Annotated in this window: 54 protein-coding genes, 1 other RNA gene and 1 pseudogene (2 of these 56 only partly in view); 23 read left to right on the plus strand and 33 right to left on the minus strand. The window is 64.9% G+C overall.

The window, feature by feature from the left end; genetic code table 11:
* On the plus strand, positions 1 to 50 hold the 3' end of the coding sequence (locus BMI91_RS09650; protein WP_078604804.1) for a calcium-binding protein. 889 nt of this gene lie to the left of the window's left edge; 50 of the gene's 939 nt are visible here — the last part of the coding sequence; its start codon lies off the left edge, out of view; the stop codon is at positions 48 to 50.
* A 215-nt stretch (positions 51 to 265) separates the two neighbouring features.
* On the plus strand, positions 266 to 775 hold the full coding sequence (locus BMI91_RS09655) for a hypothetical protein (RefSeq protein ID WP_078604805.1): 510 nt from the start codon (positions 266 to 268) through the stop codon (positions 773 to 775).
* 91 nt (positions 776 to 866) lie between these two features.
* On the opposite strand, the gene BMI91_RS09660 is transcribed toward BMI91_RS09655, so the two are convergent.
* From BMI91_RS09660 to dgcN, 3 genes are all read right to left on the minus strand, one after another.
* A complete protein-coding gene (locus tag BMI91_RS09660; protein WP_078522545.1) occupies positions 867 to 1727 on the minus strand; it encodes a D-amino-acid transaminase in 861 nt (286 codons plus the stop codon).
* A gap of 19 nt (positions 1728 to 1746) precedes the next feature.
* Positions 1747 to 2709, minus strand: coding sequence for an N-acetyl-D-Glu racemase DgcA (gene dgcA / locus BMI91_RS09665; RefSeq protein WP_078522544.1), 963 nt, complete (start codon positions 2707 to 2709; stop codon positions 1747 to 1749).
* Between the two features lie 70 nt (positions 2710 to 2779).
* Entirely contained in the window at positions 2780 to 3781 is a 1002-nt protein-coding gene (gene dgcN / locus BMI91_RS09670; RefSeq protein WP_078549780.1) for an N-acetyltransferase DgcN, read from the minus strand.
* A 289-nt stretch (positions 3782 to 4070) separates the two neighbouring features.
* Between dgcN and BMI91_RS09675 the strand changes: the two genes are divergently transcribed.
* Entirely contained in the window at positions 4071 to 5027 is a 957-nt protein-coding gene (locus tag BMI91_RS09675) for an L-malyl-CoA/beta-methylmalyl-CoA lyase (RefSeq protein ID WP_078569842.1), read from the plus strand.
* A 198-nt stretch (positions 5028 to 5225) separates the two neighbouring features.
* Here the strand turns inward: BMI91_RS09675 and BMI91_RS09680 are convergent, their stop codons facing one another.
* Complete coding sequence (locus BMI91_RS09680; protein WP_078604806.1) at positions 5226 to 5705, minus strand: AraC family transcriptional regulator; 480 nt, start codon at positions 5703 to 5705, stop codon at positions 5226 to 5228.
* A gap of 171 nt (positions 5706 to 5876) precedes the next feature.
* Here BMI91_RS09680 and BMI91_RS09685 point away from each other — a divergent pair, with 171 nt between their 5' ends.
* Complete coding sequence (locus BMI91_RS09685) at positions 5877 to 6836, plus strand: acetyl-CoA carboxylase carboxyltransferase subunit alpha (RefSeq protein WP_078604807.1); 960 nt, start codon at positions 5877 to 5879, stop codon at positions 6834 to 6836.
* Positions 6837 to 6867: 31 nt separating this feature from the next.
* Here BMI91_RS09685 and BMI91_RS09690 read toward each other — a convergent pair whose 3' ends face one another.
* Positions 6868 to 8088, minus strand: coding sequence for an MFS transporter (locus BMI91_RS09690; protein WP_078604808.1), 1221 nt, complete (start codon positions 8086 to 8088; stop codon positions 6868 to 6870).
* 83 nt (positions 8089 to 8171) lie between these two features.
* Here BMI91_RS09690 and BMI91_RS09695 point away from each other — a divergent pair, with 83 nt between their 5' ends.
* Positions 8172 to 8504, plus strand: coding sequence for an ArsR/SmtB family transcription factor (locus BMI91_RS09695; RefSeq protein WP_078604809.1), 333 nt, complete (start codon positions 8172 to 8174; stop codon positions 8502 to 8504).
* 99 nt (positions 8505 to 8603) lie between these two features.
* Here BMI91_RS09695 and BMI91_RS09700 read toward each other — a convergent pair whose 3' ends face one another.
* The 3 genes from BMI91_RS09700 to BMI91_RS09710 are packed head-to-tail and all read right to left on the minus strand — an operon-like array spanning position 8604 to position 10944.
* Positions 8604 to 9380 (minus strand): lysophospholipid acyltransferase family protein, encoded by a 777-nt coding sequence (locus tag BMI91_RS09700; RefSeq protein WP_078604810.1) that lies wholly within the window; start codon positions 9378 to 9380, stop codon positions 8604 to 8606.
* A complete protein-coding gene (locus BMI91_RS09705; protein ID WP_078542196.1) occupies positions 9380 to 10276 on the minus strand; it encodes a cell division protein FtsX in 897 nt (298 codons plus the stop codon). The genes BMI91_RS09700 and BMI91_RS09705 overlap by 1 nt, the downstream gene beginning before the upstream one ends.
* Positions 10273 to 10944 carry a cell division ATP-binding protein FtsE gene (locus BMI91_RS09710; protein ID WP_078569836.1) on the minus strand — a complete coding sequence of 224 codons (672 nt, stop codon included), beginning with the start codon at positions 10942 to 10944 and terminating at the stop codon, positions 10273 to 10275. The genes BMI91_RS09705 and BMI91_RS09710 overlap by 4 nt, the downstream gene beginning before the upstream one ends.
* Before the next feature lie 138 nt (positions 10945 to 11082).
* Here BMI91_RS09710 and BMI91_RS20170 point away from each other — a divergent pair, with 138 nt between their 5' ends.
* The gene (locus BMI91_RS20170) at positions 11083 to 12228 is read left to right on the plus strand and encodes a zinc-ribbon domain-containing protein (RefSeq protein WP_078604811.1); all 1146 of its coding nucleotides are present in this window, start codon (positions 11083 to 11085) and stop codon (positions 12226 to 12228) included.
* Between the two features lie 53 nt (positions 12229 to 12281).
* Here the strand turns inward: BMI91_RS20170 and BMI91_RS09720 are convergent, their stop codons facing one another.
* The 4 genes from BMI91_RS09720 to argH form a co-directional block, all read right to left on the minus strand.
* Positions 12282 to 15059 carry a DUF4175 domain-containing protein gene (locus tag BMI91_RS09720; protein WP_078604812.1) on the minus strand — a complete coding sequence of 926 codons (2778 nt, stop codon included), beginning with the start codon at positions 15057 to 15059 and terminating at the stop codon, positions 12282 to 12284.
* Positions 15060 to 15098: 39 nt separating this feature from the next.
* Positions 15099 to 16364: a diaminopimelate decarboxylase gene (gene lysA / locus BMI91_RS09725; protein ID WP_078604813.1), complete on the minus strand. Its 1266-nt coding sequence runs from the start codon at positions 16362 to 16364 to the stop codon at positions 15099 to 15101.
* Positions 16365 to 16483: 119 nt separating this feature from the next.
* A complete protein-coding gene (locus BMI91_RS20045; RefSeq protein ID WP_158522131.1) occupies positions 16484 to 16642 on the minus strand; it encodes a hypothetical protein in 159 nt (52 codons plus the stop codon).
* Positions 16639 to 18045, minus strand: coding sequence for an argininosuccinate lyase (argH, locus tag BMI91_RS09730; RefSeq protein WP_078604814.1), 1407 nt, complete (start codon positions 18043 to 18045; stop codon positions 16639 to 16641). Before argH ends, BMI91_RS20045 begins: the two co-directional genes overlap by 4 nt.
* Positions 18046 to 18072: 27 nt before the next feature.
* Between argH and BMI91_RS09735 the strand changes: the two genes are divergently transcribed.
* A complete protein-coding gene (locus tag BMI91_RS09735) occupies positions 18073 to 18621 on the plus strand; it encodes a TlpA family protein disulfide reductase (RefSeq protein ID WP_078569831.1) in 549 nt (182 codons plus the stop codon).
* Between the two features lie 225 nt (positions 18622 to 18846).
* Here the strand turns inward: BMI91_RS09735 and BMI91_RS09740 are convergent, their stop codons facing one another.
* The gene (locus BMI91_RS09740) at positions 18847 to 20079 is read right to left on the minus strand and encodes a PAS domain-containing protein (RefSeq protein ID WP_244176597.1); all 1233 of its coding nucleotides are present in this window, start codon (positions 20077 to 20079) and stop codon (positions 18847 to 18849) included.
* Positions 20080 to 20349: 270 nt separating this feature from the next.
* On the opposite strand from BMI91_RS09740, the pseudogene BMI91_RS20135 reads away from it, so the two are divergent.
* The 4 genes and pseudogenes from BMI91_RS20135 to yddG form a co-directional block, all read left to right on the plus strand.
* Positions 20350 to 21030 (plus strand): annotated as a pseudogene (locus BMI91_RS20135) (EAL domain-containing protein); the annotation flags it as partial.
* Between the two features lie 207 nt (positions 21031 to 21237).
* Entirely contained in the window at positions 21238 to 22413 is a 1176-nt protein-coding gene (locus BMI91_RS20140) for an acetyl-CoA C-acetyltransferase (RefSeq protein WP_167376018.1), read from the plus strand.
* A gap of 105 nt (positions 22414 to 22518) precedes the next feature.
* Entirely contained in the window at positions 22519 to 23241 is a 723-nt protein-coding gene (gene phbB / locus BMI91_RS09750) for a beta-ketoacyl-ACP reductase (RefSeq protein ID WP_078569828.1), read from the plus strand.
* 67 nt (positions 23242 to 23308) lie between these two features.
* Complete coding sequence (gene yddG / locus BMI91_RS09755; protein ID WP_078604817.1) at positions 23309 to 24229, plus strand: aromatic amino acid exporter YddG; 921 nt, start codon at positions 23309 to 23311, stop codon at positions 24227 to 24229.
* Between the two features lie 80 nt (positions 24230 to 24309).
* On the opposite strand, the gene BMI91_RS09760 is transcribed toward yddG, so the two are convergent.
* The 3 genes from BMI91_RS09760 to BMI91_RS09770 form a co-directional block, all read right to left on the minus strand.
* Positions 24310 to 24477, minus strand: coding sequence for a YdcH family protein (locus tag BMI91_RS09760; protein ID WP_078522525.1), 168 nt, complete (start codon positions 24475 to 24477; stop codon positions 24310 to 24312).
* Between the two features lie 118 nt (positions 24478 to 24595).
* Positions 24596 to 25363 carry a tRNA1(Val) (adenine(37)-N6)-methyltransferase gene (locus BMI91_RS09765; RefSeq protein WP_078604818.1) on the minus strand — a complete coding sequence of 256 codons (768 nt, stop codon included), beginning with the start codon at positions 25361 to 25363 and terminating at the stop codon, positions 24596 to 24598.
* 5 nt (positions 25364 to 25368) lie between these two features.
* Positions 25369 to 25581 carry a putative signal transducing protein gene (locus BMI91_RS09770; RefSeq protein ID WP_075773958.1) on the minus strand — a complete coding sequence of 71 codons (213 nt, stop codon included), beginning with the start codon at positions 25579 to 25581 and terminating at the stop codon, positions 25369 to 25371.
* A 36-nt stretch (positions 25582 to 25617) separates the two neighbouring features.
* Between BMI91_RS09770 and BMI91_RS09775 the strand changes: the two genes are divergently transcribed.
* Positions 25618 to 26652 carry a polyprenyl synthetase family protein gene (locus BMI91_RS09775; protein WP_244176598.1) on the plus strand — a complete coding sequence of 345 codons (1035 nt, stop codon included), beginning with the start codon at positions 25618 to 25620 and terminating at the stop codon, positions 26650 to 26652.
* A gap of 45 nt (positions 26653 to 26697) precedes the next feature.
* On the opposite strand, the gene BMI91_RS09780 is transcribed toward BMI91_RS09775, so the two are convergent.
* Positions 26698 to 27579 (minus strand): 4-(cytidine 5'-diphospho)-2-C-methyl-D-erythritol kinase, encoded by an 882-nt coding sequence (locus tag BMI91_RS09780; protein ID WP_078600560.1) that lies wholly within the window; start codon positions 27577 to 27579, stop codon positions 26698 to 26700.
* On the minus strand, positions 27566 to 29440 hold the full coding sequence (locus BMI91_RS09785) for a tetratricopeptide repeat protein (protein WP_146684050.1): 1875 nt from the start codon (positions 29438 to 29440) through the stop codon (positions 27566 to 27568). The genes BMI91_RS09780 and BMI91_RS09785 overlap by 14 nt, the downstream gene beginning before the upstream one ends.
* Before the next feature lie 329 nt (positions 29441 to 29769).
* On the opposite strand from BMI91_RS09785, the gene BMI91_RS09790 reads away from it, so the two are divergent.
* Positions 29770 to 30756, plus strand: coding sequence for a DegT/DnrJ/EryC1/StrS family aminotransferase (locus tag BMI91_RS09790; protein ID WP_158522133.1), 987 nt, complete (start codon positions 29770 to 29772; stop codon positions 30754 to 30756).
* 2 nt (positions 30757 to 30758) lie between these two features.
* Here BMI91_RS09790 and BMI91_RS09795 read toward each other — a convergent pair whose 3' ends face one another.
* The 3 genes from BMI91_RS09795 to BMI91_RS09805 are packed head-to-tail and all read right to left on the minus strand — an operon-like array spanning position 30759 to position 34061.
* Positions 30759 to 31409: a NeuD/PglB/VioB family sugar acetyltransferase gene (locus tag BMI91_RS09795; RefSeq protein WP_078604821.1), complete on the minus strand. Its 651-nt coding sequence runs from the start codon at positions 31407 to 31409 to the stop codon at positions 30759 to 30761.
* A gap of 31 nt (positions 31410 to 31440) precedes the next feature.
* Positions 31441 to 32361: a hypothetical protein gene (locus BMI91_RS09800; protein WP_078604822.1), complete on the minus strand. Its 921-nt coding sequence runs from the start codon at positions 32359 to 32361 to the stop codon at positions 31441 to 31443.
* Between the two features lie 53 nt (positions 32362 to 32414).
* A complete protein-coding gene (locus BMI91_RS09805) occupies positions 32415 to 34061 on the minus strand; it encodes an electron transfer flavoprotein-ubiquinone oxidoreductase (RefSeq protein WP_078604823.1) in 1647 nt (548 codons plus the stop codon).
* A gap of 237 nt (positions 34062 to 34298) precedes the next feature.
* Between BMI91_RS09805 and greA the strand changes: the two genes are divergently transcribed.
* The gene (greA, locus tag BMI91_RS09810) at positions 34299 to 34769 is read left to right on the plus strand and encodes a transcription elongation factor GreA (protein WP_078548983.1); all 471 of its coding nucleotides are present in this window, start codon (positions 34299 to 34301) and stop codon (positions 34767 to 34769) included.
* A 57-nt stretch (positions 34770 to 34826) separates the two neighbouring features.
* Positions 34827 to 35873: a hypothetical protein gene (locus BMI91_RS09815; protein WP_232621654.1), complete on the plus strand. Its 1047-nt coding sequence runs from the start codon at positions 34827 to 34829 to the stop codon at positions 35871 to 35873.
* An 80-nt stretch (positions 35874 to 35953) separates the two neighbouring features.
* On the opposite strand, the gene BMI91_RS09820 is transcribed toward BMI91_RS09815, so the two are convergent.
* Both BMI91_RS09820 and mobA read right to left on the minus strand, forming a co-directional pair.
* Positions 35954 to 36541: a GNAT family N-acetyltransferase gene (locus BMI91_RS09820; protein ID WP_244176599.1), complete on the minus strand. Its 588-nt coding sequence runs from the start codon at positions 36539 to 36541 to the stop codon at positions 35954 to 35956.
* Positions 36538 to 37140 (minus strand): molybdenum cofactor guanylyltransferase MobA, encoded by a 603-nt coding sequence (gene mobA, locus BMI91_RS09825; protein ID WP_279627333.1) that lies wholly within the window; start codon positions 37138 to 37140, stop codon positions 36538 to 36540. Before mobA ends, BMI91_RS09820 begins: the two co-directional genes overlap by 4 nt.
* A gap of 88 nt (positions 37141 to 37228) precedes the next feature.
* Between mobA and BMI91_RS09830 the strand changes: the two genes are divergently transcribed.
* Complete coding sequence (locus BMI91_RS09830; protein WP_244176600.1) at positions 37229 to 37975, plus strand: AzlC family ABC transporter permease; 747 nt, start codon at positions 37229 to 37231, stop codon at positions 37973 to 37975.
* On the plus strand, positions 37972 to 38304 hold the full coding sequence (locus BMI91_RS09835; RefSeq protein ID WP_078604825.1) for an AzlD domain-containing protein: 333 nt from the start codon (positions 37972 to 37974) through the stop codon (positions 38302 to 38304). The genes BMI91_RS09830 and BMI91_RS09835 overlap by 4 nt, the downstream gene beginning before the upstream one ends.
* A gap of 333 nt (positions 38305 to 38637) precedes the next feature.
* Here the strand turns inward: BMI91_RS09835 and rpmG are convergent, their stop codons facing one another.
* The 4 genes from rpmG to rnpB all read right to left on the minus strand — a co-directional run bounded on the left by rpmG (position 38638) and on the right by rnpB (position 40743).
* Positions 38638 to 38805 (minus strand): 50S ribosomal protein L33, encoded by a 168-nt coding sequence (rpmG, locus tag BMI91_RS09840; RefSeq protein WP_011750518.1) that lies wholly within the window; start codon positions 38803 to 38805, stop codon positions 38638 to 38640.
* A gap of 158 nt (positions 38806 to 38963) precedes the next feature.
* A complete protein-coding gene (locus BMI91_RS09845) occupies positions 38964 to 39674 on the minus strand; it encodes a tellurite resistance TerB family protein (RefSeq protein ID WP_078604826.1) in 711 nt (236 codons plus the stop codon).
* Positions 39675 to 39754: 80 nt separating this feature from the next.
* Positions 39755 to 40138: a DUF302 domain-containing protein gene (locus BMI91_RS09850; RefSeq protein ID WP_078604827.1), complete on the minus strand. Its 384-nt coding sequence runs from the start codon at positions 40136 to 40138 to the stop codon at positions 39755 to 39757.
* Between the two features lie 191 nt (positions 40139 to 40329).
* An RNA gene (rnpB, locus tag BMI91_RS09855) (RNase P RNA component class A) lies at positions 40330 to 40743 on the minus strand.
* A gap of 196 nt (positions 40744 to 40939) precedes the next feature.
* Between rnpB and BMI91_RS09860 the strand changes: the two genes are divergently transcribed.
* Both BMI91_RS09860 and BMI91_RS09865 read left to right on the plus strand, forming a co-directional pair.
* Positions 40940 to 41374 carry a DsrE family protein gene (locus BMI91_RS09860; protein WP_078600577.1) on the plus strand — a complete coding sequence of 145 codons (435 nt, stop codon included), beginning with the start codon at positions 40940 to 40942 and terminating at the stop codon, positions 41372 to 41374.
* Between the two features lie 175 nt (positions 41375 to 41549).
* Complete coding sequence (locus BMI91_RS09865) at positions 41550 to 42569, plus strand: hypothetical protein (protein WP_078604828.1); 1020 nt, start codon at positions 41550 to 41552, stop codon at positions 42567 to 42569.
* A 49-nt stretch (positions 42570 to 42618) separates the two neighbouring features.
* Here BMI91_RS09865 and BMI91_RS09870 read toward each other — a convergent pair whose 3' ends face one another.
* The 5 genes from BMI91_RS09870 to BMI91_RS09890 form a co-directional block, all read right to left on the minus strand.
* Positions 42619 to 43512 (minus strand): SPOR domain-containing protein, encoded by an 894-nt coding sequence (locus BMI91_RS09870; protein WP_078604829.1) that lies wholly within the window; start codon positions 43510 to 43512, stop codon positions 42619 to 42621.
* Between the two features lie 65 nt (positions 43513 to 43577).
* Positions 43578 to 44210: a uracil phosphoribosyltransferase gene (gene upp, locus BMI91_RS09875; protein ID WP_078522510.1), complete on the minus strand. Its 633-nt coding sequence runs from the start codon at positions 44208 to 44210 to the stop codon at positions 43578 to 43580.
* A gap of 11 nt (positions 44211 to 44221) precedes the next feature.
* Positions 44222 to 45439, minus strand: coding sequence for a phosphopentomutase (locus BMI91_RS09880; RefSeq protein ID WP_078604830.1), 1218 nt, complete (start codon positions 45437 to 45439; stop codon positions 44222 to 44224).
* Positions 45436 to 46758: a thymidine phosphorylase gene (locus BMI91_RS09885; RefSeq protein ID WP_078604831.1), complete on the minus strand. Its 1323-nt coding sequence runs from the start codon at positions 46756 to 46758 to the stop codon at positions 45436 to 45438. Before BMI91_RS09885 ends, BMI91_RS09880 begins: the two co-directional genes overlap by 4 nt.
* On the minus strand, positions 46758 to 47150 hold the full coding sequence (locus BMI91_RS09890; RefSeq protein ID WP_075773944.1) for a cytidine deaminase: 393 nt from the start codon (positions 47148 to 47150) through the stop codon (positions 46758 to 46760). The genes BMI91_RS09885 and BMI91_RS09890 overlap by 1 nt, the downstream gene beginning before the upstream one ends.
* Positions 47151 to 47392: 242 nt before the next feature.
* On the opposite strand from BMI91_RS09890, the gene BMI91_RS09895 reads away from it, so the two are divergent.
* The 4 genes from BMI91_RS09895 to BMI91_RS09910 all read left to right on the plus strand — a co-directional run bounded on the left by BMI91_RS09895 (position 47393) and on the right by BMI91_RS09910 (position 54934).
* Positions 47393 to 49669: an NADP-dependent malic enzyme gene (locus BMI91_RS09895; RefSeq protein WP_078604832.1), complete on the plus strand. Its 2277-nt coding sequence runs from the start codon at positions 47393 to 47395 to the stop codon at positions 49667 to 49669.
* Positions 49670 to 49875: 206 nt separating this feature from the next.
* On the plus strand, positions 49876 to 51768 hold the full coding sequence (locus tag BMI91_RS09900) for a propionyl-CoA synthetase (RefSeq protein WP_078604833.1): 1893 nt from the start codon (positions 49876 to 49878) through the stop codon (positions 51766 to 51768).
* A gap of 189 nt (positions 51769 to 51957) precedes the next feature.
* The gene (locus BMI91_RS09905) at positions 51958 to 53484 is read left to right on the plus strand and encodes a hybrid sensor histidine kinase/response regulator (protein ID WP_146684052.1); all 1527 of its coding nucleotides are present in this window, start codon (positions 51958 to 51960) and stop codon (positions 53482 to 53484) included.
* On the plus strand, positions 53474 to 54934 hold the full coding sequence (locus BMI91_RS09910) for a sigma-54-dependent transcriptional regulator (protein ID WP_078604835.1): 1461 nt from the start codon (positions 53474 to 53476) through the stop codon (positions 54932 to 54934). The genes BMI91_RS09905 and BMI91_RS09910 overlap by 11 nt, the downstream gene beginning before the upstream one ends.
* A 3-nt stretch (positions 54935 to 54937) precedes the next feature.
* Here BMI91_RS09910 and BMI91_RS09915 read toward each other — a convergent pair whose 3' ends face one another.
* A protein-coding gene (locus BMI91_RS09915; protein ID WP_244176601.1) for an NAD kinase crosses the window boundary here: on the minus strand, positions 54938 to 55264 show its 3' end. The gene runs 438 nt beyond the window's last position; only the last 327 of its 765 coding nucleotides appear in the window; its start codon lies off the right edge, out of view; its stop codon occupies positions 54938 to 54940.

A 55264-nucleotide genomic window follows, 5' to 3' on the forward strand; every position in this document is an offset into this window, starting at 1 on the left:
CGATCTATGCCACCGACGGACTCAACTACGGTCAGCCAGTCTACGCCTGACCCGTTCTCGAATCGTGCCGAGAGGCCGCCGATCGCGCGGCCTCCTTCCGTTTCGGTAAAGCCCCAAAAACGCGACCATATCCGATCGCGATACTAATCCCCGTCATTCTCTCTGATGGTTAACGACCCCTGAACAATGGGCCGGTTTCGGCCTCACAAAGCTTTTGCGCAAACCGACAAATGTCGCGACGATCAAGGCAAGATCAGGAGAAAACATGCTCGCCTTGTTCATCGCCACTACCATCGCGTTATGCCTTCTCGGCTGGGCCGAGGGTCTGCCGCGCCAGCGCCAGGTTCGCGCCGCCGCCGACACCGGAGCGGAAGCCGCCACGGTGACCGCTGCGCCCGCGCAGGTCTCTTCGCCGAAAGAGGCGCTCGGCGCTTCGGCGGAGGACGCGAACGACCTCGATGCCGCCGTGATGATGCGCATCGAAGCGCTGCTGGCGCATCCGAACCAACAGGCCGATACCCGCGCACACGCTCCGGCACCTGCACCCGCCGCAGGCCCCGAGCCGCTGCCCCGCATAAACGGGTTCGAACCGGGCGACGCCATCGCCCTCGATTTCACCGGCTCTGCGCCGCGTCGCGACGACATCACCTTCCGCACCTGCGCCGAAGGCACGCTCGTCGTGATCGAAGGTCAGGCCGAGCTGGTCATCACAGGCATCGCGCCCGAGCAAATCGCGCCAGATGCCTTCCAATTCCGCGCTCATGCGGCGGCCTGAGAGACACCGCCCGCATGACAGGAAAAGACCCCGGTTGGGCTGGCCGGGGTCTTTTCTTTTTTAAATTCTGGATGTTGCGCCTCGGCGCGGATCAGATCGCGGCCTTGCGGCTCTCGTCGAGATAGATCTCGCGCAGACGCATAGCCACCGGGCCAACCGCGCCCTCGCCCACCGCCTCGCCGTCGATCTCCACCACCGGCATCACGAAAGCCGAGGCCGACGTGAAGAAGGCTTCATCCGCACCCTGAGCCTCTTCGATGGTGAAGGGACGCTCCTCGATCTCCATCTGGCTCTCGGCGGCATATTTCAGCAGCGAAGCGCGGGTGATCCCGTGCAGGATGTCGTGGCTCAGATGCCGCGTGATGATCTTGTTGCCCTTCACGATATAGACGTTGTTCGACGAGCCTTCGGTCACGAAGCCATCTTCCACGAACCACGCATCGTTCTTGCCCGCCTTCTCGGCCGCCATCTTGGCCATCGACGGATAGAGCAGCTGCACGGTCTTGATGTCGCGGCGATGCCAGCGGAGGTCGGGCAGCGAGATCACCTTGATGCCCTGTTTCGCCTTCGGATCGTCGGCGAGGTTCGGCTTCGACTGGGTATACAGCACCACGGTCGGGGGCGTGCCCTCCGGCGGGTAGTGGAAATCGCGATCGCCCGCATTCCCGCGCGAGACCTGAAGGTAGATCATCCCTTCGTCGAGATCGTTCCGCTTGACCAGTTCGCGGTGAATCTCGATCCATTCGTCTCGGGTCAGATCGCAGGTCATCTCCAGCTCCGCCAGCGAGCGACCGAGCCGGTTCATGTGACCTTCGAATTCGAGGATCTTGCCGCCCAGAACGGAAGTCACCTCATAGACCGCATCGCCCATCACGAAACCACGGTCGAAGACGGAGACCTTTGCCTCTTCCTCGGGAATATACTCTCCGTTGAGATAGACGATCCGGCTCATATTCTTGCTCCTTGAAAACTCAGCCCCAGAGTTCCGGCTCCGGCGGCTCCACCACGCTGCCCTTGTAACGCAGCGGCACATCGCGGTCTTCGGCCAGAAGCAGCGGGCCGTCAAGATCGACGTAATCCGCCCCCTGCGCGACCAGCATCGCCGGCGCCATCGCAAGGCTCGATCCCACCATGCAGCCGACCATCACGCCGAACCCTTCGGCGCGCGCGAGATCGCGCAGCCGCAAGGCCTCGGTCAGACCGCCGGTCTTGTCCAGCTTGATGTTGATGACGTCGTATTTGCCGCGCAGATCGGTAAGCCCGTCGCGCGTATGGCAGCTCTCATCGGCGCAGATCGGCACCAGCCGCTGAATATCCGACAGCGCCTCGTCCCCCGCCGCAGGCAAAGGCTGCTCGACCAGCGCGACACCCAGCTTCTTCAGCTCGGCCTGAATGTCGAGGAAAGTCTCGATCTCCCAGCCCTCGTTCGCATCGACGATGATCTTCGACTCCGGCGCGCCCTCGCGTACCGCGCGCAGACGCGGCATGTCCTCGGGCGTGCCGAGCTTGATTTTCAGCAACGGACGATGCGCATGTTCGGCGGCCGCCGCGCGCATTTTCTCCGGCTCGTCCAGCGACAGCGTATAGGCTGTGGTCTGGCTCACCGGCTTGTCCAACCCAGCCAGCTCCCAGACCGGAACGCCCTTCTTCTTGGCTTCCCAATCCCACAAAGCGCAATCGACCGCGTTGCGCGCGGCGCCTGCGGGCAGCGCCTCTTGCAGCTCCGCACGGGAAATCCCTTGCGGAAGGCTTTCGATCTGCGCGGTAACGCTGTCGAGGCTTTCGCCGTACCGCGCATAGGGCACGCATTCGCCCCGCCCCGTCACGCCGTCGCGCTCCAGCGTCACGCTCAGCACATGCGCTTCGGTGCGCGAGCCGCGCGCGATGGTAAAGACCTGCGCCAGCTTGAACGTATCATGACTCACCCGGATCATCCGCGCCCCCCTTCGACTTGGTGCAAATATCCCCGCCGGAGGCATCCGGCAGGGGTCACAAGCGAGACAATCAGATCGCGGCGAGCGCGTCCACCAGCTTGCCAGCACCGAAGCGGAACGGATCGGTCGTGGGCAGACCCATTTCTTCCTCGACCTTCGCGAGATAGGCCTTCGCCTCGTCCTCACCCATCTTCTGAGTGTTGACCGAGATGCCGACCACCTGACAGGCGGGATTGGCGACCTTCGCCAGCGCCAGCGCCATATCGCTCAGCTCCTGCAGCGAGGGCAGTTTGTAGCCCGGCAGCCCGCGCATATGGGTACGCGTCGGCTCATGCGCGAGGATCAGCGCGTCGGGCTGACCGCCATGGATCAGCGCCATCGTCACGCCCGAATAGGAGACGTGGAACAGGCTGCCCTGCCCCTCGATCAGGTCCCAATGGTCGGGATCGTTATCGGGCGTGAGGTATTCGATCGAGCCGGCCATGAAGTCCGCGATCACAGCATCGAGCGGCACGCCGTCCCCGGTGATCAGGATGCCGGTCTGGCCGGTCGCGCGGAACGTGGCCTTCATACCGCGCTCGCGCATCTCGCGCTCCATGCAAAGCGCGGTATACATCTTGCCCGCCGAGCAATCGGTGCCCACGGCAAGGCAGCGCTTGCCGGTGCGCTTCTCGCCATTCGCGATCGGGTATTTCACCGACGGGATGCGCACGTCATGCAGCTGACGCCCGCAGGCCTTCGCCACCGCGACCAGATCGGGCTCGTCGCGCAGCAGGTTGTGCAGGCCCGACGCGAGGTCGAGACCTTCTTCCAGCGCCTCGATCAGCACTTTCTTCCAGCCCTGCGAGATCAGGCCGCCACGGTTTGCGACGCCGATCACCAGCGTCTTGCAGCCTTGTGCGATGGCTTCTTTGATATCGAGATCGGGGATGCCCATGTCGGCTTGGCATCCCTCCATCCGGTACTGGCCGACGGCATATTCGGGCCGCCAGTCCTTGATCCCCTGCGCGACTTTCGCGGACAAGGGATCGGGGGCGTCGCCCAGGAACAGTAGATAAGGGGTGTCGATCAGCGACATGCGGGTCTCCCTGTGGTCTGTGTTTTGTCTTGTTTGTTGATGATATTAGGGCGCGGCGCAAAAATTTCTTGGGGATTTCCGTGCAACATTTCCGACAAAACGGAAGATCCTTCGGCAAAAGCGCCAACTCGCCGCAATTTCGTGCATAACCCGGATTTTCGGATGCCAGCAATGCTGCAGCGCGGCCCTGATTCTGCACTTGCAAAATCGCCTTGCAAGAGACCGCGCAACAATATACCCAATCCGCAACCCAAAACGTAACTTCCTTGCGAAAGGCCGCTTCATGAGCTTCCGCGTTCAACCCACGCCCCCTGCCCGCCCGAACCGCTGCCAGCTTTTCGGCCCCGGCTCGAACACCAAGCTCTTCCCGAAGATGGCTGCCTCCGCCGCCGATGTGATCAACCTCGACCTCGAAGATTCGGTCGCGCCCAACGATAAGGCGCAGGCGCGGCGCAACATCATTCAGGCCAGCCACGAGATCGACTGGGGCAACAAATACCTCTCGGTCCGCATCAACGGCCTCGACACGCCCTATTGGTATCGCGACGTGGTCGAACTGCTCGAAGAAGGCTCCGAGCGCATCGACCAGATCATGATCCCGAAAGTCGGCTGCGCGGCGGATGTCTATGCGGTCGACGCGCTGGTCACGGCGATCGAAACCGCGAAGGGCCGCACGAAGAAAATCTCGCTCGAAGTCATCATCGAAAGCGCCGCCGGTCTCGCGCATGTTGAGGAAATCGCTGCATCTTCTCCGCGCCTGCAGGCGATGAGCCTCGGTGCCGCCGACTTCGCCGCCTCGATGGGCATGCAGACCACCGGCATCGGCGGGACGCAGGAAAACTACTACATGCTGCGCAACGGCGAAAAGCATTGGTCCGACCCGTGGCACTGGGCGCAGGCCGCCATCGTGGCCGCCTGCCGCACTCACGGCATTTTGCCGGTCGATGGCCCGTTCGGCGATTTCTCCGACGATGACGGCTTCCGCGCGCAGGCCCTACGCTCGGCGACGCTTGGCATGGTGGGCAAATGGGCCATCCATCCCAAGCAGATTTCCCTTGCAAATGAGGTCTTTACGCCGTCTGATGAGGCTGTGACCGAGGCCCGTGAAATCCTCGCGGCGATGGAAGAGGCCAAGGCACGCGGCGAGGGTGCGACCGTCTACAAAGGCCGTCTCGTCGACATTGCGTCAATCAAACAAGCCGAAGTGATTGTAAGACAAGCCGAAATGATTAAAGATTAAGCCGCGCGCGAACGAATCGCGATATAGTTATCGAATCCCGGAGCGGTTGGGAGGGGAGGCCCGGCCGCATGAGGGAAAAGGAGCGCCCTGGCTTACGGCCGGGGCGTTTCCGTTTTTCTAGCCCCGGGGAATCCCACGCAAACGCCATCTAGCCGCGCTGTGCGACGGCCCGATGACAGTTCCGCAAATCGCAGCGCCTCAGCCCTGCAGCGGCAAGCGGATCTCCGTCAGCAAATCTTCCGGCTTCGTGTTCATCGGATCGTTGAGATAGACCTCGTAGGCCACGAGGTCGCGATGCTCCATGCCAGACGCCGGGAACCAATCCTCGTCCAGCCAGCGATACGCGTCGGGCAGTTGCTCATAGGGCCCCTTCACGGTCACCACCGCATATTTTCCGGCCGGATAGCGAATCTCCGCAAGCGGCGGGAAGATCACGAACCCCTCGCCCACCGCAAAACAGGCATGAGAGCGCAGCTCCTCCGCCGGCACTTTGCGCGGATTGTCGTGCCCGATCATCGCCGCGTGCTCGACTTCCGCCCAGGACGGCTCGGGGATCAGCGAAACAAGTTTCTGAAAGACCGGGCCGACCGACGGGTAAGGCCCTTTATGTGCCAGCCCGGCAAGCCGCACCGCTGGCATCTCTTTGATCTCGACTTCATACGCCAAATTAACCCTCATCCGGTTAAAGCGCGCGTTTCCTCGATTACTCTATCACCTCCCATCCGCCGCGCCTATGAGGCAAGGCGCCGCCGCTCGTGCAATCGGGACGCGCCCGCCATGCGCCACCCAGTTGCAATTCCCGAGCGTTGAAGACATTAAGGGCGCGAGTTTCCGGATGCGGAGTGATCCATGACCTATCTCGAATTCGAAAAGCCGCTGGCAGAGATCGAAGGCAAAGCCGAAGAGCTGCGCGCGCTGGCCCGGCAAAACGAAGAGATGGATGTCGACAAGGAAGCGTCAGCCCTCGACAAGAAGGCCGAGGCGATGCTGCGCGACCTCTACAAAGACCTGTCGCCCTGGCGCAAATGTCAGGTCGCACGCCATCCCGACCGTCCGCATTGCAAGGACTATATCGACCAGCTCTTCACCGAGTACACGCCGCTCGCGGGCGATCGCAACTTCGCCGACGATCACGCGGTGATGGGCGGCCTCGCACGTCTCGGCGACAAGCCGGTGATGGTGATCGGCCATGAGAAGGGCAACGACACCGCAAGCCGCATCGAGCGCAACTTCGGCATGGCCCGCCCCGAGGGCTATCGCAAGGCGATCCGTCTGATGGACATGGCCGCCCGCTTCGGCCTGCCGGTCGTCGCTCTGATCGACACCCCCGGCGCCTATCCCGGCAAGGGCGCGGAAGAGCGCGGCCAGTCCGAAGCCATCGCCCGCTCGACCGAAAAATGCCTGCAGATCGGCGTGCCGCTGATCTCGGTCATCATCGGCGAAGGCGGCTCGGGCGGCGCCGTGGCCTTCGCCACCGGCGACCGCGTCGCGATGCTGGAACATTCCGTCTATTCGGTGATCTCGCCCGAAGGCTGCGCCTCGATCCTGTGGAAGGATTCCGAGAAGATGCGCGAAGCCGCCGAGGCGCTGCGCCTGACCGCGCAGGATCTCAAGAAGCTCGGCGTGATCGACCGCATCATCTCCGAACCGATGGGCGGCGCACAGCGCGACGCCGCGGCGACCATCGCCTCGGTCGGCTCGGAAATCTCGCTGATGCTGGCAGAGCTGGAGGGCAAGAAGCCCGCCGATCTGATCAAGGCACGCCGCAAGAAGTTTCTCGACATGGGCACGAAGGGGCTTTCGGCCTAAACTCGAAGCCCCCGCGCATCGTGAACCGGCCTCACGCCGGTTCCGCCTGCCTGCGCATCAACCCCGCCCCAAGTGCAAGCGCGATGATGACCGCGCCGTAGATCTCGGTCGTCAGCCGCAGCCCCAGTTCCGGCACCGCCAGCCCTGCCAGCACCGCGGGCACCCCGAAGGCCGAGTAAGCCAGCGTGAACAGTGCCGCGAACAGCCCGCCACGCTCATCCGGTGCGGCCAGCGGTGCGAGCGAACGCAACACCCCCGCGAAACAGGTACCAAAGCCGATCCCCGCGATAAAAACGCTCGCGAGATAGAGCGCGAAACTCCCCGTCGTGAGCGCCGCCAGCGACAGCACCGTGCCCAGCACCAGCCCGTCCGTCCCCAGAAGCGCGATACGGCGCGGCGCCAGATTGCGCGTAGCGTAGCACGAGGCCGCTCCGGTCCCCGATAGCAGCGCGACGATCGCCCCCTGCGCCAGCGCGGTGTGAACCTCGAACACCTGCGCGACGATCGGCGCTCCCAGCGACAGGAATAGCGAGCCGGTCCCCCACCCCGCCAGCACCGCAGGCGCACCGCGCCGGAAGGCCGCACGGATATGGGGCGGCACAGAGACCTGCGGGCGCAGCGAGGCCAGCATCCCCTCATGGCGCGGCGCGGTTTCCGGCGGCAGCCAGACCAGCACCGCCAGCAGGCCATAGATCAGCGCGAGCCCGAGGAAGGTCACCAGACGCGGCGCAGGCGCGTAGGCCAGCAACGCCCCGCCCGCGAGCGCCCCGGCCGCCAGCCCCGCCAAGGGCGCGACCGCGTTCCAGACTGCCGCGAGACCGGGCCGCGCAGACGGCTCATGATCGGTCGAACTCGCACTCAGCGTCGAGATCAGCAGGCCGCTCGCCAGCCCCTGCAACACCCGCGCCAGCAGCAGCGCCATCGCCGTATCCGCCCAGAGGAATTCGAGCATTCCAAGCGCCAACAGCACGAAGCCCACCGACAGAACCGGTCGCCGCCCGAGATGATCGGAGAGCCGACCGAAGACCAGCAGGGTCACTAGAAGCGCCCCGGCATAGATCGCGAAAATTCCCGTCATCATCGCCGAGGAAAAGCCGATCTGCGTCTGCAGGACCGGGTAGAAGGGCGACGGTGCGCTCGCACCCGCCAACATCAGAACGAGCCCCGTGATTGCCAGCACGAAGCCTGCCGGGCTCCGCGCAGGAGGATTTGGAGATGCGGCGCGCGGGCCAGAATCCGTCTCGTCGGTCATCGCTGTCTCCTGATGCGATTGGTTCGAAAATTGTCGAACCTCCACATACTCGACATGGCCGATGGTTCAAGTATTATCGAACCATGAGCGCGCCCCCCGAACTCCCGCATCCCCCCGCTGACTCGCTGTCTCTGTCGCAAGTGCTCTTCGCGCTAAGCGACCCGGCGCGGCGCGAGATCGCGCGCAATCTGCGCGAGGGACCGCTCGAAGCTGCGGCCTGCAGCGCCGTGGCAGCGGATGTCCCGAAGTCGACAAAATCTCACATTCTCAAGGTCTTGCGGGAATCCGGCGTAATCCGGAACGAGCCGAACCCGAACGGGCGCGGCCGCCTGCTCACCCTGCGCCGGGACGACCTTGAGGCGCGCTTCCCCGGCCTGATCGACCCAATCCTCGACGCCGATCTGCGCGAAAGCTGATCACGCCAACGTGTTCGGCGCATGCCACTTGCAGCGCCGCGGAACCTCTTCCTCTTGGCAGAAATATCCCCGCCGGAGGCTCCCTCCGCCGCCACCCGCTCAGGGCTTCGGCAGCTCGAACCCGGCCTCCAACATCAGCGCATCCGAGCGCGGCTCGACCACCGCCTCGACCGCCGCCAGCGTCTGCGGCGCAGAGCCCGCCGCTTCGATCACCGGCAGGAACTCGGTCACCGCCACGCCCGACCGGATCGGCCAGCCGCGCTTGCTCCAGAACAGGCCCGCATTGGTCGCGGCGGGAACCACCGGCAGCTTCGTGGCCTCGGCCACGACACCCACGCCCTGCTTGTAGCGGCGCCTCTCGCCCGGCGGCACGCGCGTGCCCTCGGGATAGATGATCAGTTGCCCCAGCCCATGCGTCGCGCGCGCCTCTTCGACCGCGCCCAGCATCACCTTCATCGCCTCCGACCCCTTGGAGCGGTCGATCGGAATGCAGCCCGCCTTATGCGCGAACCACCCCATCACCGGCACGTTCAACAGCGCCTTCTTCATCACGAAAGCCCGGCGCGGCAGGTGATTGGCGAGGATCAGAATGTCGAAAAAGCTCTGATGCTTGGCAGCGACGATGCAGTCGCCCTCGGGCGGCGTGCCGCGCAGCTCATAGCGCAGCCCCAGATAGACCCGCGCCATATCCAGCAGATGCTGCGTCCAGATTCCGGCGGTGCGATGCACGCCGGCCCGCCCCTTGGGCAGCACCTGAAACACAAGCCCCCAGGCCCCGATCAGCACCGTCGCGAGCGCGATGTGAACGTAGTACAGCCCGGTCATCACATGGGTCAGCGGCGTGACTTTTCCGGGGCGGCGCGAAGGGTCGGACATCAGCGAAGTCTCCTGAGCATACGCAGCGCGGCGAAACGGGTGGCGGCAAAGGCCACGATCGCGGCGATCGGCGGAATGATCAATGGCCAGAGCCATGCGGCCCCGGAAAAGCCCAAACCGGTGAGGAAGCCGCCCGCAGCCTCGGTCGAAGGCAGCAGCGCCACCGCCAGCATCCCCAAGACCGTGCCCGCCACCGCACCGATCAGCCCGCGCGTGGTGAAGCGACGCACGAAGGCCCGCGCGATGAAGGCGTCTTTCGCGCCCACCAACCGCAGCGTCGCGATCACCTGACCGTTCGCGGCCAGCGCGGCCTGTGCGGCCAGCGTGATCATCCCCGCCATTGCGCCGAAGATCAGCAGCAGCGACAGCAGGCCGAGCGTGCGAATCCGCTCCGCCGCCGCAACCAGCGGACGCCGCCAGCGGGTATGATCGTCAAAGATCGCGCCGGGCGCTTCGGCCTGCAGCCGCAGCCGCAGCCCCTCGGCGTCGACACCCGCGCCGGTCTCGGTCACCGCGATCAGCTTCGGCAGCGGCAACGCATCCACCGGCAGATCGGGACCGAACCACGGCTTCAGCAGCCCCTTCATCTCGTCATCGCCCATCACTCGCGACGAGGCGACGCCCGGCGTCGTCTTCAGCACTTCCTGCACGGCGGCGACCTGCGCATCCATCTGCTCGGGCGGGGCGGAGATGCGGATCGTGGCCGAGCGCGCGAGACTATCCGCCCAGCGATCCGCAAGCCGCCCCGTCGCCAGAGACAGCGCCAGCGCGAAAACCGCAAGAAACGCCATCGCGGCCGCGGTGAACAGCGTCAGCCGCGCGGTGAACCCGGTCGGCGGCACGACCCGATCCGGCCCGGTCGTCTCGGAGGCGAATGTCAGCAAGGTCAGCTTCACAGATCGGCCCCCGCCGTATGCAGATGGCGCTTCGCGATGCGCAGAACCCGCGCCGAGACCTGCGGTTTCGCCTGCCGGATCAGGTTCAGATCGTGGGTCGCGATCACCACCGTCTTGCCCATCTTGTTCAGCTCGACCAGCAGCGACAGCAGCCGCAGCGACATCTCCCAATCGAGGTTGCCCGTCGGCTCGTCAGCCAGGATCACGTCCGGCGACATGATGACCGCGCGGGCCAAAGCGACCCGCTGCCGTTCCCCGCCCGACAGTTGCGGCGGCAGCGCATTCGCCTGCCGTTTCAGCCCGACCCAGGCCAGCAATTCGCGCAGCTGGGTCATGTCGGGCGTGCGGCGATTGACCGTCATCGGCAGCGCCACGTTCTCCTCCACCGAGAGGTGATCGAGGAATTGGCAGTCCTGATGCACGACGCCAATGCGCTGGCGCAGCCCGGCGATTTCGTCCCGGTCCATCCCGCGCACATCCTTGCCGAACAAGGACAAATGCCCTGCCGTCGGCAGCAATTCCGCGTAGCATAATTTGAGAAATGTGGTCTTCCCGGCCCCCGACGGTCCGGTCAGAAAATGGAATGACCCCGGGGCAAGCGTCAGGGACATATCGCTAAGGAGCTCCGCCCCGCTATAGCTCATCGCCACATTTTGCAGCTCGATCACTGCCAGCCCCTTTACTTGGTGCGCGCTTCGCGAATTAAGTGGCCCAAATCATTTGGACATTCCGCCCGCGCTTGCTACAACATAAGAAAGTGGTTGGCCAGAACGGCAAAACGCCAACACGGGCAGGGATGGGACAATATGCGGTTGGTTTGCCCCAATTGCGGTGCGCAATACGAAGTGGATGACGCTGTCATCCCAGATGGCGGACGGGATGTGCAATGCTCCAATTGCGGGCACGGCTGGTTCCAGCCGAGCAAGGATATGCTTTCTGCCGAGCCCGACACCACAACCGCAGCGCCCCCGCCCGAAGGTTGGGATCTCGACACCGAGACGGAGGCAGAGGCAGTGGCTGCACCCGAGGAGGCTGAGGCTGAGGTGATGGCGGAGACGCCCGCCGAATCTGAGCCCGTTTCCGAACCCGAACAAGTTTCCGAGCCCGAACAAGTTTCCGAGCCCGAGCCGCTTCCCGAACCCGAACAACAACCCGAGCCCGAGGCCGCAACGCCCCTGCCCGAGCCTGAGCCAGTCGTGACGACGCAAAGCACGGACGACACGGATGCCGCCATTGCGGCGATGGTCTCGACGCCGGAGCCCGAGGATCAGGACGACGACGAGGAAGAGCCGGGCCTCGGCCCTGCCCCGCGTGTCGGCGCGACCCCGCGCAAACCGCTCGATGACGGGCTGCTGTCGATCCTGCGCGAAGAAGCCGAGCGCGAAGCCGCGCAGCGCCGCGCCGAAGGCTCGAGCGAACTTGAGACGCAAGACGAACTAAACCTCGAAGAGCGCGAGACCAGCGAAGATGCGGAACGCGCCGCCGAGGCCGCCGCCGCCGATCTGGCGCGCCGCCGCAAAAGCGCGCAGGACTTCTCCGATCTCAACGAGTCCGAAGAGGATCGCGTGGCCGACCTGCTCGGCGAGGACGACGAAGACATGCGCGCGATCCGCGGACGCGAACGGCTGCCCGACATCGACGAGATCAATTCGACCCTCACCGCGACCTCGGATCGCGAGGGCGACAGCGTGGCCGAATTCTCGCCGGAAATGGCGCGCCGCCGCCGCTCTGGCTTCAGCCGCGGCTTTATCTTCGTGATGGCGGTCACCGCGATCTTGGCGTTGCTCTATGCCTTTGCGCCGGACATCGCCGCGAAGGTCCCGGCGCTGAAATCGCCGCTGACGCAATATGTCGTGGCGGTGGACGAGGGGCGCATCTGGCTCGACGACCAGTTGCAGATCCTGACGCATCGCCTTTCGCCCGAGGCGACCTCGGACGGCTTCACCGAATAAGTTTTCCTAATAATCTGCCGCTGCGCATAAGTTGAACTTATGCGCGCGCGGCGTCAGCCCGCGTTCGAGAACTGGTCGAGCAGCCGCTTGAGGTAGTCCAGCTCTTCCTCGGGGCGCAGACGATCGGCCGAGCGGCGGCGGATTTCATCGAGCAGGTCCTGCGCCCGGCGATAGACATCCTCGCCATTGAGCATCTGACGATCCGTGCCAAGCTGGTTGCCCTCGCCCTGCGCGCGGCCAAGCGGATCGCGCGGCATTTCACGCCCACCCTGCTGTCCGGGCTGACCCGCCTGCTGATTGCCCTGCTGGCCGGGCTGCTGACCGTCGCGGCGCGCCTGTTCGTTGCGCATCGCCTCGCCAAGCGCGCGCATCCCCTCGCGCAGCGCCTCGATCGCGTCGGCCTGACGGTCGATCGCCGCCGAATTGTCGCCCTCGCGTAGCGCCTCCTCGGCCTGATCCATCGCGCGCCCGGCATCGTCGAAACGCTTCTCGGCCTGCTGGCCCGCCTCGTTACCGAAACCCGGCAGCAGCCCGCGCTGGCGGTCGAGTTCGCGGCGCAGCGCGCGCTGGCGATCAGCGAGGCTCTGACCATCCATGCCGCCCTGCCCGCCGTTCATGCCCGGCTGGTCGCCCTGCCCCTGACCGTCGCGCTGCGCCTGCCCGTCCTGACCTTGGCCCTGACCGGGCTGGTCGCCGGGCTGCTGGCCCTGACCTTGTTGGCCTTGCTCACCCTGCTGGCCTTGTTGACCCTGCTGGCCTTGCTGCTGACCCTGTTGCCCTTGCTGGCCTTGCTGGCCCTGCTGACCGTTCTCGGCCTGCTGCTGGCGCTCCTCCGGGGTCATGAACTGATCCTGCAGGTCGCGGAACGCATCGTCCGACAGCTCCTGCTGCTTGCGCAGCGTATCTTGCATGTCGCGCATCGCTTGACCGCCGGGCATGTCGCCCTGACCACCCTGCCCTTGCTGGACCTTGAGGTTCTCCATCATCCGCGCGAGCTGGTCGAGCAGCTCCTGCGCCTCGGCCATCCGGCCCTCCTCCATCAGCTTCTGGATCTGGTCCATCATCTGCTGGATCTGGTCGCCGGTGATCTGCTGACCCTGCTGCGGCTGCTGGCCGAATTGCGGGCCTTGTTCCTGCTGCTGCGAGCGCTCGGCAAGCATGCGGATGTAATTGTCGGTCGCCTCTTTCAGCTCCTGCATGAGCTTGGCGATCTCATCCTTGGACGCCCCGTTGCGGATCGCCTCGGAGAGCTTTTCCTGCGCCTTCTGCATCGCGGCTAGCGCATCGGCGAGCCCGCCATCCTCGACCAGTTCGGCCATCTTCCAAAGCGCCTCGGCGATCTCGTCGCGGGCTTCGGGGGACAGGTCGGGATCGTCGAGCCGCCCGATCACGAGGCGGATCATCAGGTAGACCTCCTCGCGCTTGATGAAGCCCTCGTGCCGGTTCGAGATCGCCCGCAGCAGCTGATCGGCATAGCCGCGATTGTCGCGCGACCACAGCAGATCGCGGCGCACTTCGATCAAGGCAGAGGCGAGCGGATCGAAGAAGCGCTTGCCGGGCAGGATGATCTCCTGCGTGCCGGAGGTGCCGGTCTGGCCGCGCCCGTCCTCGACATCGAGCGTCAGTTTCACCGGCAGGTTCGCCCAAGGGTGCTTCGCGGCATCCTCGACGAGGCTCTCGGTGAAATCGGCCCGCGAGCCGGAAATCGGCAGCGGCAGATCATAGATCAGATCGTCGCGCGGCTCGGGCGGAATTTGCAGACCGTAGCGGCGATCGACCTTCGCCAGATCGAGCGAGATCACCGCATGGCCCTTGGTCACGGCGTAGTCGTCCTGCGCGGTGAAGGGCAGGCTCAGCTTGCCATCGGCGCGGCGATCCGGCGTGCCGGCCAGCGCGACCGAGGGTGCCTCGTCGGGGCGCACCACCACGTTGAAGCGGCGCGCGGCGGGGCCTTTGAACTCCAGAAGCCCGTCGCGGACCGCTTCGAATTCGTGAGTCTCGATGCCGCTCGCGGTTTGCGCCGCCCCCTGTTCGGGCAGCGCGGCCGGGTTCGAGACGCTCTCGGAAAAGCCAATCGCGCCGGACGCGCCATACAGCCGGATCGAGAAGCGGGTGCCTTCGGGCACGATCAGCTCGTCGCCCTCGACCTTGTTCAGATAGAGCCCCGGCTTGCCGGTATAGCGCGGCGGCGCGGCCCAGCCTTCCCAGCTTGGCCCCATCGCGGCCTCGGCAGAGCCCGCAGGCGTCGGCAGCCCCTCGGTCGGATGCAAAAGCCGCTGCGGCACGCCGAAGATCACCGCGACGACCAAGGCCGTCAGCGCGGTCAGACGCAGCGCATAGGGATCGCGGCGGGCAAGATCGGGTTTCGGGCGCGGCGCACGGGCGGCCTGCGCGGCCTTGGCCATGCGCCGCAGATGCGCCATCCAAAGCGCGCGGGCGGCGGGATCGTCCTGCCCAAGCGCCATCTCGTCGGTCAGCGCGGAAAGCGGGCGGCCCGGCAGCGTCGCATCGAGGCGCGCAATCGCATCTACCCGGCGCGGCCAGCGCATCCGCCACGCGCCCCATGCCAGCGCGGCGAGCGACGCGATCAGCGCGACCAGCCAGAACCAGCGCCCGCCCGGCCCCAGATAGGCGGGCAGCGCGAAGGCGATGGCGGTGGCGATCAACGCAAGAACCGAAAGAAGCGGCCAGAACGCGCGCAGCCCCCGCTCGACGATCATCCCGGCATGGGTGAGCGCAATAGGCCGGGCGAGCGGGGCCAGAGCGGCCTGCCCGTCCTCCTTCGTCGCGGTATCGCGCGAAGCTTTGCTGAACCAGTTCCTGACCGGCATACTCTCCCTATCCGTCGGCGCCGATTCCCTTCCTACGGATCAGAGCCACTCCGGGATCGTATCGCGGGAGAGCATTTCCTCAAAGCTCGGTCTTGCCCGAATGAGAGCGAATTCGCCGCCGCGGACCAGAACCTCGGGGATCAGCGGACGCGAATTGTATTCCGACGACATGACCGCGCCGTAAGCCCCCGCCGAACGGAAGGCGACCAGATCGCCCGGGCCGAGCGGCGTCAGATTGCGCGCCTTGGCGAAGGTGTCGCCGGTCTCGCACACCGGGCCGACGATGTCGAAAGGCGTGGATTCGGTGCCCGGCGCGGCTTCGATCACCGGGACGATGTCGTGATAGGCGCCATACATCGAAGGCCGCACGAGGTCGTTCATCGCCGCGTCGAGAATGAGGAAATCGCGCCCCTCGCCCTCTTTCAGCCAGATCACCGAGGTGACCAGCAGCCCGGCATTGCCCGAAATCAGGCGACCCGGTTCGATCTCGATCTCGCAGCCCAGATCGCCCACGGTGCGCTGGATCACCTGCCCGTATTCGATGGGCAGCGGCGGCGCGGAATTCGACCGCTCATAGGGGATGCCCAGACCGCCGCCGAGGTCGAGACGGCGGATATCGTGGCCATCTGCGCGCAGCGCCTCGGTCAGTTCGCGGACCTTGAGGAAGGCCGCCTCGAACGGCTCCAGATCGGTCAGCTGCGAGCCGATATGCACGTCGATGCCCACGACCTCGATGCCGGGCAGCTGGGCCGCCTCGGCATAGACCGCGCGGGACTTGGCAATCGGGATGCCGAACTTGTTCTCGGATTTGCCGGTCGCGATTTTCTCATGGGTCTTCGCGTCGACATCCGGGTTCACCCGCAGCGCGATCGGCGCGGTGACGCCCATCGACGCGGCAATCTCAGAAATCGCGAGCAGTTCCGGCTCGGACTCGACATTGAACTGGCGAATGCCGTTCTCGAGGACGTAAGCGATCTCCTCGCGGGTCTTGCCGACGCCCGAGAACACCACGCGATCCCCCGGCACACCAGCCGCCCGCGCCCGGCGATATTCGCCGCCCGAGACCACATCCATCCCCGCGCCCAGATCGCCCAGAACCTTCAGCACCGCGAGGTTCGAGTTCGATTTGATCGCGAAGCAGATCAGGTGATCCGTCCAGCCGAGCGCCTCTTCGAACAGCTTGAAATGGCGCTCCAGCGTGGCGGTCGAATAGACGTAGAACGGCGTGCCGACAGCGGTCGCGATCTCGGGGATCGGCACATCCTCTGCATGAAGGACGCCGTCGCGATAGAGGAAATGATCCATGAGGTGTCTCGATTACTGGGACTGGTTACCATCCGCCTCGGACGGCGGGACGGGCGGGCCGTCGACACCGCAGGCGGCGAGCGAGAGAAGAAGCGTCAGGGCGAGGGTCAGGGTCTTGGTCATGGGGTCACCGAAAGGGTCATGATGCCAACGCGCGCCGTCGCGGCGGGATAAACTTTGATGCCGTCACGGTTGATGCCGACATGTGTGTGCAGCTCCGGATCGGCGGCACAGGCGCCAAGCAGACCGATCAGCACGAACGGAGCCGCGAATTTCATCCAAGCTGTTCCTTCCAGCGAGCGATCTGCGCGCGCACCTGATCGGGCGCGGTTCCGCCGTAAGATTGGCGCGAGGCGACCGAGTTGTGAACCCCGAGTACGTCGAAGACGCTCTCGGTGATCGCCGGGTTGATCGATTGCATCTGTTCGAGGCTCAGATCGGGCAGGTCGCAGCCCTGATCCTCGGCCATCGCGACCAGCGAGCCGGTAACGTGGTGCGCGTCACGGAAGGGCAGCCCCGCCTCGCGCACCAGCCAGTCGGCCAGATCGGTCGCGGTGGAGAACCCGCCCGAGGCCGCGGCCTCCAGCTTGTCCGCGTTCACCGTCATGTCGCCGATCATCCCCGCCATCGCGGCAAGCGCGAGCATCAGGTTGTCGGCGGCGTCGAAGACCTGCTCCTTGTCTTCCTGCATGTCCTTGGAATAGGCGAGCGGCAGCCCCTTCATCACCGTGAACAGCGCGACCGAGGCCCCGAGAATGCGCCCGATCTTGGCGCGGATCAGCTCGGCCGCGTCCGGGTTGCGCTTCTGCGGCATGATCGAAGAGCCCGTCGACCACTTGTCCGACATCGCGACAAAGCGGAACTGCGCCGAGGACCAGATCACCAGCTCTTCGGCGAGGCGCGACATGTGGACCGCGCAGATCGACCCGGCCGAGAGGAATTCCAGCGCGAAATCGCGATCCGACACCGCGTCGAGCGAGTTCGCCATCGGCCGGTCGAAGCCCAGCGCCTCGGCCGTCGCATGGCGGTCGATCGGGAAGCCGGTGCCGGCAAGCGCCGCCGCCCCCAGCGGGCATTCGTTCATCCGTTTGCGCGCATCAATGAATCGGGATTTGTCGCGCGCGAACATCTCGACATATGCCATCATGTGATGGCCGAAGGTCACCGGCTGTGCGGTCTGCAGATGGGTAAAGCCGGGCATGACCCAATCGGCGCCCTCCTCGGCCCGGGTCAGCGCGGCGCGGATCAGCGTGTCGAGACCCGAGATCGCGGCGTCGCATTGCTCGCGCACCCAAAGGCGAAAATCGGTCGCGACCTGATCGTTGCGCGAGCGCGCCGTGTGCAGCCGCCCCGCCGGTTCGCCGATCACCTCTTTCAGCCGCGCCTCGACATTCATGTGGATGTCTTCGAGCGCGGTAGAGAAGGGGAAACCGCCCGCTTCGATTTCTGACAAAACCGTGAGCAAACCTTCTCCGATCGCCTCGGCGTCCTTATCACTAATGATGCCTTGCGCGGCGAGCATCGCGGCGTGGGCCCGGCTGCCGCGGATGTCCTGCGCGTAGAGCCGCTGGTCATACCCGATCGAGGCGTTGATCGCCTCCATGATCGCGTCAGGTCCCGCGGCGAAACGCCCGCCCCACATCGCGTTGGAGGACTTGTTCTCGTCGGTCTGATCGGTCATGGTCTGAGGCCCTTGCTAGGAGGCTATATGTTACGGTTTCTCGTCCTTTATACGGCGCTGGCGCTGGGTGCAAATGTTGCGCAGGCCGCGGATCTAGATGCGGTGAAATCGGGGCAGATGGAATCCCTCGTCACCTATGATGAACCGCTGCCACTGCCGCCCTTCACGGTGACCGACGAAAGCGGCGACGAGCATTCGATGAAAGATTTCGAAGGCAAGGTGGTGCTGATCAATTTCTGGGCGACGTGGTGCCCGCCCTGCCGCGAGGAAATGCCCTCGCTGAATGCGCTGCAAAAAGAGTTCGGCGAGAATGGGTTTCAGGTGATGACGATTGCCACGGGCGGCTCGAACTCACCCGAGAAAGTGGCCGCCTTCTTCGACAAGGAGGGCATCGACGCCCTGCCCCGGTTCCACGACGATGCCAATTTCGCCGCCCGCGCGATGGGCGTTCTCGGACTGCCGGTCTCGGTGCTGGTCGACAAGAACGGCCACGAGGTTGGCCGGATGATCGGCGGCGCGGAATGGGATTCGCCCGAGGCGAAGAAGGTCATCGAGGCGCTGATCGACGAGAAGTAAGCGCAGGGTGGTGTGACGGCGGCAGGCGCTTTGTCGCCGGACCGGTCTTCCGTTGCGGCCCGATTTTCGATCGCATCCCGCGCAACCCGGTCCGCGTGTCGCAACATTCTGCAGAGCCCGGCGTCTGGGCTGCATCTGAACTGCCAGCCACGCCTCTGCCCGCGCGAACATGTTCTTCGCAGTTCTACGCAGAATGTTTCCCTTGGCGCTTGGGCCTGCCGAGACTCACGCCGCGCTTCTCCCCGCGCGCAGATAGCGCCCTAGCCAATGTTCAATCTCTTCCGACAGGGCCAGAATGGCCTCCAGCCGCCCTTTGATATCGTCATGGAAACTGTCGAGCTGGTCGATCGTAGCCGCGAGCCCGCCATTCGCATCCCGCATGCGCCCACACTCGACGCGCCCAAGGACGCGGATCGTGTCGAGCCCGAGCAGCTGGCGACGAATGTCTCGGCTCTGGTTCATCATGTCGTCGGCGAGTTCGGCCGCTTGACGCATCGCGGCATTCGCATCGGCAGTGCCTTTGGTGACGAGCGACTGCAGCAAAGCGCGTTCTTCCTCTCGGGGCCGATCATTCTGCGCCTCTTCGCCCATAAAATTGGTGCTCATTTCGTTGAGGACGCGCGCGCAGCCCAGTTGGAACACTGCGCGCGCGACCTGAAAGGCCATCTGACCACAGAGATTGCCGCGACCGGCAACGAATTTGCGCAGCCGCTCCGAGATGACAGCAGACGAGGCTTTGTAGTTTTCCGAGATCGCAGACACCGGCCCCCCGGACGGCTCGAGCCGCGAGGCGACGATCCGCATGTTGTTGGGCACGGATTGCAATGCTTCGAAACTGCGTAGAAGTCCGAATTGCTCCTTCGTGAGGCGCCCCATCGCGGTGTTCAATTCGGCCAGCATCCGCGTATTCTCATCGGCATTTCGATTGAGGCGGCGATCCCGTTCGGTAAGCTCAAGCGCCAGCGCATAGGCCATGAAGGCGGTGTAGCTCGAATAGCCGCCACGTTCCGCGAAATCACGCAACAGCGTCGCGCTCTCCTCCGGGTCGAGCGACTCCGCCCGCTCGCGCGCAGAGAGATCACGGTAGAGCTGGTGGATTTCATCGGACAGTTCGCTCGTCGGCTTCAGCCGGACCGAGAGGTAGCCCCCCTCGATCGGCATGACGACCGCGAAGACCCAATACCACCCGCCGCCTTTCGCCTTGTTCTTCACATAGGCGCCCATGGGATAGCCTTTTTTCAGCGCATCCCAAAGCACCCTGAACACCGCTCGCGGCGTATCGGGATGACGCACGATCTTATGCGGCGCCCCGATCATCTCGGACCACTCGAACCCCGCGGTGCGCCGAAAAATCTCGTTGCCCGATTGGATCACCCCGCGCGTATCGGTGCGCGAGTAGAACAATTCTTCCAGCGCGAAAGGCACCTCGTTGGTACCGCGCAGTGCCGGCTGCCCCATTTTCGTCATCGCCCATTCTGTTCCATTGAGGTCCACCCTAGGCACCTGCCGGTTACCATCGACTTAACGCCGGATGCGAATTTCCCGTTAACCACGAGTCCGGCCTATTTCCCGGTCTTTACCCCTTCTTAGGCGCTTGCGCGGATGCTTGGCTCGAAGGCGAAGGAGGGGCCGATGACGAATCGAGACGCGAGGGCCATGCCGGTGCATCGTGACGAAGATAGCCCGCTGAGCGTCGCGGCCGCCGAGCAAAGCCGGCAGGCCTTGGCCATGGTGCGCGCGGCGATCGACCGCCATGATGTCATGCTGGCCTATCAGCCCGTGATCCAGGTCTGCCGCCCCGAACGACCTGCGTTTTACGAGGGCCTTGTCCGGGTTCTCGACGATCGAGGACGCATCATCCCCGCGAAGGAATTCATCAATGCGATCGAACGAACGGAGGTCGGGCGGAAACTCGATTGCCTCTCGCTTGAACTGGGGCTGAAAGCGCTCCTCGGGCAGCCGGATCTGCGCCTGGCGGTCAATATGTCGGCGCGCTCGATCGGCTACGCGCCTTGGACCAAGGTTCTCAATCGCGGCCTCGCGGTCGATGAAACCGTCGGCGAGCGACTCATATTGGAGATTACCGAAAGCTCGGCGATGGAAATTCCCGAACTGGTCAGCGTCTTCATAGAAGATTTGCAGGCCCGCGGCGTCAGTTTCGCGCTCGACGATTTCGGGGCGGGTTACACGTCTTTCCGCTATCTGCGAGATTTCTACTTCGACATCATCAAGGTCGATGGGCAGTTCATCCGCGGCATCTCGCACGATCCGGACAATCAGGCGCTGACGAAATCGCTGCTCGACGTGGCGCGCCATTTCGAGATGTTCACAATCGCCGAAGCAGTCGAGTCGCTGGAGGATGCCGAATATGTGGCCAGCCTCGGCGTCGATTGCATGCAGGGCTATTACTTCGGCGCACCGACAATCCACCCCCCGTGGAGCCAGTCTTCCGAACCGCAACGGAGGCGTGCATGCCCCCAGCCAGAGCGCAATAAACTTGCGTTAACAATTTCCCGAGCGACGGGATTAAGCTTGACCTCTCGTTCCCTTCCGCCATGCTGCGCAGCAGCAGAACGGACGCGCTGTCGCGCCCGCTTAAGTGATGAGGAGGATCCCATGACCAATGTCGTCATCGTCTCGGCCGCGCGCACGCCCGTCGGCTCGTTTTTGGGCGCGTTTGCCAATACGCCCGCACATGACCTCGGCGCCGCCGTGATCGAGGCCGTCGTCGCCCGCGCCGGGATCGAGAAGTCCGATGTGTCCGAAACGATCCTCGGTCAGGTGCTGACCGCGGGCCAGGGTCAGAACCCCGCCCGCCAAGCCCATATCAACGCGGGCCTGCCGATCGAAAGCGCCGCTTGGTCGATCAACCAGGTCTGCGGCTCGGGCCTGCGCACGGTTGCGCTCGGCGCCCAGCACATCATGTGCGGCGATGCCGATATCGTGGTTGCGGGCGGCCAGGAAAGCATGTCGCTCAGCCCCCATGTCGCGCATCTGCGCGCGGGTCAAAAGATGGGCGACATGAAGATGATCGACTCGATGATCAAGGACGGTCTGTGGGACGCATTCAATGGCTACCACATGGGCCAGACCGCTGAGAATGTCGCCACCCAGTGGCAGATTTCGCGCGAGATGCAGGACGAATTCGCGCTGGCGTCGCAAAACAAGGCCGAGGCCGCGCAGAAGGCTGGCAAGTTTGCCGACGAGATCGCCGCCTTCACCGTGAAGACGCGCAAGGGCGACACGGTCGTAGATCAGGACGAATATATCCGCCACGGCGCGACGATCGAGAACATGCAAAAGCTGCGCCCTGCCTTCGCTAAGGACGGCTCGGTGACCGCGGGCAACGCGAGCGGCATCAATGACGGTGCGGCCGCGGTGCTGCTGATGTCGGAGGACGAGGCCGAGAAGCGCGGGCTCACGCCGCTGGCCCGCATTGCCTCCTATGCGACCGCCGGGCTCGACCCGTCGATCATGGGCTGCGGCCCGATCCCGTCCTCGCGCAAGGCGCTGGAGAAGGCGGGCTGGAAAGCCTCCGATCTCGACCTGATCGAAGCCAACGAGGCATTCGCGGCGCAGGCCTGCGCGGTGAACAAGGACATGGGTTGGGACGTCAGCAAGGTGAACGTCAACGGCGGCGCCATCGCCATCGGCCACCCGATCGGCGCCAGCGGCGCGCGAATCCTCAACACCCTGCTCTTCGAGATGAAGCGTCAGGGCGCGAAAAAAGGCCTCGCCACGCTCTGCATCGGTGGCGGTATGGGCGTCGCAATGTGCATTGAAGGCCTCTAACGGCAAAAAAATGCTGCATCTGCAAAAAGAGCGCGCAACTTTGTTGCGCGCTCTTGTCATTTTCGGTAACAGCATTTCAAGGGCATTCCATTTGGAGGAGGAATCATGGCGAGAGTTGCATTGGTCACCGGCGGATCGCGCGGCATTGGCGCGGCGATCTCGAAGGCGCTGCAGGCGGCGGGCTACACGGTCGTCGCGAACTATGCCGGCAATGACGAGGCTGCGGCCAAGTTCACCGAGGAGACGGGAATCAAGACCTACAAATGGTCGGTCGCCGATTACGACGCCTGCGCGGCGGGGATCGAGCAGATCGAATCCGAGGTCGGCCCGATCGACGTTCTGGTGAACAACGCGGGCATTACCCGCGACGCGCCCTTCCACAAGATGACCCGCGAGCAGTGGAACCAGGTGATCGACACCAATCTCAGCGGCATCTTCAACATGACCCACCCGCTCTGGACGAAGATGCGCGAGCGCAAATTCGGCCGGGTCGTGAACATCTCCTCGATCAACGGCCAGAAAGGTCAGTTCGCTCAGGCGAATTACTCGGCGGCGAAGGCGGGCGATCTGGGCTTCACCAAGGCGCTGGCGCAGGAAGGCGCACGCGCAGGCATCACGGTGAACGCGATCTGCCCCGGCTATATCGCGACCGAGATGGTCATGGCGGTGCCGGAGAAGGTGCGCGAGTCGATCATCGGCCAGATCCCGGTCGGTCGTCTGGGCGAGCCCGAAGAAATCGCGCGCTGCGTGGTGTTCCTCGCATCCGACGATGCGGGCTTCATCACCGGCTCGACGATCACCGCGAATGGCGGTCAGTACTTCATCTGATTTCGCCTCTTGGCATTCTCGACGGAGGCCCGCATTTTGCGGGCCTCTTTGTTTTGGCGGGGACAGCATGACACGCGGCAAGGCCACTTCGATCGGGTTCACGGCGGTTCTGCTGTGGGCGCTGCTGGCGCTGTTCACCGTGGGATCGGCCCCGGTGCCGCCCCTGATGCTGAACGCGCTGTGTTTCGCGTTGGGCGGCGCGGTGGGCGTGATCTGGCTGGTGGCGACCGGTGCGCTGGGGCAGCTGCGGCATGTCTCGTGGAAGGTCTATCTCGCCGGGACCGCGGGGCTGTTCGGCTATCATTTCCTCTATTTCTCGGCGCTGCGTCTCGCGCCCCCGGCCGAGGCCGGGCTGATCGCTTATCTCTGGCCCCTGCTGATCGTGCTCTTTTCCGGGTTGCTGCCCGGCGAGCGGCTGACGCTTTGGCATGTCGCGGGGGCGGTGCTTGCGTTTGGCGGAGCCGCGCTGATCCTCGGGGGCGGAATCTCCGCCGATCCGGCGGCGCTGCCCGGCTATGGGCTGGCGTTGATTTGCGCGCTGACATGGTCGAGCTATTCGCTGCTGTCGCGGCGCTTCGGTGCGGTGCCGACGGCGGCGGTTGCGGTCTACTGCCTCGCGAGCGCGGCCCTGTCGGCCGTCGCCCATCTGGCGCTGGAGCCGACGATCTGGCCTATGGACGCGATCGGCTGGGCCTCGGTGATTGGCTTGGGGTTGGGGCCGGTCGGGCTTGCCTTCTACACATGGGATCTTGGCGTGAAGCGCGGCGACATTCAGCTGCTGGGCACGGCCTCCTACGCGGCCCCTCTGGTCTCGACGCTGGTGCTGGTCGCAGTCGGGATTGCGGACGCGCGGCCTACCCTGCTGATAGCGGCGGCGATGATCGCCGGAGGGGCCGGGCTAGCGGCGCTGGGCGGTCGGCGTCGGCGCGCCGCGCCCCCTCCACCCGACATGACCGGGCAGGAGATACCGCGGAAGGGTTCGGCCTGAGTCGCCGCGCGCTAACAGGCCCCTTTCAAACGACACGGGCCGCCCCGGAGGACGGCCCGATTAAACTCGTGGGAGGGCCCTCAGGCCGTTTCGAGGCGGTGGATTTCCTCTTTCAGCCTAAGTTTTTGCCTTTTCATCTGAGCGATTTCGAGATCGTCGATGCCGGGTCTGCGCGAAGCGCGCTCGACCTCCATCGACAGAGCCTCATGTTTTTTGCGAAGTTCGGTGATATGCGAACCAAGCGACATGGCAGTCTCCTCTCCAGTTGTCAGCCCGTCGATTGCAGCACAGGTTTTGAGTCGTGTCACGGAAATGTCGTATAGCGACGGGTTATCCCCAGCATTTTCGCGAAATCTTGCGAAAGCGTTAACGCGGAATCGGCAATTTTTGACCTTCGCGCAGGATTTCGCGCGCAATTTCCGTCAAATCCTCTGCATCGCGTGAGTGCATCGGCGCCGAGTGCAAGATCAGCGGCGCAAGAAGCTGCAGCGGGGTCCGCGCACCTTTGCGCGCTGTGACGATCACTCGGCGCGCTGCGCGGCCGGCTCTGGGCGCAATCGGCAGAACGGTGATCGCGCCGGTCCGCCCGTGCAGCCCCGCCAATAGGTCCGCCAGACGGTCGGCCTGCTGGATCAGCGTGATCCGCCCTTCGGGCTTGAGCCGCCGCAGCCCCGCGTCGAGCCATGCGCTGATCGGCGTCGCCTCGCGCTGCGCACGCTCACGGCCGGGATCGGCGGCGGGCGTGCCATCCTCGGGCCCGAAATAGGGCGGGTTGGCGATGACGTGATCGAAGCTGCGCGCCCGCAGATCGGCGGGCATCTGCGCCAGATCGCCCTCGATAACCTCGAGCGCGATCCCGTTCTCCGCCGCGTTGCGCCGGGCCAGATCGGCATAGGCGGGCTGCAGTTCCACCCCGCTTTGCGCAAGCCCCGACACCCGCCAGCCAAGGCACAGGCTCGCCACCCCGGCCCCGCAGCCGAGCTCCAGAACCGACTGGCCCGTCTGCGCCGGACAGGCCGCCGCGAGCAGGACCGGGTCCATCGCCGCGCGGTAGCCCGCGCGCGGCTGGGCGATGCGCAACCGACCGCCGAGAAAGCCATCGACTGTCAGCTCATCGGGCCCGAACCGTTCCATAAGCGTCAATCCGATTTGATCTCGTTATCGCGCAGAACCGCCTGCGCCATGAACATGTCGCTGTCGCGCACCATCAGGCGGCGCGGAAGGATTCCGAGCGAACCTTCCAGCACGCTCGTATGGACGTCGAGTTGAAACGTGCTTATACCCTCGCCCTCGAGAAGGGCGGTCGCCATGGCCAGTTTCACCGGGTCCGTGCTGCGCAGTAGCTCTTTCATATCCCTCACTTACGGCCCCTTGCGAGGGCTGTCGAGATGAGGCAGATCGAAGGGATGAACATGAGCCTCGACGACAAGCCCGACAACACGGCGAAACCGCATGACCGGCTCGCGGAAGCCTTGGCCAGCGACATGGCGGCGGTGGATGCGCTGATCGCCGAGCGCATGGCCTCGGAAAACGCGCCGCGCATCCCCGAAGTGACCGCCCATCTGGTCGGCGCGGGCGGCAAACGGCTGCGGCCGATGCTGACCGTCGCGGCGGCGCGGCTGTGCGGCTACGAGGGCAGCCTGCATCACAACCTCGCGGCAGCGGTCGAGTTCATCCATACCGCGACGCTGCTGCATGACGACGTGGTCGACGAGAGCAAGCAGCGCCGGGGCCGCCCGACCGCGAACCTGCTCTGGGACAACAAGTCGAGCGTGCTCGTTGGTGATTACCTGTTTGCGCGGTCGTTCCAGTTGATGACCGACACCGACAACCTGCGGGTTCTGTCGATCCTGTCGAACGCCTCCGCCGTCATCACCGAGGGCGAGGTTCTCCAGCTCTCGGCCGCGGAAGACCTGAACACGACCGAGGACACCTATTACAAGGTGGTGCGCGGCAAGACGGCGGCGCTGTTCTCGGCGGCGACCGAGGCGGGCGCGGTTCTGGCCGGTGCGCCGGAGGACCAGATCGCGGCGCTGCACGATTACGGCGAGAGCCTCGGGATCGCGTTCCAGGTGGTTGACGATCTGCTGGACTATCTCAGCGATGCCGAGACGATGGGCAAGAACGTGGGCGACGATTTCCGCGAGCGCAAGCTGACCCTGCCGCTGATCAAGGCGCTGGCGAAAGCCGACGCGGACGCCCGCGCCTTCTGGACCCGCACCATCGACAAGGGTGACCAGCGCGAGGGCGATCTGGAGCATGCGATGGAGCTGCTGCACGCGACCGGCGCGCTGGAAGAGACCCGCGCGGCAGCCCTCGAATGGGCCGATCGCGGGCGCGAGCGGCTCAAGGTCCTGCCCGAGAGCGAGCTGCGGCAGATGCTGGACGATCTGGCGGATTACGTGGTGGCGCGGCTGCGCTGAGGGGGCTCTGCCCCCGCCCTGCGGGCTCCCCCCGGGATATTTGGGTCAAGAGGAAGAGGCGCGGCTTTGGGGCTGCGCCTTTTGCGTCTGATCGCCGAGCATGCCGGAGGCGCGCCACCAGTCGGGGCGACGTTGGGCCAGCATCGCCTCGGCGGCCTGCGCCCCGTCCAGCGTCTCGAACAGCGCGAAACAGGTGGCACCCGAGCCCGACATGCGCGCGAGGCGGCAGCCGGGCAGCATCATGAGACCGTCCAGAACCTCCCCGATCACCGGGGCGGAGGCGATGGCGGGGGCTTGCAGGTCATTACGCTGGGTCGCGAGCCAGTCGATGCAATCGTGCGCGCCGGCGAAGGTCGGAAGCGCCTCCGGCATCGGGGGATTGTCCTTCGAATCGAGCCCTTTGAAGATCGCAGGCGTCGGCACTTCCACGCGCGGATTGACCAGAAGCGCGGGTAGCGGCGGCAGGGCCACGGGGTCCAGCGTCTCGCCGATGCCCCGCACGCGCTGGGGCTGCGGCGTCAGGCACATCGGCACGTCTGCCCCAAGCTGTGCGGTCTCTGCCGGAAGCGGCTGGTCCCAAAGCGCAGCCAGCCCCCGCAGCGCAGCCGCCGCGTCTGACGATCCACCGCCGATGCCCGAGGCGGGCGGCAGATATTTGTCGAGATGGATCTCGGCCCCCTGCCCTGCCGGGCGCGACAGGAGGGCCGCGGCTTTCAGCACGAGGTTCGACGGGTCGGCGGGCACGCCCGCCGCCTCGGGCCCCGCGACGCTGAGCGACAGCACATCGCTCTCACGCAGCACCAGCCGGTCGCCCATCGGCCCGAAGGCCACGAGGCTGTCGAGCAGGTGGTAGCCATCGGCCCGCTGGCCGGTGACATGGAGCGTCAGGTTGATCTTCGCCGGCGCGAAGGCGTCAATTATTCGCATCGCTCGCGGGAGTTTCGGGGGCAGCCTGAGCGGTATCCTTGCTCGGGCCCTTGTCCTCGAGCGGCGGCAGACCCTGCTCCTTGCGCAGCTGGTCCAAACCCACCTCGATCTTGCGGCGGATCGCATCGGGATCGAGCTCCTCGGTGGTCTCCGCATCGTCGGTCGCGAAGGACAACGCGCGGCGCCACTGGAATTTCGCCTCGCGCTGGCGGCCCACGGCCCAGAGCACATCGCCGAGGTGGTCGTTGAGCAGCGGATCGCGCGGCTCGAGCTCCACGGCGCGCTCCATCTTCTCGGCCGCCTCCTGATAATGGCCAAGCTTGAACAGCGCCCAGCCGAGGCTGTCGATGATGAAGCCCGCATCGGGACGCTCGGCGGCGGCCTTGCGGATCATGTCGAGCGCCTCGTCGAGATTCTCGCCCTTGTCCACGTAGGAATAGCCCAGATAGTTCAGCACCGAGGGCTGATCGGGCGAGAGGCGCAGCGCCTCGCGGAAGCCCTTCTCGGCCTCGTTCCAATTGCCCGAGCGTTCCTGCGCGATGGCGCGCGAATACCAGACGAACCAGTCCTTCGGCTCGGGCTGGCCAAGCAGGTCGATCGCCTTGTCATAGGCCTTTGCAGCCTCGGCAAAGCGGCTCTCGCGGCGCAGCGTGTCGCCCAGAGCGGTCCAGACGCCCACGAGCTTGGGACGGCTGCGCGACAGGTTCTCGAGCACTTCGATCGCGGCATCGTTGCGGCCCGCGCGCACCATCGATTCCGCGCGACCGATCTCGGCGGCGTGGTAGATCGGGCTGTCGGGCTTGATGTCGGCATAGGCTTCGATAGCAAGATCGTACTGGCCCTGCTGGTCGAGCATCGACGCGGTCAGCAGCGTCGCATCATCCATGTCGGGCCGGATCATGTTCGCCAGCCGCGAATGCACCAGCGTGAACGTGTCGGGTGCATCCCCGATCAGCGCCTGCGCGACCGAGTAATAGACCTCCGCCACGCCGTCGGACGCGTTACGCACGACGTCGAAGGGCAGCGTGTCGCCCGCCTCCAGCTTGGTGCGAATGTCCTTCAGCTGCGGGTCGAGATCCTTGCCGAAGCGATCCTCGATAAGCTTCAGCGCCTCTTTGTTCTTCTCGAGCTGCGAGAGCACTTCGACATGGGCCAGCACGCCGCGCCGGGTCGAGGTGATCTTCTCGCCATGTTCGCCGCTCAGGATCGCATCGGCGCCTTCGTAATCGCCGACCAGCGCCAGCGCGAGCGCCTTGTGGAAGCCCGCGAAGGCCGCAAGGCCCTGCTGCTTGCCGACTTCGTCGAAGGCCGCGGAAGCGTCGGACATCTTGCCGTCGCCCGCCAACGCCCAAGCCTTGGTCAGACCGCCCACGAGCGGCCCGGGATCGGCGCCGCTGTCGAGAAGCGCGAGCGCCCCGGTCCAGTTCTTGTCATGCGCATCGGCCGCCAACGCGGTGAGCGCCGCGATCTGGCTGCCGGTTCCGGCCTCCACCATCTGCTGCGCAAGCGGCGTGGCGTGGTCGAAATCGGCGATCGCAATCTCGGAGACGAGCGTCGCTTCCGCGGTCGCGCCGCTGGTATCGCCGCTGGTCATCAATTGGCGGTAGTAATGCGCGGCCTCGGCGAAATCGAATTGCTGCGACGCGATGCGCGCGGCGAGATAAGCCCCCGCCTCTGCCGGGCTCGGGTCATTCGCGGTCTCGCCGGCATCGCCTTTGGCCTCGGCGTCATCGGCAGCCTGCGCCGCATCTTCGGCGCTGCCAGCCTTCGGCGCATCCTGAGCCAGCAGCGGCATCGGCGCGGTGGAGCCCATCAAGAGGGCGAAGAGCGCAAGGCGCAGCGGGGTCTTCAAACTCGACACGAAACGGTCCTCTCATTCGGGTTGAAATCGAGCGTAACGGCGCGCTGCGGGCATTACAATGAGCCGAACCACCGCACGCGGGAAGCCGCCTGCACAGACACGGCGTTGTGATGAGGGAATTGACGTAAAGTCGTCGCGCGCGGATACTCAATCACAGCTTCAGGCGAGACGACGAGAATTCGCCAGGCTCGAAGGCTACGCATAACGAGTATTTGCAGATTGCACATCTTTAAGGTTAGCAGTCTGCCTGTAAATTCTTCTTCGAGTTGAAAGACGATCACCTTGTGACTGATACCCAAGTCAAGTTCATCAACGCCAAATCTCCCGATATGACTCGAGTGACCACGCTGCTCGATCTCTGCAGTGGCGAAAACAGCTGGGCAAATCGCGGCCCTCTGTATCGAAAGCTCGTAGAATCATTCGCTGCGCATTTCAGCTTCGGACCGCAAACATCCGTCACGCCCTGCGCGAACGCCGGAATTGCATTGGAGGCGATGGCGAAGCTTCTGGCGCTGCGCGAGGGGCGCGCGCTGCGATGGGTCGGCTCCGCGTTCAGCTTTCAGAACCTGGGACGCGGCCACTTCGCCGATATGCACTTTGTCGATTGCGACGATCAGGGGCTTCTCGACCTGGATCAGTTGAAGGCGCTTCCCGAAGACAGTTTCGACGGGCTCGTCGTCGTGAACCCGTTCGGTCTTCATCGGGACTTCTCCGCCTATATCGAATACGCCAAGGCCACCGGGAAATTCCTGCTTCTGGATAACGCGGCGGGGATCAGCCGCGATTTGCCCGATTGGCCGTGGCAGGCGCTCAGCCTGCACCACACCAAGCCTTATGGCATGGGCGAAGGTGGTCTTGCGATTACGCCCGCGGAGCTATCCGAAGAGTTCTACAGCCTGATCAATTACGGCGCGGTTCCGGCAGAGCCGTCTTGCTGGGTGAACAACGGCAAGATTTCCGACATTTCCTGCGCCTTTCTGATCGACCGCCTCGAGCGGGTCGACACTTGGGAGAAAGAGTATTTCGAGCAGGCCGAGCGCGTCCATCACATCGCGCGCGAGCTTGGCCTGCGCCCTTTGACGCCATTCAACATCGGCGCGCCCGCCATGAGCTGGGGTTATCTTGCCGAGACGGAAATCCCTTTGGAAACGATCTTGGACAGCAAACAGCTGACCTTCGGAAAATATTACAAACCGCTGGCTGACCTGCCGAAGACGACGGAGCTGTATCGCAATCTCGTCAACATCCCGACGCATCCCGATGTCGCCCTGCTGAGCGACCGGGATTTGCGGGAGGCGATCGAGCGCCTGCTTTGAACTCAGGCGGGATCGCTCTTGGTCTGGATAACCTTCGCGGGGACTCCCACCGCGACACTGTTTTCGGGAATTTCCCGGACCACAGCAGCCCCCGCGCCGATCACCGCAGCCCGGCCGACGGGGATGCGTTGAATGATGCTCGCCCCGGTGCCGATCTCGACTTCCTCCGCCAAGCGGACGTTGCCCGAGATATTCGCCCCCGGGCTGATCGTCGAGAAGGATCCGATTTCCACATCATGCCCGACCGTCGCGCTGAGATTGATGTGAACATGATCGGACAGCTCGATATCGGTCGTCAGGCAGGCGCCTGCGCAAATGATGACACCGTCGCTCAGCCGGACATTCTCACCGAGCCACGCCCTCGGATGCACCAGCACCGGAAAAGCGTGTCCGCGCGCGCCCAAACGGGTCGCAATGCCCTTGCGTGCAGCCGGAGACCCAATCGCGATCACGACATCCGGCAGCGGATCGTCTCCGAAGGTGGACAGTTCGGAGGTGACCGGCAGCCCGTGGACCGTCTCCGGGTGCTCAATGCCGGGATCGACCGCGAAACCGAGCACGTTCCATGTCGCGGCCTCCGCGTTAATCGCATGAATCACCTGAAGCACTTCGCGCCCGAAGCCGCCGCAGCCATAGATCACGATGTTTCGCATGGGCACAAATTCCTCCTCGCAGCCGGCGCGATCAGCCGAAGCGCTCTTTCAGAATAGCGAGAAAGCGCAAGACATTCTCGGTTTCCTGCTCTCTGGCCGCTGCCATGTCGGCAATCAACTGATCGCGCGTCGCGCGCGCCCAGTCGATCTCCTCCTCACCATAAGCGACCCCGTGCTTCAACTCGAAGCCGTCCCGCCAGTCTTCCGCACTCAAGCCGGGACGTGGGACGACCACCGGCACACAGCCCGACAGCGCCGCGTAATAGGCGTACATCGTGTAGAGGTCGTGGCAGTAGAAAACCTCGGTCTTGTTGAAGACCTCGGCAATTTCTCGGTGACTAAGACCGTCGAGCGGGATGGCGCGGTCGCCTTCCGGGATTTGCGAAATCGTATCCGTTCCCTTCCGGATCATCCGACAACTGCCGGAGTGCGTGCGATTTTCATCCCGATAGATGTCCTCGCGCAGCCACCGCACCCGCAGCAGACGATCGGGTGAAACGGGGGCCACACCTTCGGCGAAGGCTTCCTGATAGAAGAAGACTTCCTCGCTCGGATCGAGGGTCTCATTGCCGCCCAAAAGGCCGGGGCGGTTCAGCAGCCAGCGGACCACGCGCTCGGCTTCGAGCGGGTTACCCCTGACCGTCTCCGGATAGACAACGATCGCATCGTCAAGGACCGCCTCGGAGGCCACCGGCACATCCATGCTCTCATGCGCGGAAAATTCCGGCAGCTTCCGGCGATAGTTCCAGCGCTTCAACGCGCCAAGCCACGCGGGGCGCAGGGACCGGTAGGTCTTGCAGGGCTGACTCGCATAGGCGTCGACGCCGAGACGCCGCATGCGGTCGATCAACGCGTGGAGCACGATCTGCCCCCCGCTGTTTTCGTCGAAGGGGCGACAGACCACGACGATCGGCCGGGTCGGAAACGAGCCAGTCGGGGCTTGTGTCGGCATATTCGGCCTTCCCAGAGTCCGGTGCAAAAAGGGGCCCGCAGGCCCCTCTCAAATCACATGTTCGGGTAGTTTGGCCCGTCGCCGCCCTGCGGGGTGGTCCAGTTGATGTTCTGGCTCGGGTCCTTGATGTCGCAGGTCTTGCAGTGGACGCAGTTCTGGAAGTTGATCTGGAACTTCGCGTCGTCGCCCTCGCCGACCACCTCGTAGACGCCCGCCGGGCAATAGCGCTGCGCGGGTTCGTCATATTTCGGCAGGTTCACCGAGATCGGGATCGACGGATCCTTCAGCTTCAGGTGGCAGGGCTGGCTCTCTTCATGGTTGGTGTTCGAGAAGCTGACATTGGTCAGGCGGTCGAAGCTCAGCTTGCCATCGGGTTTGGGGTAGTCGATCGGCTTGAAGTTCTTCGCCTCGCCGGTCGCTTTCGCATCCGATTTGCCATGCTTGAGCGTGCCGAAAAGCGAGAAGCCGAAGACATCGTTGGTCCACATGTCGAGCCCACCGAAGATCAGCGAGGGGACCATCCCCCATTTTGACCACATCGGCTTCACGTTGCGGACCTTCTTGAGGTCGTTCGCGATCGGACCCGAGCGCAGATCGGCCTCGTATTCGGTCAGCTCATCGCCCGAACGGCCACCTTTGATCGCCTCTGCCGCAGCTTCCGCCGCCGCGATGCCCGACAGCATCGCGTTGTGGTTGCCCTTGATGCGCGGCACGTTCACGAGCCCCGCCGAGCAGCCCAGCAGCACCGCGCCCGGCACGGTCAGTTTCGGGATCGACTGCCAGCCGCCTTCCGAGATCGCCCGCGCGCCGTAGGCCACGCGCTTGCCGCCTTCGAGCAGTTCCGCGACCATCGGGTGATGCTTGAAGCGCTGGAACTCCATGTAGGGGTAGAGGTGAGGGTTCTCGTAGTTCAGGTGCACCACGAAGCCGACATAGACCTGATTGTTCTCGAGGTGGTAGATGAACGACCCGCCGCCCGCATTGCCGCCCAGCGGCCAGCCCATCGTGTGGGTCACTGTGCCTTCGCGGTGCTTCTCCGGGTCGATCTCCCAGATTTCCTTCATGCCGAGGCCGAATTTCTGCGGGCAGTGACCGTCGGAGAGGTTGTGCTTCTCCATCATCACCTTGGCGAGCGAGCCGCGCACGCCTTCGGCGATCATCACGTATTTGCCGCGCAGCTCCATGCCCGGCTCGTAGCCCGGGCCTTCCGTGCCATCGGGGTTCTTGCCGAATTCGCCCGCGACGACACCGGCGACGCGATCGCCGTCCCAAACGATTTCCGACGCGGCCATGCCGGGGAAGATTTCGACGCCCAGACCTTCGGCTTGTTCGGCCATCCAGCGGCAGACATTGCCCATCGAGACGATGTATTTACCGTGGTTCGACATCAGCGGCGGCATCGGCCAGTTCGGGATGCGCATCGCCCCGGCCTCGCCCAGCACGTAGAAATTGTCCTTCTTGACCGGAACGGTAATCGGCGCGCCCTTGTCCTTCCAGTCGGGGATCAGCTGATTCAACCCGCTGGTGTCGAGCACCGCGCCCGACAGGATATGCGCGCCCACTTCCGAGCCCTTCTCGAGCACGACGACCTCGAGCTCCGGGTCGATCTGCTTGAGACGGATCGCCGCCGAAAGCCCTGCAGGCCCCGCGCCCACGATCACCACATCATATTCCATCGACTCGCGCGTCACTTCGGTCATGTCTGTCGAACCCCTTGCTGGTCGTCCTAGCTGGCGTCCTGCCTAGCCTACCTCGCGTAACGAGGCAATTGTTACGCTGCGATGCCGCGCAACAATCTTGCGCCAAATTACAATCCCTTCCCAGACTGAGGAGATCGGCAATTCGCCGCGAAAATCGCGCTGTCCACTTGACTTCCGGGGGTCAGAGAAGATTTAGATGCCCTGAATTGGGGACAGTTCCGAATTCGGGAGCCTTCCATGGACAAACAACCGATGACGCGCGCGGGTTTCGACGCGCTCAATACAGAATTGAAAAAGCTCAAGTCCGAAGAGCGGCCTGCGATCATTGCTGCGATCGCGGAAGCGCGGGAATTGGGCGACCTCTCGGAGAATGCCGAATACCATTCGGCACGCGAGAAGCAGGGCTTTATCGAAGGCCGGATCAAGGAGCTCGAAGGGCTTCTGGGCCGGGCCGAGGTGATTGACCCGTCGAAGATGACGGGCGCTGTGAAATTCGGCGCGACCGTCACCATCGTCGACGAGGACACCGACGAAGAGAAGACCTACCAGATCGTCGGCGAGCCCGAGGCCGATCTGGAGAAGGGCAAGCTCAACATGAAATCGCCGCTGGCGCGTGCGCTGATCGGCAAGGACGAGGGCGACTCGGTCGAGGTTCGCACGCCGGGTGGCGACAAGGCTTACGAAATCCTCAAGATCGTTTTCGCCTGACGCGGTCGTCCCCTGCGCGGTGAGCATTTGACCGCGCGCCACTGACGGAGAGCCTGAATGGAAGGACCCGCAGAGCAGGACAAGGACCGGTTCGCCATGCCCGGCGGACCTCAATCGCCTGCCGGTCGTCCACGCCTCAAGACGCGATATCCCGGCGCGCCGGAATGGATCGCGCTGGGGCTTAGCCTCCTGTGGGTTTTCATGGTCGTGGCCTTCTGGTTCTTCGCCCCGGGGATCGCGCGCGCTGCATCGCTGTTCGCCACCGTCAGCCTCGTCGTCGGGATGGCGGTGCCGATCGTGATGATCTGGGTCGCGGCCGTAACGGCCCGCGCAACCCGCGAGATGCGCGCCGAGACCGCCGCTCTCAAGCAATCCATCGAGGCAATGCGCACGGCCTGGCTCAATCAGCAGGCGCTGCGCACCGATCAGAATGTCGAGAAGAAGCTCGACGAGATCGCCGCCGTCGCCCGGCAGGCCGAAACCACCATCGCGACCTTCGCCTCGCGCCGCGACGTGCAGGCGAGCCAGCCCTCGGCCGATCGCAAGGCGGCGCTGGTGGCCCCGCCCCCGCCGCGGCCCGATGACAGCGAACCGATGCTGGCGCTCGGCACCCCTGCCGAGGAGTTGCGCGCGCCGCTCTCGGTCGCGGATTTCGTCCGCGCCCTGAACTTCCCGGATTCGCCCGACGATACCGAAGGCTTCCGCGCGCTGCGCCGCGCCCTTGAAGACCGGTCGACGGCTAAGCTGCTGCGCTCGGCGCAGGATGTGCTGAACCTGCTCGCGCAGGACGGCATCTACATGGACGACCTCAAACCCGACCGCGCCCGGCCCGAGCTGTGGCGTCGCTTCGCCCAAGGCGAGCGCGGGCGCGAGATCACCAGCCTGGGCGGCATCCGCGACCGCTCGTCTCTGGCGCTAAGCGCGGGCCGGATGCGCGGCGACACGATCTTCCGCGACGTGGCGCATCACTTCCTGCGCCAGTTCGACCGCACCTTCGCGGAGTTCGAAAAGAACGCGTCGGATCAGGACATCGCCGAGATGGCCGAGACCCGCACCGCGCGCGCCTTCATGCTTCTTGGGCGCGTCACCGGCAGTTTCGACTAAGGGGGCCAGCCCCCTCGGGCTTCGCCCTCCCCCCCGGGATATTTTTGCCAATACGAACGGGCGCGGCGGAGGCAGAGCCTTCACAGCGCGCGGCGCATCAGTTGCACCGAACGGAAATCGAAGACCAACCGCGTCAGCCGCGATGTGCGCCGCCCCGTGACCTCGAAGCCCAGCCGTTGATACAGGGCGCGTGCGCGCAGGTTCTCGTCGATCACGTCGAGGCAGAGCGCTTGATAGCCGCGCCTGCGCGCCTCATGGGACAGCGCCTCGATCAGCGCGCGCCCGATGCCCGCCCCGCGCAGCTCGGGCCGCACCGCGATCCCGTCGACCATCATCCCGCCCGCGGGCAGGTCATGCGCCAGAAGATGCAAGCAGGCCCCGCGCCAGAGCCCGCCGCTGCGCCCGTAATGGTTGCGCAGATCGGACCAGCTTCCGCCGACGAAAGAGCCGCGATGGGTGCGAAACCCGACCACCCCGACCAGCGCGCCGTTGCCATCGAGCGCCGAGAGCGCGTGGCCGGGATCGATCACGTCGGCGATGAAGCCCAGGGCGCGCGGCTCGGGGCCCATCACCCGCCCCAGCTTGCCGCCGAAGGCCTGCCAGTAGAGCCCTGCCGCAGCCGTGCGATGCTCGCGTGCGAGCCCGTGCCGGATCGACACCTGAGTCACCGTGTCGCCCCCGCCAGATGCGCGGCCGCCGCTGCGAGATCTTCCGGCGTGTTGAGATTGGTGAACGGGTCGGGGTGACCCTCGAATTCCACCCGCGCCGCGTCCGGAAAGGCCGCGCGCAAGCGCCGCTCTCCGGAGGCGAACAGCTCTGCGATGCGCGCGCGGTCGTCGACCGGGCACAGCGCCACGCTCGGATGATCGCGGCCACCCGAGGCGGCATAGGCCGCACCGCCGGGAGCGTTGAGCCGCGCGACCAGATCATGGGGAAGGAAGGGCGTATCGACAGGCACGCTGAGCAGCCTCTGCGCGCCCTGCGCTGCCGCCCAGTCGAGCGCGCTCAGGAGCCCCGCCAGAGGTCCCTCACCGCGCCGCTGGGGCAGATCGGGCAGCACAGGGATCGGGGCGAATCGCAGCGCGGCGCCATTGGCCGAGATCGCGAGCCTGGCCACCTGCGGGCCGATCCGCGCCGCGACATGGGCAAACAGCGGACGTCCGGCGAGCATCACCGTCGCCTTGTCGACGCCGCCCATGCGCCGACCCTGCCCGCCCGCAAGGATCACCGCGACCACACGCGGCCCGACATCTTCGCCAGCGGTCAAGATGATTGCCTCCAATACAATCGCGCGCTTTGCCTTTGCCCGCATCCTTCCCTATCTGTCCCGCAACTGAGAACGGGAGACAAGCATCATGTCGGACATGACCGCGAACGGGACGGCCCCGAAAGGCACGATCCGAGCCGCCTATTGGCGCGGTTTTCGGCATGGCCTGCCGTTCCTTCTGGTAATCATGCCCTTCGGGCTGTTGTTCGGGGTGGCGGCGACCAGTGCGGGGCTCGATCTGGCGCAGGTCATGGGCTTCTCGGTGATGGTCATCGCGGGCGCTGCGCAGTTCACCGCGCTGCAGTTGATGGGCGATCAAGCGCCGGTCCTGCTGATCCTCGCGGCCTCGCTTGCGGTCAATCTGCGCATGGCCATGTATTCGGCGGCGCTGACGCCGCATTTCGGCAAGGCGAAGACATGGCAGAAGGCGCTGGTGGCCTATTTCATGGTCGATCAGTCCTATGCGATGGCGGCCAATGAATACGAGGCCGAGCCGGAGATGAGCCGCGCCGAGAAGCTGGCCTATTACGCGGGCGTCTGCACGCCGATCTGCCCGAACTGGTATGTGGCGACGCTGCTCGGCGCGCTGGTGGGCGCGAAAATCCCGCCGGAATTCGCGCTCGATTTCGCGGTGCCGATCACCTTCCTCGCGATGATCGGGCCGGCGCTGCGCACGCTCGCCCATGTCGCGGCGGCGGCGGTCTCGGTCGTCGGCGCGCTGGCGCTGAGCTTCCTGCCCTCCGGCGTGGGGCTGATGATCGCCGCGGTCGCCGCGATGGTGACGGGTGCGCAGGTCGAGCTTTGGGTCGCGCGTAGAAAGGCGGTGCGGGAATGAACGGGTATTCAGACGCCCTGATCTGGGGAATCATCATCGCGCTGGGGATCGGCACGTTCTTCCTTCGCTTCTCTTTCATGGGCTTCCTCGGCGACCGGCAATTGCCGGAATGGGCGCTGCGCTACCTACGCTACACGCCGGTCGCGGTCCTGCCGGGTCTTGTGGCGCCGCTGGTGCTGTGGCCTGCGGGCACGGGCGGCGAGACCGACCCTGCACGGATGATCGCCGCCTTCGCGACGCTGGGCGTCGGCATCGCCACGCGCAACACGCTGTGGGCGATTCTCAGCGGCCTCGCCGCGCTTTACCTGTCCTTGTGGCTGGTGGGGTGAGCCGCGTCTCGGAGGGCTTCCAGTGGAAGCCCTCAGCGGCGAACGCGCCGACCGTGGAGGCGCCGGGGAACCCCGCTAACTCCGTCTTAAGCCTCCAGAGGGCCGCGCCCGACCTCGGGTGGGCGCTTTGCAGCGCTCGGTGGCTAGGTGCTTTATCTCGCAAGCCCGAAAGACGCACGTACCTGCACTGACATCGCCAATGCGCCCTCCCCGGGGGGAGGTCGGGCGCGGCCCGAGCCGCTTCGCGGCTGATCCGGGCAGCGAGTTTCCAATCCAAAAAGAAAAAGGCCGTGCCCGGAGGCACGGCCTTCTAACCGTCAAGGTCAGGCGATCTTACTTGATCTTGCCTTCCTTGTATTCGACGTGCTTGCGCACGACCGGATCGTATTTGTTCACGGTCATTTTTTCGGTCATGGTGCGGGCGTTCTTCTTGGTCACATAGAAGTGCCCGGTGCCCGCCGTCGAGTTCAGACGGATCTTGATCGTCGTCGGCTTCGCCATTGTTTATCTCCTAGCTCCGGGCATCGAAAAAACTACGCACCCGCGGAATCCTTGAAGCCCGCCTTTTAGCGATGCGCGATGCGGAGTCAACCGGCAAACCGGGCCGCAGGCTGAAAATTCTTCACCCGCGGCTCATAAAGCGGTGACGCCCTTTACGCTCAGATCAGCGGCTTGCCCATCGTCTCGTGAATCTGGGCGACTTTCTCCGTCTCGAGGCCCAGCGCCGCGGCCAGATTCGCCAGATATTGCTTCTCTGCCTCGGTATCGACGGTGATCGGCAGAAGCGCTGCGGAATAGACCTGCGACTTCATGTGGTCCGAGGTGGCATTGGCCAGAGCTGTGATGTCGATCGGGCGGTCGAGCTCGGATTTCACGAAGGCGATCTCCTCGTCGGAGGCGTCGGACAGGTGATCGAGAATGGTCTGCCGCTCGGTGTCATCTATCTCGCCATCGGCTTTCGCGGCCTGGATCATCGCGCGGATCATCAGCTTGGCCTGATCTTCCATCATCGCGTTGACCGGCGTGCCGGAGGTCACGGCGCCAAGCATCTCCGAGATATTGCCCGCGCCCGTTTTCGCAGCGCCGGTCATGGCCCCGATCAACGCGCCAAGCCCCGCCTCGGTCGCCGCCGTCGCGGAGGCCGCCTGAGAGCCGAACTGGCCGAAGAGACCGCGCACGGTCTCCTTGCCGCCGGGCATACCCATCTTATCGGCCCACTCGCCCATCTGGTCGCCCATACCGCCGGGCTCGCCCGCCTTGCCGAGCGCGTCCTTCATGCCATCGAGGCCGCCCATCTTGTTGAAACGCTCCACGCCCTTGGCGGCGGCGAAGCCCACCGCGAGCGTGGCCAATGTCTTCACGAAGCTCATATCATTCCCCCGAAATGCGGTTTCCTGTTGAGACAGCTTCGCGCGCAGGGACGCGCTTGGCTAGAAAAAACTCACGCGATTTACAGCTTGGCAACCACGTCGGCGAGCATCTGGCGTACCTGGCTCGCGACTTCGATGAGGTCGTCATTCTCGACCGCGAGCATCGAGGCCACGGGGTCGACGGCGCTAACCTCGATCCCGTCCTCCACCTCGCGCAGCACTACGTTGCACGGCAGCATCGCCCCGATCCGCGGCGCAACGCCGATCGCCTCATAGGCAAGCTTGGGGTTGCAGGCGCCGAGGATCTTGTAGCGCGGCATGTCCTTGTCGAGCTTGGCCTTCATCGTGGCGGACACGTTGATCTCGGTCAGCACGCCGAAGCCCGCCTCGGACAGCGCCTCACGCACTTTCGCCTCGACCTCGTCGAATGCCCCGGTCATCACCTTGTCGATCGTATAGCCCATGGCAATCTCTCTCCCCTAGTTGGTCTTGGCTGTTCGCGCCTTTGCGTCGAGCGTGGCCAATTCGATGCGAAACGCAAGTCACGATCATGGAGAGGCCTGTGCTTCAATGCGCGCTCACTGTGCCGCAGTGGCGGGAACCCGTGCGGGCGGGGGCTTGTTCCTTGCCCTCGATCTTGAAGCGAAAGAAGAATTTGCGCGGATGGCCTGTAAGCCGGATTTTGTCCCGGAGGCTTGCACCCCCATGGATGACCATTCCTCTCGCCCTGCGATTGCTCACAGGGTCTAGCTGCCAACCCGGATCGCTCGGGGCGAAGCTCCCCTGCCGTCACCGCAAGCGGCGCAGCGCGCGATCCCTATTCGGCGTTGCTCCCGGTGGGGCTTGCCGTGCCGGTCCTGTTACCAGTCCCGCGGTGGGCTCTTACCCCACCGTTTCACCCTGACCCCGGCCGAAACCGAGGCGGTTTGTTTTCTGTGGCGCTTTCCGTCGGGTTTCCCCGCCCGGGCGTTACCCGGCACCGTTGCTTCATGGAGTCCGGACTTTCCTCGGGCCCCCGGCTACCCGCATTCACGGGGCTACGGGAACTCGCGGCCATCCAGCCATCCGCGCAAGGCAGCAGATAGACACTCGCCCCCGCGCGGTCAATTGCCCCTGCGCACGCATCACGGGCGTCTTTTCTTCAGCCAAGAAACGCCCCCTCGCATCACGAGGCCGTGAAATTTCGGGAGCAGTCCGTGCAACCACTTGCTTTTCAGGTGCGGCACGTTGACGCTGGCCCTCCATGAAGTGAAAGGGAGATCACGATGGTAAAGGGAGGACTCCGCCTCGGGCTTGCGCTCGCGGCGATGGTTTGGGCATTGCCCGCTATGGCGAATGAGAAAATCGCCATTCAGGTCAACAGCGCCGATCCGCAAGTGATGAACATGGCGCTGAACAACGCGCTCAACATGATCAAATATTACAAAGACAAAGGCGAAGAGGTCCAGATCGAAATGGTCACCTACGGGCCGGGGCTCAACATGCTGCGCGCCGACACCTCGCCGGTGAAAGCCCGCATCGAGGAAATGGCGATGCTGGGCGAGCCGATCCATTTCCGCGCCTGCGCCAACACGCTCGCCGGGATGACCAAGAAGCTCGGGAAGGAGCCTCCTATGGTCGAAGAGGCGGAAATCGTTCCCTCCGGCGCGGCCTATCTCGTCGATCTGCAACGCGATGGCTACGCCTATCTGCGGCCCTGACGGACGACCGCGCGGGCGGCCCTTCGCTTTCCGCGCGCTTCGATTTGAATTGCGCCCCTTCTCGCCCCGCTCGGCTTTCCGCGCGGGGCGGTTTACGTTACAGGCAGGGCTGTTTGATTGACCCCCCGGCAGGATCGGCTATCCTCTTGACAAACAAGAGCAGAAACGGGCCCGCATGACCGCCCTCTCCGAATATGAACGCCTCGAGGCGATCGGTATATGGCGTCCCGATGCGGACGCGCAGCGCCGCGAGGTGATCCTCTCGCTGGGCGACGCGACGCTTGTGCTGTCGGAGGCGCGCTCCGGCAAGGCGCTCGCGCATTGGTCGCTGCCTGCCATGCATCGCCGCAATCCCGGCAAACGCCCCGCGATCTTCGCTCCTTCCGAGGAGCCGGGCGAAGAGCTCGAGATCGAAGACGAGACGATGATCGCCGCGATCGAGAAGGTCCATGCGATCATCGCGGCAAAGCGCCCGCATCCGGGGCGGCTGCGCGGCGTGCTCATCGGGGCGGTGCTGCTGGCAGTTGGCGCCGTGGCACTGTTCTGGTTGCCCTCAGCCCTGGTCGATCATGCCGCGCGCGTCGCCCCGCAGGCGAAACGCGTCGAGATCGGCCGCAAGCTGCTCTCCGAGATGGTGAAGATGACCGGCTCGGCCTGTCACAGCCCCGGCGGCGATCGCGCCCTCTCCGCACTGGCGGAACGGCTGCCCGGACAATCGGTCATCGCGGTCCTGCCGCAGGCGCTCGAAGGGGCGCGGCTGCTGCCGGGCGGGATGACCGTGGTCGGACGCGACACGATCGACGGGCCCGACACGCCCGAGGTCGTCGCGGGTTACATCATCGCCGCGCAGAACAGCGCCGCCGGAGGGCGCCCGCTGCATCGGATGCTCGACCGTCTGGGCCCGGCGGCAGCGCTGCGGCTGCTGACGACGGGCGACCTTCCCGAGAGCGGCCTGGCGGAATATGCGCAGGACCTGCTGCAGCATCCCCCGGCGCGGGCCGATGGCGATACGCTGCTGCGCGCCTTCCGCGATGCCGGGGTCAGCGCGACGCCCTATGCCTACGCGCTCGACCCGACCGGAGAGTCGGTGCTGGGCCTGATCGAGGCCGACCCGTTCAAGGGCCAGCCCGCGCCGAAGCCGGTTCTGGAAGATGCGCAATGGGTGGCGCTGCAGGACATCTGCTCTGCGCAATGAAAAACGGCCCCGAAGGGCCGCTTGATCCGTCTTACGCCTTCACGCCTCCTCAGCGCACGAGCGCATCCGGGAAGCCCGCCCGACGCGCCGAGGCCAGCGCCGACTTCAGCTTCGCCGTATCGTAGAACGGCCCGGCATAGACCACCGTCAGCTCCTGCGTCTTGGAGGTCGCGACCGGAAGGCCCAGCGCCTGCAAACGCTTCGTCGCGGCCGCAACATTCGCGACATTTCCGAAGCTGCCGACCTGCACATATTGCTTGCCGTTCGATCCCACCGGCGCGACCGATTTGCTCGACACGGTGACGGTCGGAACCACCACGATCCGGGAGTTCGGCACCGGCGGATAAGAGCCCTCGACATAGACCTGATCCGGCGTCGCGGTGGGGCGAAGCTGCATCGGCGTCTGTTCGGTCCAGCGCGCGCGCATCTGTGCGTTGCCGTGGACGGTGCGCGGGCCGCGATAGGGGTTCAGCCGCCCGTCGTCGAACGCAGTCGTCCAGCCGTTCTGCGGCTTGGGCGCGTGGGTCATCACCGGGGCAAGCCCACCGACGCTCACGCTGTGAGACACGCGCGACGGATCGCGCGGCACAGGTGGAGAGGTCGGGGTCGGCGAATAGGGCGTGCGCATCGCGGCAGTGGCCCGGGACGCAGGGTTCGGAGCCACGGTTACCGACGCAACCGGCACGGTGGGCGCCACGCTGGGCGTATGGCCGCAGACGATGCCGCGGTCGCTATTCATCTGCGGCACCCAGCGCACGGCGCCGCCATAATCCGCGCGCACGAACACGCAGCCCTGACTGTCGACATATTGCGGATCGGTATAGCTCGCCGGGGGCATTTCGGCGGGCGCATATTGCTGCGCCTTCGACTCCGATGCGAAGCCTCCCAGCCCCAGCGTGAGAATCGCGCACAGACCAGCCGCCGCCCCTGCTTTCAGTCGCATATCCACCCCCTGATGTTTTCAAGGGGAGGATAGCCGGGTTTGCCTTTGAGTAAAGGGTGTTGGCCTTACTTCGTCCCGAACATCCGGTCGCCCGCATCGCCCAGACCCGGCACGATATAGGCGTGATCGTCGAGCCTCTCATCAAGCGCGGCGGTCACGATCGGCACATCCGGATGCGCCTCTTTCATGCGCGCGACGCCCTCAGGGGCGGCCAGCAGGCACATGAAGCGAATGTTCTTCGCACCCTTTTCCTTGATCAGGTCGATCGCCGCGACCGAGGAGTTTCCGGTGGCCAGCATCGGATCGACCACGATGGTCAGACGATCTTCGAGCTCGCTCGGCAGCTTGCAATAGTATTCGACCGGCTTCAGCGTCTCGGGGTCGCGGTAGAGGCCGACAAAGCCCACGCGCGCCGCCGGGATCAGCTCCAGCACGCCATCCAGCAGACCGTTGCCCGCCCGCAGAATCGACACCAGCGCGAGTTTCTTGCCTGCGAGGATCGGCGCGTCCATCTCCTGAAGCGGCGTCTCGATATTCTTCGAGGTCAGTTCCAGCTCCGAGGTGATCTCATAGGCCAGCAGCAGGCTGATCTCGCGCAGCAGACGACGGAAGGACGCGGTCGACGTGTCCTTCTCGCGCATCAGGGTCAGTTTGTGCTGCACCAGCGGATGTTTGACGACGGTCAGATGGTCACTCATTGTGTTGTCCCTCACAGAAAGCTTTTGCCCGGCCCTTGCGCCGGAATGTTCAGATGCGTGGCGAGCGAGGCCGCTAAGTCGACATACCCCACATTGCCCACGCTGCGCGACCCGATACCGGGGCCCGCGCCCAGAACCGGCACGCGTTCGCGGGTGTGATCGGTGCCGCGCCAGCTTGGATCGTTGCCGTGATCGGCGGTGAAAATCGCCAGATCGCCCGGTTGCAGGCGGTCGAGGAATTTGGCCGCCACCGTGTCGAACCATTCCAGCGCGCGGGCGTAACCCGAGATGTCGCGGCGATGGCCATAGAGGCTGTCGAATTCCACGAAATTGGCGAAGGTGAGCGAGCCCTCCTCGGCCTCGTTTGCCAGCCTGATCAGGTGATCGGCCAGATCGGCATCGCCCTTGCCCTTGTGCAGATGGGTGATGCCGCGATGCGAGAAGATATCCCCGATCTTGCCGATCGCATGGGTCACGCGGCCCGCATCATAGGCCCAGTCCAGCAGCGTCGGAGACGGCGCCGGGATCGCATAATCGCGGCGGTTCGGCGTGCGGGTGAACTGCCCGTTTTCGCCGATGAACGGTCGCGCGATCACACGCCCCACCTTCATCGCATGGAGCGTCGGCGCGAGCCCCTCGCAGAGCTTCAAAAGGCGGTCGAGGCCGAAATGCTCCTCATGCGCTGCGATCTGGAACACGCTATCGGCGGAGGTGTAGCAGATCGGCCAGCCGGTGCGGATATGCTCGTCGCCCAAGTCTTCGATGATATTGGTGCCCGAGGCGTGGCAATTGCCCAGAATGCCGTCCGTACCCGCGATCTCGCAGGCTTTTGCGACGATATCTGCCGGGAAGCTGTTCGTCTGATCCGGGAAATAATGCCATTCCCACGGCACCGGCACACCGGCCAGCTCCCAATGGCCCGAGGGCGTGTCCTTGCCGGGAGAGACCTCGGTGGCCGCGCCCCAGAGCCCGACTGGTTCGACCATCAGCCCCGGCGCGTCCTCGCCCGAGGCGAGTTTCACGCCTGCGCCCAGACCCAGACCGGCCAGCGTCGGCATATTCAGCGGACCGGAACGGCCTTCCTCAGCGCGCCCATCCGCACAGGCCTGCGCGATATGACCCACGGTATTCGCGCCCGTATCCGGCGCGCCGTCGTTGAAGAAACGATCCGCATCGGGCGCGCCGCCGATCCCGACGCTGTCCATCACGATCAGAAAGGCACGGCTCATTGCACATCCTCCGGGCCGATCCGTTCGTGGATCAGGGGCGGCTCTTCGGGGGCCTCGTCGCTTAGCTCGATCGCGGCCAGAAGGGCGGCTTCGGCGGCATCGGCGTCGCGGTCATTCGCGGCATGGATCGTCACCAGCGGCTCGCCCGCGGCCATGTCCTCGCCCAGAGCCACGATCTCCCACAGACCGACCGAGGGGTTGATCTTGTCGGTGCCGACCAGACGGCCGCCGCCCAGATGCACCACCGCCTCGCCCACCGCGCGGGTGTCGATGCGGCTGACGAAGCCCGCACGCGGGGCCTCCACCGCCCGGATCACCGGGGCCGACGGCAGACGGTCGGGGAAGCGTTCGACGAAATCGCTCGGGCCGCCCAAAGCTGCGATCATCTTGCCGAACACCTCGACCGCGCGCCCGTTGCTGAGCACCTCGTCGATCCGTGCCGTGCCCTCGACCGCGTCCTTGGCCAACCCCGCGAGCACCAACGCCTCGCCGCCCAGCGCCGCGGTCACGTCCCACAGTGCCTCGTTCACGCCAGTGCCGGTCAGCGTCTCCATCACTTCGATCACTTCCAACGCATTGCCCGCCGAATGGCCCAGCGGCTGGTCCATGTCGGTGATCAGCGCCGAGGTCTTGCAGCCCGCACCGTTCGCGGTGGCGACAAGGCTCTGCGCGAGCGCCTTCGCATCCTCGGGCCGCGCCATGAACGCGCCCGAGCCGACCTTCACGTCGAGGATCAGCCCTTCCAGCCCGGCGGCGAGCTTCTTCGACAGGATCGAGGCGGTGATCAGGTCGATGCTCTCGACCGTGCCGGAGATGTCGCGGATCCCGTAGAGCCGCTTGTCGGCTGGGGCGATTTCGCCGGTGGCGCCGACGATGGCGCAGCCGACTTCGCCCACGACCTTGCGCAAAGCGCCGATGCCGGGGGTGGCGTCATAGCCGGGGATCGCTTCCATCTTGTCGAGCGTGCCGCCGGTATGGCCCAGACCCCGCCCCGAGATCATCGGAACGTAGCAGCCACAGGCTGCCAGCGCGGGCGCAAGCAGCAGCGAGACGGAATCCCCCACCCCGCCGGTCGAGTGTTTGTCGATCACCGGCCCGGGCATGTCCCAGCGCAAAACCTCGCCGGAATCGCGCATCGCTTGCGTCAGCGCGACGCGCCCCTCGGTGCCGATGCCTTTCAACAGAACGGCCATCGCGAAGGCCCCCGCCTGCGCATCCGAGACCGAGCCATCGGCAAGACCGCGCGCGAACCATTGGGCTTGATCTGCGCTCAGGCTTTTGCCGTCGCGCACCGATTGGATAATGCTGCGGGCGTCCATCAGGTGTTTTCCATATGGCTCATGTCGAAGCGACCGGGCAGCAGATCGCCCACCGTCGTGTCGAGCCGCTCGCCCTCGGTGGTGGCCAGCGTCACCGGCGTGTCGTGGCGCGCGAATTCCGCCAGCTTCTGACGGCAGCCGCCACAGGGCGGCACGGGCGTCGGGCTGTCGGCGATCACGGCGACCTCGGTGATCTCGGTCTCCCCGGCCGCCACCATCGCGGCGATCGCGCCCGCCTCGGCACAGGTGCCTTCGGGATAGGCCACGTTCTCGACATTCACGCCGCTATAGATGGTGCCGGACGCCCCGCGCACCGCCGCACCGACCTTGAATTTCGAATAGGGCGCATAGGCGTTTTCACGCACCTGACGGGCAGAATCGAGCAGCGACATCGGCGGTCTCCGGGCCATGGCCGGAGCGTAAAATTTGTCCAGCCGGTTGAGTTCTCCCGATCCTGCGCCGCGCCTGCGTCGGATGCAAGCGCTCACCTCGCGCCACCCCGCCGCCTCGCGCGGAGTTCATGCCGCAACGTAATTCGGAGGGGTTGCAATCACCCCCTTCGTGCTATCTAGAACGACGGGAGAGTCGCGCGCGAAAAATTAGTTTAGCGCTAAACCAGTTTCGGGAGGATCTCATGGAAGAGCTGCGTCAGGACAACCTGCGTCAGTCGGCACTGGACTATCACGCCAAGCCGAAACCCGGAAAACTGGAAATTCGCGCGACGAAGCCGCTCGCCAACGGGCGCGATCTGGCCCGCGCCTATTCGCCCGGCGTGGCGGAGGCCAGCCTTGCGATCAAGGAAGATCCCGACACCGCACGCGACTACACCGCACGGGGCAATCTGGTCGCCGTCGTCACCAACGGCTCGGCCGTGCTGGGCCTGGGCAATATCGGCCCGCTCGCCGCGAAACCGGTGATGGAAGGCAAGGCGGTTCTGTTCAAGAAATTCGCTGATATCGACTGTTTCGATATCGAAGTCGCCGAGAACGACCCCGAGAAGCTCGCTGAGATCGTCTGCGCACTCGAACCCTCCTTCGGCGCGATCAACCTTGAAGACATCAAGGCGCCCGACTGCTTCATCGTGGAGAAGATCTGCCGCGAGAAGATGAACATCCCGGTCTTTCACGACGATCAGCACGGCACCGCGATCGTGGTGGGCGCGGCTGCGACCAACGCGCTGCGCATCGCGAAGAAGAACTTCGAGGACATCAAGATCGTCTCGACCGGCGGCGGCGCGGCGGGCATCGCCTGTCTCAACATGCTGCTGAAGCTGGGCGTGAAGCGCGAGAATGTCTGGCTCTGCGACATCGAAGGGCTGGTCTACAAGGGCCGCGAAGCTGACATGACGCCGCAAAAGGCGGACTACGCGCAGGACAGCAATCTGCGCACGCTCGACGAGGTGATCGAGGGCGCGGATATGTTCCTCGGCCTCTCCGGCCCCGGCGTGCTGAAGCCCGAGATGGTACAGAAGATGGCCAAGCAGCCGATCATCTTCGCGCTGGCGAACCCGAACCCGGAAATCCTGCCCGACGTGGCCCGCGAGGTCGCTCCCGATGCGATCATCGCGACCGGGCGCAGCGATTTCCCGAACCAGGTCAATAACGTGCTGTGCTTCCCCTTCATCTTCCGGGGCGCACTGGACGTGGGTGCAACCACGATCAACGACGAGATGCAGATCGCCTGCGTCGAGGGGATCGCCAAGCTCGCGCGGCAAACGACCTCCGCCGAGGCTGCCGCCGCCTATCGCGGCGAGAAGCTGACTTTCGGCGCGGATTACCTGATCCCGAAACCCTTCGATCCGCGGCTGATCGGCATCGTCGCCTCTGCCGTAGCGAAAGCCGCGATGGAGACCGGCGTGGCGGCCCGCCCGCTGGAAAATCTCGACAGCTACAAGGTTCAACTCGACGGGTCGGTGTTCAAATCCGCGCTGCTGATGCGTCCGGTCTTCGATGCCGCCGCGACCGCAAGACGTCGTATCGTCTTCGCCGAGGGCGAGGATGAGCGCGTGCTGCGCGCCGCCAACGCGATGATCGAAGAGACCACCGACACGCCAATCCTGATCGGTCGTCCCGACGTGATCGAGATGCGCTGCGAACGGGCGGGTCTGCCGCTCGATCTGGGCGCGGTCGAGATCGTGAACCCGGAAAACGACCCGCGCTACCGCGACTATTGGGGCACCTATCACGAGCTGATGGCCCGGCGCGGCGTCACCCCCGATCTGGCGCGCGCGATCATGCGCACCAACTCCACCGCCATCGCCGGGGTCATGGTCCATCGCGAGGAAGCGGATTCGATGATCTGCGGCACGTTCGGGCAATATCTCTGGCACCTGAAATACGTGCGCGAAATCCTCGCCCGCGACGGGCTGCATGCCCAAGGCGCGCTGAGCCTGATGATCCTCGAGGACGGCCCGCTTTTCGTGGCCGACACCCATGTCCATCACGCGCCCACGCCCGAGCAGATCATGGAGACGGTCTGCGGCGCCGCGCGCCATGTGTCGCGCTTCGGCCTGAAGCCGAAGATCGCGCTGTGTTCGCATAGCCAGTTCGGCAATCTCGACAGCGACTCGGGCGAGCGTATGCGCGCCGCGATGAACCTGCTGATCCGGCGCGAGGTCAATTTCGACTTTGAGGGCGAGATGCATGTCGACGCGGCCCTCGATCCCGAGACCCGCGCCCGGCTGATGCCGAATTCGCGCTTCGAGGGGGCGGCGAACGTGCTGGTCTTCGCCAATACCGACGCGGCCTCGGGCGTGCGCAACATCCTCAAGATGAAAGCCGGCGGCCTCGAAGTCGGGCCGATCCTGATGGGGATGGGCAACAAGGCGCATATCGTGACGCCCTCGATCACTTCGCGCGGGTTGCTGAACATGTCAGCCATCGCGGGCACGCCGGTCGCACACTACAGCTGAGTCGCGTGCACCTGCGAAATTTGCAAACCCCGCCCGGGCTGCAAAGAAGCTGAATACTCGCCCGCAGTTTGCAAAAGTTTGCGGGCGATTTGTCGCGCTTTCTGCAAATTTTTTGGCGTCGTACCCGATTGTGCGCGGTAACATTCTTGCGCCAACGCGTTGCGCTTCGTAACACATCTCCAAATTCCTGAGGAGGAGATGTTCGCATGGGCTACAAAGAGGTCTATTCCGCCTGGCAGGCCGATCCCGAGAAATTCTGGATGGACGCCGCCGAGAAGATCGACTGGGACGAGAAGCCCTCGAAGGCCCTGTTTGACGGAAACGCGCCGCTCTACGAATGGTTCTCGGACGGGATGGTCAATACCTGCTGGAACGCGGTCGACCGCCATGTCGAGCAGGGGCGCGGCGATCAGATCGCGATCATGCATGAAAGCCCGATCACCCACTCGACCAAGGGCATCACCTACAAGGAACTGCAGACCCGTGTGGCCTCGCTCGCCGGCGCGCTGAAGATGCGCGGTGTCGAAAAGGGCGACCGCGTCATCATCTACATGCCGATGATCCCCGAGGCGCTGGAGGCGATGCTCGCCTGCGCCCGGATCGGCGCGGTCCATTCGGTCGTGTTCGGCGGCTTCGCGGCGCATGAACTCGCGGTGCGGATCGACGACTGCACCCCCAAGGCGATCATCGCGGCAAGCTGCGGCCTCGAGCCCGGGCGCACGGTGCATTACAAGCCGCTTCTGGACGAGGCGATCGAACAGGCCGAGCACAAGCCGGAATTCTGCGTCATCTTCCAGCGCGAACAGGAAGTGGCGAAGCTGATCGAGGGGCGCGACTTCTCGTGGCACGGGTTCCAATATGGCGTGAAACCCGCAGAGTGCGTTCCGGTCGAGGGCAACCACCCGGTCTACATCCTCTACACCTCCGGCACGACCGGCCAGCCCAAGGGTGTCGTGCGCCATACCGGCGGCCATCTCGTCGCGCTGCAATGGTCGATGAAGAACATCTACAATATCGAGGCGGGCGACCGGTTCTGGGCGGCCTCGGATGTCGGCTGGGTCGTGGGGCACTCCTACATCTGCTACGGCCCGCTGATCGCGGGCGCGACCACGGTGGTGTTCGAGGGCAAGCCGATCGGCACCCCGCATCCGGGCGTGTTCTGGCGGATCATTCAGAACAACCGGATCAAGAGCTTCTTCACCGCCCCCACAGCACTGCGCGCGATCAAGCGCGAAGACCCAAATGGCGAATGGATCAAACGCTACGCGCTGCACGATCTGCAGGCGCTGTTCCTTGCAGGCGAGCGGGCCGATCCCGCGACCGTCGAATGGGCGCAGAAACATCTCGGCGTTCCGGTGGTCGATCACTGGTGGCAGACCGAGACCGGCTGGGCCATCGCCGCGAACCCGATCGGGATCGAAGAGCTGCCGACCAAGGTAGGCAGCCCCTCGGTGCCGATGCCGGGCTACGACATTCAGGTGCTCGACGAGGGCGGCCACCCGGTCGAGGCGGGCCAGCTTGGCGCCATCGCGATCAAGCTGCCGCTGCCTCCGGGCACGCTGCCGACGCTGTGGAACGCCGAGGCGCGCTTCAAGAAAAGCTACCTCGAGCAATTCCCCGGCTATTACGAGACGGGCGACGCGGGCTATGTCGACGAGGACGGCTATCTCTACATCATGGCGCGCACCGATGACGTCATCAACGTCGCGGGCCACCGTCTCTCGACCGGCGCGATGGAAGAGGTCCTTGCCGGACACCCCGACGTTGCCGAATGCGCCGTGATCGGCGTGGCCGACGACCTGAAGGGTCAGACGCCGATGGGCTTCCTGTGCCTCAATTCGGGCTGCAACCGTCCGCACGGCGAGGTGGTCAAGGAATGCGTGAGCCGCGTGCGCGAACAGATCGGCCCGGTCGCGGCCTTCAAGCTCGCCACCGTGGTGGACCGTCTGCCGAAGACCCGCTCGGGCAAGATCCTGCGGGCCACGATGGTGAAGATCGCGGATGGGCAGGACTGGAAAATGCCCGCGACGATCGACGACCCCGCAATCCTCGACGAAATCACCGAGGCGCTTAAGGGGCTTGGCTATCCGAAGAAATAAGCCGAGCTTATCATAAGCGCACTCATTGTGAGCGACGCAGATAGGCACCACATCAAAAGTTTACGCGAGAGTTAAGAAGCCGCATCCACAATGGGTGCGGCTTTATGCTATTGTTTATGTTATCGAAGGTTAATTTGAGAACCGTACCCCGGAACCATCCATCGAGGGGTTATTTTGACGAACCGAAAGTTGCCCGATCCCGCTGCGCAGGAGCCATTCGCATCGTTGCGATGCGATCTCGGTCCTTTATGGCAGCACGATCTGCGCGCCGCGCTTGCAGATGTGATGTGCGGTCTGGATGCGGCGCTCGCCGATCCGGGCGGGCAAAGCACGCATGGACAATTGGAGCGCGCGCGCGAAGCGGCGAACGATCTGGCACAGCTTCTCGATCTGGACGGGGCGAAGGAATTTGCGCCCGCCGCGCCGAGCGATGACGCGACAAGCGAGCTTTCCGACGCGTCCGAGGCAAGCCCCGCTCCCCCGCATCTGGTCATTGCCGATGCGCTTGAACGGGTACGCCGCCGCTGGACAAGCGCGGCACATGTTCGGGGCATGTCGCTCGCGATCCACATGGCCCCTGATCTGCCGCCGGTGCTGGCGATCGATCGCGTGCCGCTCACCCGCATCTTCGCCAATCTGATGCGCAACGCGCTATGCTATGCCCAGCGCGGCACGATCCACCTGTCGCTCGACTTCGACCCGACCAAGGGGCTGCTGCTGACCGTGCGCGACGAGGGCGATGGCTTCCCAGAGGAACGTCTGCGCGCGCCAGCCTGCGCAGGGCAGCGCAGCGAGCCCGCCACGTTCCGCAACCCCGAGGGGCAAGGTCTGGGCCTCGCGATCTGTCACGCGCTGGTGGCAGAGGCCGGCGGCAAGATCGACCTCGCCAACGCGCCGCAAGGCGGAGCCGAAATCCGCGTGTCGCTCCCGGCCCGTCCCGTCGATATCAGTTCCACGATGCGCGATGCCCCCCTGCCCGATCTGAGCGGGTGGAACGTGCTCGTTGCCGATGACAGCGAGATGAGCCGCGCCGTGCTCGAACAATTCCTGAGCGCGATGGGCGCGCAGGTGACCGGGCTGCGTCGTGGCGACAGTGCGGCCGCGCAACTGCGGGCCGAACGCTTCGATCTCGCGGTGCTGGATGTCGAGATGCCCGGCTGCCGCGGCCCAGAGGTGATCGCCAGCATTCGCCGCTCCGGCCTGCCTTGGGCGGACCTGCCGATCATCCAGTGCAGCGGCTATCGCGACGTCGAGAAAGGCGAGGCCGATGCCTGCCTCATCAAGCCGGTGCTTGGCCTGCAGCCGATCCTGCGCGCCTTGGAAGAGGCTGGTTGCATGACGACCGTACCACGCGTAACTACGCCGCCGCGCGGTTTGCTAGCCCATCTACGTCTGGCCGAGAAGGCATTGCCAGCGGGGCTCGGACAGGAACTGATCGCCGATCTCGAGACGGTACGTCACGGGCTGTCGCTCGCACTGCCCCCTTTTGACCTCTGCGCCCTGCAATTGCTGAGCCATAAGCTCAGTGCGGTAGCCGGAGTGGCGGGAGACCACCCCCTCTCGCGGCATGCACGCGCGCTTGACAGTGCAACCCGACATGGGACTTATGAAGATATTCAAGATCTTGGCCGGGTCGCCCTCATTTTCATCGACCGGCTGATAGCCACCACCCGAAATAATTTGAACGCGAAGACTGATTTACAGCATGAGAACTAGTGACTCCGATACGACCACCCCGGACAGGGATACCAGCTCCAAGACGGATAGTCCGCAATACGGCCTCAGTCGAAACGGGCGGAACGGCGTCGACACCGAGACCGAACATTTTCTATTGATCGAAGATGTGGGATCGCTCCGGGCGATCTATGACGCCTATCTGCGCAACGCCGGCTTCATCACCCATCTCGCGGCAAGCGCCGAGGAAGGGATGCGCATCTTCCGCGACAACCCGATCCGTATGGTGCTGCTGGACCTGATGCTGCCCGATCGCGACGGCGACACGCTGATCGCCGAAATGCTGGCCCTGCGACCCTATGCGGCGATCATCGCGGTCACTGCCGACCGCTCAATCGATCGCGCGGTACGGGCGATGCAGGAGGGCGCGATCGACTTCCTCGTCAAACCGATCGACGAACCTCGCTTCAGAAGCGCCATTGAGAGCGCGCGCAGCCTGTCGCTGCGTTCGGATGTCGACGACGCGAGCGCGAGCGAGGAGACGGTCGGGGACTTCGTCGGCAACGCGCCGCAGATGCGGGCACTCTACGCCCGGACCCGCGCTGCCGCCCGCTCGACCGCGCCTGTCTATATCTGGGGCGAGAGCGGTACCGGGAAGGAGCTTTGCGCCCAGGCGGTTCACGCCACGAGCCCCCGCGCCGATGGCCCCTTCATCGCGCTCGATTGCGGCGCCCTGGCCGCCGAACGCGTCGACAGCGAACTCTTCGGCCATAACCGCGGGGCCTTCCCGGGCGCTTTGGAGGACAAGGACGGCGCGCTCCTCGCCGCCGATGGTGGCACGCTTCTGCTCGACAATATCTGCGAACTTGCCCCCACCGCGCAGATCAAGCTGCTGCGGTTCCTGCAGAGCGGCCAAGTCAAACCGCTCGGCGCCAGCCAACCGGTCGACGTCAATGTGCGGATCGTCTGCGCGGCCAAGAGCTCGCCTAGCGTCATGCTGCAAAACGCTGTGCTCCGCGAGGATCTCTATTACCGGCTGATGGTGCTCACGATCGAGATGCCGCCGCTGCGGATGCACCGCGAAGATATCGGCCCTCTGGCAAGGATGGCGCTGGAGCGGTTCGCCTCCGAGGAACAGCGCGACTTCAGCGAGATCGAACCTGAAGCAATTACCCGCCTGGAGGACCGCCCGTGGCCCGGCAATGTCCGCCAGCTGATGAATGTGATCCGCGCGGCGATTGTGATGCATGACGGTCCGGTGCTGCGCGCTCATATGCTGCCGGAATTCGATCCGACGACGAGCCGTGCCGCGCCCACCACCGCCCCGGCGGTCGATCCTTTCGCGGACCGCACCCTGGCCGAGATCGAACGTGCGGCGATAGAGGCCGCGATCAACCGGCATGACGGATCGATCCCGCGCGCGGCGCTGGAACTGGGGGTCGCGCCCTCTACGATCTATCGCAAGCGCGACGCGTGGCTGTCAAAGGGCTGAGCCTCAGGCGAATTGTTCGCGCATCAACCGCTCTTCGAGCCCGTGACCGGGGTCGAAGAGGATGCAATGCTCGATCTCCGGCTCGGAGCGGACCTCGACCCATTTGACCGGCTTGACCGAGCGGCTGTCCGCATCGGCCATGACCGGGCGCTTGTCGGGTTCGAGAATGTCGAAGCGCACCAGCGCGGAGGATGGCAGGATCGCGCCCTGCCACCGCCGCGGCCGGAAGCTCGCGATCCCGGTCAGCGCCAGCACGTCCGAGCCGATCGGCAGGATCGGCCCGTGGGCGGAGAAGTTATAGGCGGTCGATCCGGCGGGCGTCGAGACGAT

This window comes from Thioclava sediminum (genome assembly GCF_002020355.1).
GTDB lineage: Bacteria > Pseudomonadota > Alphaproteobacteria > Rhodobacterales > Rhodobacteraceae > Thioclava > Thioclava sediminum.

What these genes read in the sequence shown, in the direction of transcription:
- BMI91_RS09655 (WP_078604805.1), top strand. Translation starts at nt 266, where the DNA reads ATGCTCGCCTTGTTCATCGCCACTACCATCGCGTTATGCCTTCTCGGC.
- BMI91_RS09660 (WP_078522545.1), bottom strand. Translation starts at nt 1,727, where the DNA reads ATGAGCCGGATCGTCTATCTCAACGGAGAGTATATTCCCGAGGAAGAG.
- dgcA (WP_078522544.1), bottom strand. Translation starts at nt 2,709, where the DNA reads ATGATCCGGGTGAGTCATGATACGTTCAAGCTGGCGCAGGTCTTTACC.
- BMI91_RS09675 (WP_078569842.1), top strand. Translation starts at nt 4,071, where the DNA reads ATGAGCTTCCGCGTTCAACCCACGCCCCCTGCCCGCCCGAACCGCTGC.
- BMI91_RS09680 (WP_078604806.1), bottom strand. Translation starts at nt 5,705, where the DNA reads ATGAGGGTTAATTTGGCGTATGAAGTCGAGATCAAAGAGATGCCAGCG.
- BMI91_RS09685 (WP_078604807.1), top strand. Translation starts at nt 5,877, where the DNA reads ATGACCTATCTCGAATTCGAAAAGCCGCTGGCAGAGATCGAAGGCAAA.
- BMI91_RS09690 (WP_078604808.1), bottom strand. Translation starts at nt 8,088, where the DNA reads ATGACCGACGAGACGGATTCTGGCCCGCGCGCCGCATCTCCAAATCCT.
- BMI91_RS09695 (WP_078604809.1), top strand. Translation starts at nt 8,172, where the DNA reads ATGAGCGCGCCCCCCGAACTCCCGCATCCCCCCGCTGACTCGCTGTCT.
- BMI91_RS09700 (WP_078604810.1), bottom strand. Translation starts at nt 9,380, where the DNA reads ATGTCCGACCCTTCGCGCCGCCCCGGAAAAGTCACGCCGCTGACCCAT.
- BMI91_RS20170 (WP_078604811.1), top strand. Translation starts at nt 11,083, where the DNA reads ATGCGGTTGGTTTGCCCCAATTGCGGTGCGCAATACGAAGTGGATGAC.
- BMI91_RS09720 (WP_078604812.1), bottom strand. Translation starts at nt 15,059, where the DNA reads ATGCCGGTCAGGAACTGGTTCAGCAAAGCTTCGCGCGATACCGCGACG.
- lysA (WP_078604813.1), bottom strand. Translation starts at nt 16,364, where the DNA reads ATGGATCATTTCCTCTATCGCGACGGCGTCCTTCATGCAGAGGATGTG.
- BMI91_RS20045 (WP_158522131.1), bottom strand. Translation starts at nt 16,642, where the DNA reads ATGAAATTCGCGGCTCCGTTCGTGCTGATCGGTCTGCTTGGCGCCTGT.
- argH (WP_078604814.1), bottom strand. Translation starts at nt 18,045, where the DNA reads ATGACCGATCAGACCGACGAGAACAAGTCCTCCAACGCGATGTGGGGC.
- BMI91_RS09735 (WP_078569831.1), top strand. Translation starts at nt 18,073, where the DNA reads ATGTTACGGTTTCTCGTCCTTTATACGGCGCTGGCGCTGGGTGCAAAT.
- BMI91_RS09740 (WP_244176597.1), bottom strand. Translation starts at nt 20,079, where the DNA reads ATGGGGCAGCCGGCACTGCGCGGTACCAACGAGGTGCCTTTCGCGCTG.
- BMI91_RS20140 (WP_167376018.1), top strand. Translation starts at nt 21,238, where the DNA reads ATGACCAATGTCGTCATCGTCTCGGCCGCGCGCACGCCCGTCGGCTCG.
- phbB (WP_078569828.1), top strand. Translation starts at nt 22,519, where the DNA reads ATGGCGAGAGTTGCATTGGTCACCGGCGGATCGCGCGGCATTGGCGCG.
- yddG (WP_078604817.1), top strand. Translation starts at nt 23,309, where the DNA reads ATGACACGCGGCAAGGCCACTTCGATCGGGTTCACGGCGGTTCTGCTG.
- BMI91_RS09760 (WP_078522525.1), bottom strand. Translation starts at nt 24,477, where the DNA reads ATGTCGCTTGGTTCGCATATCACCGAACTTCGCAAAAAACATGAGGCT.
- BMI91_RS09765 (WP_078604818.1), bottom strand. Translation starts at nt 25,363, where the DNA reads ATGGAACGGTTCGGGCCCGATGAGCTGACAGTCGATGGCTTTCTCGGC.
- BMI91_RS09770 (WP_075773958.1), bottom strand. Translation starts at nt 25,581, where the DNA reads ATGAAAGAGCTACTGCGCAGCACGGACCCGGTGAAACTGGCCATGGCG.
- BMI91_RS09775 (WP_244176598.1), top strand. Translation starts at nt 25,618, where the DNA reads ATGAGGCAGATCGAAGGGATGAACATGAGCCTCGACGACAAGCCCGAC.
- BMI91_RS09780 (WP_078600560.1), bottom strand. Translation starts at nt 27,579, where the DNA reads ATGCGAATAATTGACGCCTTCGCGCCGGCGAAGATCAACCTGACGCTC.
- BMI91_RS09790 (WP_158522133.1), top strand. Translation starts at nt 29,770, where the DNA reads ATGACTCGAGTGACCACGCTGCTCGATCTCTGCAGTGGCGAAAACAGC.
- BMI91_RS09795 (WP_078604821.1), bottom strand. Translation starts at nt 31,409, where the DNA reads ATGCGAAACATCGTGATCTATGGCTGCGGCGGCTTCGGGCGCGAAGTG.
- BMI91_RS09800 (WP_078604822.1), bottom strand. Translation starts at nt 32,361, where the DNA reads ATGCCGACACAAGCCCCGACTGGCTCGTTTCCGACCCGGCCGATCGTC.
- BMI91_RS09805 (WP_078604823.1), bottom strand. Translation starts at nt 34,061, where the DNA reads ATGACCGAAGTGACGCGCGAGTCGATGGAATATGATGTGGTGATCGTG.
- greA (WP_078548983.1), top strand. Translation starts at nt 34,299, where the DNA reads ATGGACAAACAACCGATGACGCGCGCGGGTTTCGACGCGCTCAATACA.
- BMI91_RS09815 (WP_232621654.1), top strand. Translation starts at nt 34,827, where the DNA reads ATGGAAGGACCCGCAGAGCAGGACAAGGACCGGTTCGCCATGCCCGGC.
- BMI91_RS09830 (WP_244176600.1), top strand. Translation starts at nt 37,229, where the DNA reads ATGTCGGACATGACCGCGAACGGGACGGCCCCGAAAGGCACGATCCGA.
- BMI91_RS09835 (WP_078604825.1), top strand. Translation starts at nt 37,972, where the DNA reads ATGAACGGGTATTCAGACGCCCTGATCTGGGGAATCATCATCGCGCTG.
- rpmG (WP_011750518.1), bottom strand. Translation starts at nt 38,805, where the DNA reads ATGGCGAAGCCGACGACGATCAAGATCCGTCTGAACTCGACGGCGGGC.
- BMI91_RS09845 (WP_078604826.1), bottom strand. Translation starts at nt 39,674, where the DNA reads ATGAGCTTCGTGAAGACATTGGCCACGCTCGCGGTGGGCTTCGCCGCC.
- BMI91_RS09850 (WP_078604827.1), bottom strand. Translation starts at nt 40,138, where the DNA reads ATGGGCTATACGATCGACAAGGTGATGACCGGGGCATTCGACGAGGTC.
- BMI91_RS09860 (WP_078600577.1), top strand. Translation starts at nt 40,940, where the DNA reads ATGGTAAAGGGAGGACTCCGCCTCGGGCTTGCGCTCGCGGCGATGGTT.
- BMI91_RS09865 (WP_078604828.1), top strand. Translation starts at nt 41,550, where the DNA reads ATGACCGCCCTCTCCGAATATGAACGCCTCGAGGCGATCGGTATATGG.
- BMI91_RS09870 (WP_078604829.1), bottom strand. Translation starts at nt 43,512, where the DNA reads ATGCGACTGAAAGCAGGGGCGGCGGCTGGTCTGTGCGCGATTCTCACG.
- upp (WP_078522510.1), bottom strand. Translation starts at nt 44,210, where the DNA reads ATGAGTGACCATCTGACCGTCGTCAAACATCCGCTGGTGCAGCACAAA.
- BMI91_RS09880 (WP_078604830.1), bottom strand. Translation starts at nt 45,439, where the DNA reads ATGAGCCGTGCCTTTCTGATCGTGATGGACAGCGTCGGGATCGGCGGC.
- BMI91_RS09885 (WP_078604831.1), bottom strand. Translation starts at nt 46,758, where the DNA reads ATGGACGCCCGCAGCATTATCCAATCGGTGCGCGACGGCAAAAGCCTG.
- BMI91_RS09890 (WP_075773944.1), bottom strand. Translation starts at nt 47,150, where the DNA reads ATGTCGCTGCTCGATTCTGCCCGTCAGGTGCGTGAAAACGCCTATGCG.
- BMI91_RS09895 (WP_078604832.1), top strand. Translation starts at nt 47,393, where the DNA reads ATGGAAGAGCTGCGTCAGGACAACCTGCGTCAGTCGGCACTGGACTAT.
- BMI91_RS09900 (WP_078604833.1), top strand. Translation starts at nt 49,876, where the DNA reads ATGGGCTACAAAGAGGTCTATTCCGCCTGGCAGGCCGATCCCGAGAAA.
- BMI91_RS09910 (WP_078604835.1), top strand. Translation starts at nt 53,474, where the DNA reads ATGAGAACTAGTGACTCCGATACGACCACCCCGGACAGGGATACCAGC.